Source organism: Mucilaginibacter sp. (genome assembly GCF_028288185.1).
Taxonomy (GTDB): Bacteria; Bacteroidota; Bacteroidia; order Sphingobacteriales; family Sphingobacteriaceae; genus Mucilaginibacter.
Map to the genome: position 1 here is coordinate 57672 of NZ_JAQBOF010000031.1, position 57671 is coordinate 115342.

Sequence of the window (57671 nt, forward strand, 5' to 3'; positions counted from 1 at the left end):
CGATAACGTCTTCAACATTGATATACGATCGGCAACCGTTTCGCCTAAACCAATGATACCGCCGCTGCAAACAGAGATCTTAGCTTTACGCACATGATCCAACGTTTGTAAGCGCTCATCATAAGTACGCGTAGTAATAATCCTTTTATAATCCTCTTCTGATGTATCTAAGTTATGATTGTAGGCATATAGACCTGCATCAGCTAAACGTTGTGCCTGGCTCTCGGTAAGCATGCCTAGTGTACAGCACACTTCCATATCCATGGCATTAACGGCTTTAACCATGTCAATTACTTTGTCAAAGTCGCGGTTATCGCGCACTTCGCGCCAGGCCGCGCCCATGCATAACCTTGAAGCACCCCCGTTCTTAGCTTTTTGAGCTATGGCAATAACTTCTTCTTTAGGCATAATAGCATGTACATCAACACCTGTATTATAGCGCGCCGCTTGCGGACAGTAAGCGCAATCCTCGGGGCATCCGCCTGTTTTTATCGAGATCAACGAGCTGATCTGCACCTCGGCATAATCTTTATTTTCGCGATGGATGCTGGCCGCCTGGTAAACCAGGTCAAGCAGCGGGGTATTATATATATCGGTAATTTCTTCTTTAGTCCAGTTGTATCTTACTTCTGCCATATTAATTTCCTAATAGTTTTTGAACTTCGATTTGTAATGAGGGTAAATGATTTATAATAATATTCCAAATTTGCTCGGGTTGTATTCCATCGTAGCCATGAATAATTTTGTTCCTGGCATCTACCATTCTACGAGCGTTAGTAATATTAATTTCAGGGTACATTTTAAGTAAATTATTAACGGCTTCGCCTATTATTTCAATATTTCTTTCTACAGCATGTTGCAGCATAATATTGTTTTTATAGTCTTCAAATATCTTAGGCGAACTAATAAATGTTTCAATATTATCAATACAACTAAGTATGTCAAAAAGATACTTTTTTACTTCACGCTGCATAGATCAGTTGCTTCTTTTCATTAATATCTTCAATAAAATAGGGGTTTTTTAAAGAGTCTTCCACAACTAAATCAACCTCCCTTTCAAAAATATTTCTCAAAGCATCATGCAAATCCCACCATATCTCACCTCTTTCTAACGCTTTAACTTCATCCTTAAAATCTATCAACAGATCTATATCACTTTCGTCAGTAAATTTATCACTAACAATAGATCCAAATGCATAAGCATTCTTTATTTTATGAGTTTTAAACAAACTCACAACAAAGGGTAATTGCGCTTGTAATACCGGATGAAGCATTGTTAATTATATTTATATATGGCAAATTTACAATAAACTACTTAATGATGATGTAATAAAAGATTTGTAGCCAGCCAAAGCGGTAATAAAAAGCCCGCGCAATCTGTAAATGTTGTAATGATAATAGATGAGGCAACCGCCGGGTCTATCCCTACTCTTTTTAATACTAATGGTATGGTTGCACCAGTTAATCCTGCAATAACCAAATTACCTGTCATCGCCAAAAATAGAACGAGGCCCAGCATTGGGTCGGCATCATAAAATAGGGCTATGCAGAATACTACTAACCCATTTGCCGCGCCATTTAATAAACCTACTAAAAACTCTTTTAAAACGGTGTTGTAGGCTTGGTTATCAGTCAAATCACTTAATGATATACGCCTAACCGTTACCGCCAACGCTTGTGTAGCCGCGTTGCCGCCCATGCCTGCAATAATAGTCATATAAGCTGCTATACGAGGCAGTTGTGATACGGTAGAATCAAAATGTCGAATAATAGAGGCAGCCAAGTAAGCGGTAGCTAAGTTGATAACCAACCATGGTAAACGGCTTTTTACCGCTTCTTTCCAGTTACCGCTCAGTTCCTCATCTTCGGATACACCGGAGATCTTTAACATATCCTCAGTGCTCTCCTGCTCCATTACGTCAATGATATCATCAACCGTAATGCGGCCCAGTAACATCATGTTATCATCAACAACCGGTATGGCTGTCAAATTATATTGCGATATGAGCTTGGCAACTTCTTCCTGATCAAGATCGGCTTTTACATATACCGGATCGGCTTTGTAGATGTCGCGGATCCTGGCATCGGCGTGAGCTTTAATAACGTTTTTTATCGATACAACGCCTTGAAGGGTCTTGGTATCATCTACCACATAAATGGTATAAAACTCCTCCATTTCTTCGGATTGGCGGATGATCTCATCCAAAGCATCTTTTTTATCCGAATTGATATTAACGCAGATCAGCTCCGAGTTCATTAATCCGCCCGCGGTGTTCTCGTCATAGCTTAAAAGGGCGCGGATACTGCTGGCATCTTCCTGGTCAATATCTTCCAGGATCTCCTGCTGCTCATGCTCTTCTAACTGCGAAATAATATCGGTAGCATCATCATAGTCAAGGTCCTCAACTATTTCAGACCGTTTCTCGGGATCAAGATTGATCAACAGCTCGCCGGGACGGTGTTCTTCGTCCATTTCGGCAATTACGTCTGATGCTACTTCGGTTGGAAGGATGTTGATGATCCGTTCTTTATCTTCCTGGTCAAGCTTTTCAAATAATATGGCAATCTCCGAAGCATGATACTCCTTCAGAACTAGCTGTAGTTCAGCATCATCGCCCTCAAGCGCGGTTTTAATGCGGAGGAGGTCGGTTTTATCTATTTCGAAAGATTGCATATCCCGACTAAATTAAGCATTTATGCCTGTAAACGGGGAATAAAAAGGCAGATTGTTCGGCTTCACCAAACAACGACACTCATTAACAGCAACATATTACTGATGCTTAGTGCTTAATAAAAAGTGAATCACTTGAATCACGTTTTGAGTGAAAGTTATTGTAAATGAGATAATTACCAAACCAGAGTGAATCACCCTGAATCAGTACAAAAGATTTAAATGACTATATTTAAGTACTTATAAATAAACACCTTGTACAAATATTTAACTTTTTGACTAAATGAGGTGAATCATATAAAGTGAATCACCCAGACCTAAATACTATGATCGTATTTAACATTTACACCTGTAACCTTATGCAGCTTATCTAAAACCGTATTCACCTGCATTTTGCGGATGGAAACCTGTATACTACAGTCATTATCAAACTGCTGATTAAGAATTAGCAGATCATTGTCTTTAATGAGGCGCATTATATCGTTCATTTGCAGATAATCAAAGTTGATGGTGTAAATATCATTCACCGTTTTTTCGATAATTACGGCGTGGGTCAGCGCTTCTTCTGTTGCCATTTTATAGGCGTTGATCAAACCCGGCACACCCAGCAATGTTCCGCCGAAATAACGGACAACAACAACCAGTATATTAGTCAGATCTTTAGATAACAGCGTATTTAAAATTGGCCGTCCAGCCGTTCCTGATGGTTCGCCGTCATCATTCAGTTTAAAAACAGAACGATCAATAGTTAAACGCATAGCCCAGCAATGATGATTAGCTTTGGGATGTTCTGATTTTAGGGAAGCAACGATGCCTTTAATTTCGCTTTCTGAACTAATGGGATAAGCATACGCTAAAAACTTACTGCCCCGGTCGCGAAATATGCCTTCGGATGGGTTTTCAATGGTGCGGTAGGTGTCGTCAAAAAGCATTAATTATATTATTCTGTCATTCTGAGCATAGCGAAGAATCTTCACGAAGCGAAAGTTAGTCTACATATCAAATGTATAAGATCCTTCGCTACGCTCAGAATGACAACTTGTAATTTAATACGAAGCATAAGTAATCACAATAATTGATACCAGGGCCAAGAATATACCCACTTTATTAAGCGTACTCAACTTTTCTTTAAAAATGAATAAGCCAACAAACGTACCCAATACAATAACACCCATATTCATGGCGGTAAATACGGTAGAGGGTTGGTTAGCCAATGCCTGGTGTCCTTTTAAATAGAACAATATATTACCAAAATTGGCTATCCCTAATGCCCAGCCAATTAAAATATGCGGAAAAGAAAACTTTGTTTTTCCCCTGGCTATCTTGATAATTAATAGGATGAGCGAGCATATAAATGCCAGCACAAAAACTATAAAAAGCGATGTTGTATAAGGCACTGCTTTAAATGTAGCCAGTTGTTTAAACAGCACATCAATAACGCCCATGCCTACAAAAATTAACAACAAATAAAACCATGAGCCTGATGTTGCTTTGCCGCCCCTGCCCTTTTGCCACGGAATTGAACAAATTATAGCCGCGAAACCAATAGCTATACCCACTATTTTAAGCAGACTTAACGCTTCGCCAAAAATAAAATCAGCGGCCAGTATGGGTATAAATAAGGATAGCCGTTGCGCAATATCTGTTCGGACAATACCGGTAGCTCTAACAGAAATTGCCAGTACTACAAATAACACCGGTAACAATATACCCAGCGCTGCAAAGTTAAAAATGGGTGCAGCTTGCAGATTGGTTAAGTGTGGTTTAAATATTAACCAGGTTAATAAAATAGCGGTACTATAATTCCAGGTTATTGCTTGCAGCACATCAACATGATAGCGCTTGGCCAGCTTTAACATGACAGACACAATTACGCTGCAACAGATGCTGAGTAAAACGTATAGCATTGGCTATTATTTATTATATAAAATAAGCAGGTGGTCTTTTCCTGACGGAATTTCTTCGGCAATAATACCGTTAATTTTTGGTGCTTTTATGCCCTTTGCTAAAGTAGTGTTGCCGGTAAATATGCGGGCCTCGTCCCACAGGCCAGCTTCGATAAAGCTATTCAGCGTATAAGCGCCGCCCTCAATAATAATTGATTGTATATCTTGAAGGTACAATTGGTATAAAATATATTGCGGCACGTAACGATCAAAGTCTTCTAAGGCGATGTATTTATTCTTACCGTCTATAGCTGTTTTAACTTCGTTAAATATCAGCGTTTCAACAGATTGGTCAAATACCTTTAGGTTGTTTTTTAGTTCAAGCCTTCTATCAATAACAATACGTTTGGGATTTTTGCCCTCACCATAGCGTACGTTTAATTGTGGGTTGTCGGCAAGTACCGTGTTCTTTCCTACCAAAATTGCATCTTCCTGGCCCCGCCATTGGTGTACCAGCTTGCGCGATTCTAATCCGGTTATCCAGTGCTGCGTATTATCATTCGGTGCAAAAAAACCATCAGCTGTTTGCGCCCATTTTAATATGATATAGGGGCGATGCTGTTGTACCCTGGTAAAAAAGCGGCGGTTAAGCCATTTGCACTCATCCTCCAAAACACCAACCACAACCTCAATACCGGCGTCTTTTAACTTTTCAATGCCCTTACCATCTACCTGGTCAAACGGATCGCGGCAGCCGACAACTACTTTGGGTATGCGGTGTTTGATAATCAAATCAGCACAGGGCGGTGTTTTGCCGTAGTGCGCGCAGGGTTCTAACGAGACATAGATGGTAGCTTGTTTAAGCAGTTCATCAGCATTATCAAAATTGGCAAGCACCTGGTTTACCGCGTTTACTTCGGCGTGAGCCTGCCCGTATTGCCGATGGTAGCCCTCACCTATTATTTTGCCTTCATGCACAATTACAGCGCCAACCATAGGGTTAGGGCTAACTTTACCCATACCCAAAGCGGCAAGGTCCATGCAACGCTGCATATATATTTTGTGATTGGGCATGTGACAAAGATAGCGATTAGTGCTTTACAGATTAGTGTTCAAATACCTAACTTCGCTGCGATGAAAACCATTAAAGGGGTATTTACTATTTTTAAGCAAAACCTTGCAGCAATATACGATGCGCAGGAAACCGAGGCTATTACTTTAATGGTTTTAACAGAGATACTCAACTCATCAAAGGCTACTATCAAGGCTTTTCCTGAGAATGAGCTAACCCTAACTCAACAGGAAGAAGCAAACAACATACTAACCCAACTTAAAACCGGCAAACCATTACAATACGCTTTAGGCTATGCCGAGTTTTATGGCTTAAAATACTTGGTTAACCCCTCGGTACTGATACCTCGGTCCGAGACAGAAGAGTTGGTGCAGTGGGCGTTGGAATCGGTGGCGGGGGGCGGGGGGCCTGGCTCGGGATTGAATATATTAGATATTGGTACAGGTAGTGGCTGCATCGCCATTAGCTTAAAAAAGAATTTGCCTGCGGCCAATGTTTCGGCAATTGATATATCTGCAGATGCCTTGCAAACAGCTAAAGAAAACGCCAAGTTAAATGAGGTTGACATAAACTTTATTGAAGCGGATATTCTAAATATTAAATCCGAAATCGAAATTCCGAAATCCGAAATCATTATCTCCAATCCTCCTTACGTTACCCTGCTCGATAAAACGCAAATGCATACCAACGTAACCAATTTTGAGCCGCACGCCGCTTTGTTTGTCCCGGAGGATGATCCGTTGTTGTTTTATAAAGCTATAGCTGATTTTGCGGTGGGTAACCTGGAGAAAGATGGTTTATTATTTTTTGAGATCAATGAGAGTTTGGGTAAAGAAACTGTAGCGCTTTTGGAAAGTAAAGGGTTTAAAGATGTAGAGTTACGGAAGGATATGAGTGGTAGGGATAGGATGATAAGAACTACGAAATAAGGTGGCAGAATGCTGCGCGTAAAGGCCCTCACTCATGCTTCGAGTACCTCAGCATGACAGCCACGCTTGTGACTGTTGTAACCTAATTCCTAGGATGAAACTGAATAATCGTCCCCTTCAAATATTCCCTATCCAAATGGGTATAGATCTCTGTAGTAGTAATACTTTCATGCCCCAGCATTTCTTGTACGGCTCTTAAATCGGCACCCCCCTCTACCAAATGCGTAGCAAACGAATGTCTGAAAGTGTGCGGACTAATCGTCTTTTTCAACCCCACCAATGCTGCCAATTGTTTGATGACCATAAAAATATAAACCCGGCTTAACCTTGTGCCGCGGCGGTTCAGGAAAACGTAATCTTCCTCGCCTTTTTTAATGGGAGTATGTACACGCACCTGCTCTATCCATATTTTAAGCGCTTTAACTGCCGAGCCGCCTATGGGTACTAACCGCTCTTTACTGCCTTTGCCAAATACTTTTATAAATTCAATATCGAGGTAAAGGTTAGATAATTTAAGCTCTGTTAGTTCTGATACCCGTAAGCCACAACCATATAAAGTTTCCAGGATAGCTTTGTTGCGGGCGCCTTCAGGTTTGGATAAGTCTATGGCATCTATCAGTTTATTAATATCCTCATAACTTAGTGTATCCGGTAGTTTGCGGGTTATTTTGGGCGATTCCAACAGTTCAGACGGATCGCTTTTTATCATATCCTCCATCAGCATATATTTATAAAATGCTTTTACGCCTGATAGTATGCGTGCTTGTGATGATGGGATCATGCCCAGCTCATTTACCCAGGTAATAAAACTGCGCAGATCGGCCAGGACAATATTTTCGGGGTTTATTTTTGGATCTCGTGTTTCGGTATATTCATATAACCGCTCAATATCACGGGTATAAGCCTCGATGGAATTGGCCGAAAGAGATTTTTCGAGTTTTAAATACGCTTGAAAACCTTTTATTGCTGATCGCCAGTCCAATTGATTTTAGTTTTAATGTTTTATACCTAAGTTTGAACTAATGAATATACAAATTATTAATGGCCCAAATTTAAACTTACTGGGCGTACGCGAGAAATCTATTTATGGCGATAGCAGCTTTGAAACTTATTTTGCTGAGTTACAGGCCCGTTATACAAACATAATTCTTACCTACTATCAAAGTAACGTAGAGGGCGAAATTATAAACAAGCTCCATGAAGTTGGCTTTAGTTATGATGGCATTGTACTAAACGCCGGCGCATACACCCATACCTCTGTTGCCATTGCCGATGCTATCGCGGGTATTAAAACCCCGGTTATTGAGGTACATATATCAAACGTTTACAAGCGCGAAGAATTTAGGCATCATAGCATGCTGGCCGCCAGCTGCAAAGGTATTATAGCCGGTTTCGGGCTGGATAGCTACCGATTAGCTATTGAGAATTTGATAGTTAAGTAAAACTTTTTTGGTTGTAATTTGTCTCTACGATGCCAGCCACGAATACGATACCCCGAATGACAAAAGCGGTTACTTACCCCTATTAGATGCAAAGAATATTAAAGCTTAGTTTATTAATAATTATCGCGCTTTCCATTTTCAGGCAGGATGGATATGCACAGGATAAAAATTCCGTTGTACTGTCGCTAGGCAAAAAGCAACGTAAGGCGATGCACACCCGCGACTCGGTATTACATAGCTTTAACGGTGCCGATACATCTGTTGATAATCTGCTACAAAAATTAGAGCAATACAACACTACTTTTAACCAGATAAAAAATAATTTATCGGACGGATTAGATACAGCCGATATCAGCGACAAAATACCATCAATCCTAAGAAGGATCAATAAAATAAAAGAACAGGCTAACACCCATAAGGCTAGTACGCTAAGATATCTTTTTGTTTTAAGAGATGATCTTGACCATATACAGGTGCAATTGAAAGGCTGGGAAAGCGACCTGGACGCAATTAATGATAAATTGGTCCAGAACCAAAAAGACTTGGTAAAGTTTACTAAAGATCTGCTGCTGTTAAAAAATATACCATCTGACAGTGTATTGCGTATACGTTTTTTTGAACGGCGGAAAGAAGTGATCTTGTTATGGACCACAACAGACGCTATCAACCGACGCAATTTGTTTAAGATCAATTTCCTGCAAAACCGTGTAGATGTTGCCAATGCCAATGTTTTAGATGAAACAGATGTAATAGACGGAAAAGTCAAGCATTTTGCAGAGCGTGCATTCCAGGGCGAATTTGGCTATATATGGAATATTGACCCTGCCTATAATAACATTAATTCTTCGTTAATCGGCACTGTTAAATTAAACAACACACAGCTTTATTATTTTTTAAAAAAAGAAACCACTACGCATTTTATAAGCCTGGTGTTTATGGTATTATTTGTGGGTTGGATAGTTTACAACCGCGAAAAAACCAAGCGCGAAAGTGAAACCCCTGAGATAATTTTTAGCCAGGCAAATTATATCTACAAATATCCTATAATAGCATCACTACTGGTACCTATTGCCATTATCCCTTATTTTTATGACCATCCACCGGTAATATTTTTAGAGGGCTTTTTTATAACATCATTAATACTGGTGTTACTACTGGTTAAAAAAAACTTGCATCCAAATCTATTTAATGCATTGCGGCAATTGTTTTTTGTCACCCTGATTTACAGCGCAAGTAACCTGTTGATACAGATCACCAATTTAGACCGGTTTGTTATTTTGTTTTTAACTATTACGTCGACAATAATTGGTTATCGATTTAATAAAAAAGTAAATACTACCCCAGCCGATTACCCCAAAAACACCGGATTTGCATTGAAAATATTTATCGGTTTGCAAGTGCTGGCTTTAATATGCGATATATCGGGCAGGTTTAGTTTAGCCAAAATAATTGCCATAACGGCAACCTATAACTTATGGTTCTTTATTAGCCTCTACTTTGTTGTGGAGATACTAACCCAAGGATTATTACTGCAATTTCAAGCTAAAAAAAGCACAGAAGAAAGCGTTGTTAGCTGGGTAGATCATAATCTTTTACAAGTAAAATTCAGGAAAATATTGAATGTGCTTGCCACTTTGTTGTGGTTATTTTTCTTGTTCCAGAATTTAAATATTGATGATACCGCAACAGATTATGTGACTGATATTTTAATTGAATCGCATAAAGTGGGCGGTTCGTCATTTACGTTTGGTGGGTTTGTGATTTTTATTGCGGTTATATGGTTATCATCCGTACTATCAAAAATAGTTAGCTATTTTTATGATATTTCAGTACAACGGGCTGCGGATATTGACGCGCTGAAAAAGAAAAACCGCACCTCTACTCTGTTGATCAGGATAGGTGTGTTTACAATAGGATTTTTCCTGGCTGTATTTGCTTCAAATTTCCCGCTGGATAAGATAACTATCATCATTAGCGCATTTGGTATTGGCATTGGCTTTGGCCTGCAAAATATTGTAAACAACCTGGTATCGGGCTTGATACTGGCTTTTGAGAAACCGATACAGATAGGCGACATAATTGAAGTGGACAACCGGTCGGGTACTATAAAAGAAATTGGCATACGTTCCAGTAAACTGGCTACCAGTGATGGCGCCGAGGTTATTATACCTAACGGCGACCTGATATCGCACCACGTAGTTAACTGGACGTTGAGCAATGATAACCGCCGTATAGAGATAATGATTAGTGTTGCTTATGGCTCTGATATTACGAAGGTTAAAAACCTATTAAAAGACATTCTTAACGCCCGTAAGGATATTATGCCCGAACCTGAACCGCTAGTTTTCCTGCATAATTTAAACGAAAGCTCGGTTGATTTTAGGGTATTATTCTGGGCTGATGATATTACGCACTGGCTGGAATTAAAGAGTCATGTGTTAAGCGATATTTATACCGTATTTTATAAAGAGGGTATTGAGATGGCTTTCCCAAGGCAGGAAGTGAACTTTAGATTACCGGAAGGGAAAGATTTTAACGTTAATGATTTAACACCACCGGTTAATCCTGACAATAAAATTAATTAATAAAACCGCTTGGTATCCAGATTAGTAAACTTTCTTAGTTTCTTTACAAAGAAGGCCCACATAATGCTGCCGTGATACATGCCGGTTAGTTTAGGATTATATTTTTTTAATTCAGAACTTGAGGCATGGCTCCCCTTCTCAAAAATATGGCGGATAAAATATTGATGCGCGCGGCTAACGGCCCAGGCGTCTTTGCGTTTACCTTCGGTTAAAAAGCGTAGCAGTGCTGCAAAATCAAGCACGTAACGGAACATGATCACAATAAAACCTTTCCAAAACGGCAGGTTTTTTTTGATGAGTAAAAGATTGTTCCTGAAATTTAAATAGGTTTTAAACGGATTTTCAGTAGTCAACGTGCCACCACCTAAATGGAATATTTCTGATTGGGCGCAGTACATTACTTTGTAGCCGCTGTTCTTTAATCGCCAGCAAAGATCTATTTCTTCCATGTGCGCAAAAAAGCGTTCATCAAAACCTTCGGCTTCATCCCAATATTTCTTTTTGATGAACATGGATGCACCCGATGCCCAAAACACCTCGCCCGATTGCTCATACTGGCCTTGATCCTGCTCTATCTCATTAACAATGCGCCCACGGCAAAACGGGTAGCCAAAACTATCAATAAAACCACCCGCGGCACCTGCATGCTCAAAGCTATCCTTTTGGTTATAGGCTTTTATTTTAGGCGCGGAAACGGCAATTAATGGATCGCTCTCCATTAAAGATATTACGGGCTCAATCCATCCGGGGTTAACTTCAACGTCCGAATTTAAAAGGATATAATAATCAGCCTCCACCTGTGCCAATACGCGATTGTAACCACCTGTAAAGCCATAGTTAGCATCGTTTTTAATAATACGGATAGTTGGGTAGTTTGCTTTAATAAAGTCGACAGAATCATCAGTCGAGGCATTATCGCCCACTACAATATCTAAATTGGGCCAAACAGAACTTAATACCGATGGCAAAAACTGACGCAGGTGCTTAACCCCGTTCCAGTTTAAAATTACAATAGCAACTTTAGGATGCGTGTTCATTAATTTACATCCTCGGGTTTAAATTTCCATCTGCGGTGCGACCATAGCCAGTATTGCGGTTCTTTTTTTATCAAGGCATCTAAATATTTAACATGTGCTTCTGTAATTTCGTACTCGGCACTCTCTTTAGCGTTTTCAACCAATGGCACTATGGTGTAGGTATAATAGCCGCGTTTAACGCGTTTCATATCATAAAATATAACTGCCGAGTCTATTAATCTAGCAATCTTCTCGATCCCTAAAAATACAGCAGTTGGTTGGTTTAAAAAATCAGTAAAATAATTACTTTGCTCGCGTACCGGGGTTTGGTCGCCGGCAAAAACGGTTACGGTAAACTCGTTTTTATGAGCAACCATGGTTCGTAAAGTTTGTTTCATGGCCACTGCAACTGCCCCAAAACGCGACCTGATCTTAATGAAAAAATTATCGTAAACATCATCAGTTAAAGGTTTGTAAATTACAAATAACCGGGTATCAATACTAAATTCCATACCCGCCCACTCCCAATTACAGTAATGGCCGGCGACAGCAGTAACGCTTTTACCTGCTGCCTGATAATTTTGCACAACTTCGGGGTTAGTACAAATCACCCGGCGCTGCATTTCGGCTTTTGATATGGTGATCATTTTTATAGTTTCAACTATCAGATCGGCCAGGTATTTAAAGTATTTTTTTTCGATATCGGCACGCTCTGCTACTAATTTTTCGGGGAAAGCATTTTGTAAGTTTTCCTGCACAACCTTGCGCCTATAACCAACTATGTAGTAAAGAATAACGAATAAGAAATCGGAAATTAAGTACAAAATCCAAAAGGGTAATAAAGAAATTAGGTACAAAAAGAAGATACCTAATCTTGAAAGCCCTTTTTTTATCATTATTTTCGTTGAGTTTTATCTGCAAACATAATAAAATATATGATTGAAAAAGGCGCTGTATTACCCATGTTCTACCTTCCGCCAGTGGCTTATTTTACAAACCTTAACGCCCACAAGCCTGATATACTGATAGAAAGCCATGAACATTTCCCCAAACAAACCTACCGTAACCGGGCAAATATTTGTTCGCCTGATGGTATGCTGTCGCTTACTGTGCCTGTAGTTAAGGGATCAAAAATGCATACCAACGTAAAAGATGTAAAAATAAGTTATGATTTTAAATGGCAGCGCAGCCATTGGATGGGTTTAGAAACTTGTTATCGCCGGTCGGCTTATTTTGAATATTATGAGGATGATTTTGCGCCATTCTATAAAAAGCAATTTACTTATCTATTTGATTATAATGAGCAATTGCTGCAAATGCTGTTAAAATTCATTAAGATACAATTGCCGCTGCAATACACCGAAGCTTATGAGGCCGAATATCCAACACTAAATGATTATCGTGATGCCATCAGCACGAAAAAGGAATATCAATTTGAACAAAAGCCCTACTTTCAGGTTTTTGAAGAGCGTAACGGATTTATTAAAAACCTGAGCATTGTTGACCTGTTATTTAACCAGGGCCCGCAAACCATAAATTATTTATAATGAGCCATATTAAAAGAGTACGTTATAAAACCCGCAAACAAACAGTTGGCGAGCGCCCCGGGGCCATCAATATCCCCGATGACGCACTTAAACCCATCATAGCTGTATATTCTTACAACGAACATGAGCTGATAACTGCCGAAGGGCACGATATAAAGGTTATACTTAGTCAGTTTAAAAAATGCACCGATCATACCCATTGGATACAGATTAAGGGTTTGGGTGATGTTGGATTAATAGAAGACATCGGCACGCATCTTAAAATTAACCCGTTAGTTTTAGAAGATATTGTTAACACCCACCAACGGCCCAAGTTTGATGAGTATGACGATTATGTTTTTAGCGTAAGCAGGCAGATTTATTTTAACGAGGAGAATGAATTATGTAATAACCAGTTCTCTGCACTGGTAAAAACCAACCTCATCATCAGTTTTGAGGAAACTCATGCCGAGCATTTTGAGGGTGTAAAGACCCGATTAGCAGGCGGAAAAGGCGCTATACGCACCGCGGGGCCGGGTTATATGTGCTATGCTTTATCAGACACCATTATAGATACTTACTTTGTATTGCTGGCTAAAATTGGCGATGAGTTGGATACCATCGAGGACCGCCTATACACCAATGCCGATAAGAGCATTATGTTTGATACCCAGCAGTTAAAACGTACGCTAATTATATTACGCCGTATAACCTGGCCCGAGCGCGATAAGATCAATGATATTTTACGCACCGAAAACCCGCTGGTTACTGCCGAGGTTAAAATGTTTTTGCGCGATGCCTACGACCATTGCATACAGGTAATGGACCTGATAGAAAACTACAAAGAAATAGCCAGCAGTGTAATTGACCTGTACCTATCAATGGTAAGCAACCGTATGAACGAGATCATGAAGGTACTGACCATAATATCGGTAATATTTATTCCACTAACGTTTGTAGCCGGTATTTATGGGATGAATTTTGCCCGTGTAGACCCTATTACAAATAAACAAATGCCCGATAATTTACCCGAACTATACTCGCCGCATGGCTATTATTTTGCATTGGGCGGCATGGCTATGATAGCCATTATACAGGTTATTGTGTTTTGGAAAAAGGGATGGTTTACTAAGTTGTAAACTCCCCCCTTCCCAACCTCCCCAAAGGGATGAGCTTTTAAAAAAAGTCTCCCCTACCGGGGGAGATTTAGAGGGGGCTATACTCCAGCGGCAACTGGTCTGCCAGTCTTTTGCGGCCCCAAAAGCCTTGTATTAACAGCGATTTATAATCGGCATAACTACCACGGCGATCTATTTGCGAGTCGACCAAAAATATAGAACCGGTTGCATCGAGATCGCTCAGCCTTAAATTCTGTACGTGGCCCAGCAGCTTATCTTCTTTAGCAGCCTTCTTTTTATCATAAAGAATATAAAATCTGACTTGCGATTTAAAAATCATAAAATTGTTGTCGAGGCGTTTAACCAATTGCTCAGCAATAATTGGTATCGATTCGATATAAATAGGAAACGAAGAAGTAGTTATCTTATAAATTAAAAACCCTTCCTGGCGCGATTTATTAGCATAAACAGATCTTAAATAATGCATTAAAGAGCCATCATAGGCGGCTTTCCGATTTTTGGCCCATAATAACTTTTGTTCCGGCGTGCCATCCAGTTGTTCAAAAATACAATCGCCGTCATACAAGGTTACATCAAGGGCGCTATTATAACTAAAGCTTTTAAGCAGATATTTTATTTTATAACCTAAATTATCATTCTGGATAACCAAAAACCCAGGCGTAGTGGCATTTAATACATTTTTTGTGGTTGAAAATTCCAGTACTTCCGGGTTTAATATTTTGCAGGCTTTGGCATTTGCCGACTCACCTAAAAAATATTTGGTAAACGTTTTTATATGATTTTTAAGTTGTTTTACATCGCCAACATTAACCGCATTTAAAACTATCTGCTTTTCGCCTAATACTACCTCTACATTGTCTTCTGATTTATCGCCTATAATTATATTTTGTTTAACCGATCCATAACCTAATAAATTAACCACCAACTGGTAAGTGCCCGATTCGATTTTAGAAAAGCCAAAACGACCTTGTAAATTGGAAGATGTGGCTTTTTCTGAACCCGCTAAAAATATAGTAGCTCCTGACAGCAATTCGCCCTTTGAATTTTTAATTGTACCGCCAACTGTAAATGTTTGTTGCGCGTAAATATTTAATTGAAGCAGGACTAAGACAAATAATGCAAGGATATTTTTCATTAGAAATTTAGGGTTTTTGGTAGACTTAGCGTGAAGATAAAATATTTAATCGGGTTTATATTCAAAGGGTAATTGATGGGATACTCCAAATACCGGCCAGTACCCAAAAGTATTGTTGTAGGTATAGTCGGTTATACTACCCCTGCTGTCAACTTTGGCTATGAGCTTTAACAGGGAGAAATTTTGGGGTAGACCAAATAATGTAAGATACATCTTAGGCGGTTTATCACTTATTACATCCGGTCGTGTCGCTTTTTCTTTGTCATAAACTATCATTATCCTCGGCTCGGTATTTACGTTGACAAAATTGTTATCAATACGTGTCACAAATTGCTGCGGATCCGAGGGATTACGTTCAATAATCAAACTCTTATCTGTTGTTAACTTATATACCAAAAAACCCTCTTTACGCGTAGTACCTGCATATAATGACCTAAAAAAATGCATTTTAGAATCCTCATAAGCTATTTTCCTGTTTTTGTTCCAGATCTGCTGCTGCTCAACACTTCCTGTTAAAGGTTCAAAAGTGCTCTCGCCATCAAAAAAATGACCTTTGCTTGAATTGTGGCTAATAAATTTTTTAAGCAAATATTTTATACGATAACCCAAAAATTGATTTTCTATTATCAGGAAATCATCAGTAGCAGCGATTAACGTACTATCTGTATGACGAAACTTTACAATTTCGGGGTTAAGTACCCAGCACAATTTGGGGTTGTTTCTTATACCCAGGAAATATTTTGTAAACTTTTTAAGGTCTTTTTCTGATTGTTTTTTATCACCAATAACAACCTCGTTCAAAACAATTTCTTTATCGGTAAGCACAAGGTCAACGGTTTCTGTGCGGTCTTTTATAGTAACGGCTTGCTTTACCGAATTATAGCCCAGCATATTAACCACCAATAAATAATTGCCTGGATTAACGCCTTTAAAACTAAAATCGCCGTCGGCGTTGGTCGTTGTTATTTTTTCTGTCCCGGCAATAAATACTGTGGCCGATTGGATTTTTTCGCCCTTGGTGTTTTTTACAATTCCGCTTATGGCGTAGGTAGTCTGTGCATGGGTATCTACACGAAGAATTAAAACAGTTAACAGGGCCAGAAAATATTTCATTATAAATGTTTAGGCTTTATTGGTTTATACAGCGTGAAGATAAAAATATTAACCCCACATTAACAAGTCCCGGTAAACAAAAAGCCACCTTACTTGATGTTGTAAGATGGCTTTTTAATTAATATGATGTCTTTATTTCTGGAACTCGGGCTTTAAAAAAGCTTTTTCAATGGCACGCATTTTCATAACCTTGGGTACAGATACCGTTTGTATGTATCCGCTTTCGGGATGCAGTTTATAATATCCCTGGTGATATTTCTCGGCTGCGTAAAAAACAGTAAATGGTACTACCTGGGTTACTATCGGCGCATTGTAATGGTGCGATTCGTTAATTCTTTTTATAAGGCCCTGTAAAGTCGCTTTTTCCTCAGGCGTACGATAAAACGCTACCGAACGATAATCGGTACCCTCGTCCGGTCCCTGGTAATTTAGTTCAGTCGGGTTATGCGCGTAAAAGAAAGCCTCGGCCAGTTTTTCATAGCTTATAACCTTAGGATCATAGTACACCTGCGCAGTTTCGGCATGGCCGGTTGTGCGGGTACAAACTTCGTCATAAGTTGGGTTTTTAGTGGTTCCACCGGCAAAACCGGCAACTACCTGGTCAACACCTTTAAGCTCGGACATTGCTTCGCTCATGGCCCAAAAACAGCCTCCGGCAAAGGTGGCAACTGCCTGGCCTGGTTTAGCAGCAGGTACTTTTGCTATGGCATGATCCTGGCCATTAGCGCATCCCCAAACAAATACGCTAAATAAGATATACAGAATTGATCTTTTCATAATTATTAATAGGTTTTAACAAATATACGCGGTGACTTGTTTTTTGGATGGTCATCCGCCGGTCATTTACCTTTGGGTCTTTAGCGTAGTTTTAACCAGTGTAAGTATGCTGTTTAACCCGTTGATCTTGATCTCATAAACACTTGATAGCATCATGCCTAACTTACCCGGCGGGAAACCTTTATTTTTAAACCATTCCAGGTAATACACGGGTAATTCGCTTATAAAAGTGCCTTTGTATTTACCAAACGGCATTTTAGTTTGAATAATATCTATTAATACTTTCGAGTCGGGCTTAATTGGCTCCATGTGGTAAAGATAAAATATTAGTTTGTTAAACATTATCAAGATTGACAAACACAATCAGAAAAGAGCTGTTGTACAAGTACACAAAACATATCATGGAACCACAATTTAAAGCAACATTAACGGGTACAGAAGGCCCGGTTGAAGGAATTATTAAACACGTAACCCACGGCGGTTTAAAAAGAGCATACCAGTTTGATGCGATAGACGACACCCTGCACTTAGTTATTGCGCCTGACGAGAATGGTAACTGGCAGAAAGTTGCCGGTATTGAACCCTATCTTTTTGGCTGGGTTGATGAAATGGCCGAGCAGATAGTTAAATTGCATACGTAAAGGTAAGCTATGAATAAAAGAGAATTAGGCCAATCTGGTATAATGGTTAGCCCGTTTTGCTTTGGGGGTAATGTGTTTGGATGGACCGTTAATGAGCAGCAATCATTTGAGTTATTAGACGCTTATGTTGACTCGGGACTTGAATTTATTGATACGGCCGATGTATATTCAAAATGGGTACCGGGCAATAAAGGCGGCGAGTCTGAAACTATAATAGGCAACTGGCTTAAACTATCTGGTAAGCGCGATAAAGTGATCATCGCTACAAAGGTTGGTAAACCTATGGGTGAGGATAAAAAAGGCTTATCAAAAACCTATATCACCAAAGCAGTTGAAGATTCATTAAAACGCTTACAGACCGATTATATAGATCTCTACCAATCGCATGATGATGATAAAGACACGCCGCTTGCCGAAACACTAACTACCTACACCGACTTAATTAAGCAAGGCAAGGTAAAAGCCATTGGCGCATCAAACTATAGCGCTGTGCGCTTTAAAGAAGCACTGGACGTAAGTAAAGCTAATGGACTTGCCCGTTACGAAACCCTGCAACCCGAGTATAATTTATATGACCGCGAAGGTTATGAAAAAGAACTGGAACCGCTTTGCGTGGACAATAATATAGGGGTTATTACCTTTTACTCATTAGCCAGTGGGTTTTTAACCGGCAAATATCGTTCAGAAGCTGATCTGTCAAAAAGCGCGCGTGGCGCCGGGGTGAAGAAATATCTGAATGATCGCGGATTTAAAATATTAGCCACTTTGGATGAAATAGCGGCACAATACAAAACTACGCCCGCCAGTATAGCTATTGCCTGGGTAATTGCCCGGCCGGGGATTACTGCCCCTATTGCCAGCGCAACATCGCTTAAACAATTACATGATACTACGCAGGCAGTGCATTTAGAGTTAAGTGCCGAGGCTATACATTTATTAAATGAGGCCAGTAGCCCCCTCTAAATCTCCCCGGAAGGGGAGACTTTATATCGTTGAAAAGCCCTCCCTTCCGGGGAGGGTTGGGAGGGGCTAACAAAAAAAGCCACCTCGCGGTGGCTCTTCTGTTATATATAATGGAGGAAATTATAGTTAAAACTTAAACCTGTCGTGACCATTTTGGGCGTGATTATCGGCAAAATGTTCGTTTGAGTTATCGCCTCTTTGTTGCTGACCATTTCCGTATTGACGTGATGGCTGGCTTTGTTGAGGTTGCGCTTGTTGGTAACCACCTTGCCAGCGGCCTTGTTGGCCATAACTACCTTGCCCGCGGCTTGGCTGGGATTGGTTATAGTTACCTCTTCCACTGTTATCATCTCTTCTATTTCCATTATCCCAGCCACGGTTATCGGCATGTTCTGCACCGCGGTAATTATCGTTACGTCTTTCAAAACGTGGTTCTTCATTTCTGCGTTCATTGCGGTTGGCGTAGTTACGGTCATCAAAACGTTCGTTACGGTTCCAGTTACGCATATTACCACGGTATCTTTCACGATACACATCGGCATTTAAATATGGGCGACGTGCTCTTAACTCGTAGTGACGGGCGTTTCTCCAATCGTAGTTACGGTACTCGCCTGGTAAATAAGCTGCTGACACCCATCTTTCACCATCGTTATAGTAGTAGTTTTGGTCGGCAACACCATAGTAAGCGTCTACTTCGGGTAGATAATAATAGTCATCTGCATTACTATAATTAGCCGCTATATTAGGGCTTAATACTGATGCCTGAACAACCGAGCGACCACCACCTAAGTGTAATCCTATTTGTAATAATTGTGCATTTGCGTTGGTATAAAATAAACCACTTAATGCTATTGCTGATATTAAAGCTATCTTTTTCATATTCTTAGTTTTTATGTATCTATGACGATAAAAACAAGCCAGGGTTTAATAACGCATTTATGATAAACTGAATATCATTTATAAAACAGAATTATATTCTTATTTTATATTAAATTTAAGAATTAAATTTTACAACAATCGAATTTTGAAGCCATTGTAAAAGCTTTGCTAATATTAAATTTGGTTTGCGCCTTTAAATATTATTCTGTTAATTTTGGTAGATAAACTAACATTTATGAAAAACAGAAAAATATTCTCTTTGCTGCTGTTACCTGCGTTTGCAGTTAGCGGATTGTTATTATTAAACGCTTTAAAAAGCGATCCCCCTAAAAAATATAAAGCAGCCGAAGCCGGTTTAACCCTACCCGAAGGTTTTAATGCGACTGTGATTGCCGATAACCTAGGCAGTGCCCGCCACCTGGTTGTTACCCCGCAGCATGATATTTATATACACATGGCCAGTACGCGTAAAACCAAAGGCATTATTGTATTACATGAGGACGGAAACGTAGCAACTGTAAAAACAAGCTTTGGTGATTATGGCGGCACCGGCATAGCTATTAAAGACGGTTATTTATATGCATCGTCTAAAAATTCGGTTTTTCGTTATAAGTTGGACGCCCAAAACCAGGTGATTGATGCTAATAAACCCGAAACAGTTGTTAGGGGCTTACTAGAAATAGATCATCATCAGCCTAAGGCCCTTACTTTAGATAATGATGGTAATTTATATGTTAACATCGGCGCTCCAAGTAATATTTGCGAGGAGTATGATAAAAATAGAACAGGTTGTTCAATATTAGATTCGGCAGGTGGTATATGGCAGTTCAAAGCTAATAAGCTTAACCAAAGCTATCCGGAAAGTGTGCATTATGCCACAGGCTTACGCAATGTGGTTGGTATATTTTGGAACCAACAACTTAACCAGCTTTTTGTAACGCAACATGGCCGCGATGCGTTGCATGATCTTTACCCGAAATTATATACAACAAAACAATCTGCCGAATTACCTGCCGAATGTTTGTTCGCACTAAAAAAAGGCGACAATGCCGGTTGGCCATACATTTATTACGATTGGCAAAAACAAAAAAATATATTAGGACCTGAATATGGTGGTGATGGCGAAAAAGAAGCCGACCCCAAATACATTAAACCGGTAGTAGGTTTCCCGGGACACTATGCACCCGATGGTTTGTTATTTTATACAGGCGACCAATTCCCGGTGAGGTATAAAAATGGCGCTTTCATTGCTTTTCATGGTTCATGGAACCGCTACCCGGAGCCACAGGCAGGTTATTTAGTAGCATTTCAACCATTTAAAAATGGCAAGCCAGATGGTAAATGGGAAGTTTTTGCTGATGGATTTGCGGGAACACCAGAACAAAAAGCTTCCGGCCGTGCCGTACATCGCCCATGCAGTTTAGCACAAGGGCCAGATGGTTCAATCTATATTACTGATGATAACAAAGGAACTATTTATAAGATCACTTATAAGAAGTAATACTTTCTTGTCATATTGAATGAAGAGAGAAATCTATACACATGCAATATCAATTGTATAGATTTCTCCTTTTAGTAGAATGACATTTTTGTTTTAGGCAGCAATATTTGCTTTTACCACTTCTATCACAAAATTATTTTTGAGTTCTTTCTCGGCTATCACAACACTAAAGTCATCATATCTAATGCCGTTATCAATTGGGTATACCGTGTAACCCCTTTTGTTAGCATCGTATTCGCCTAGTTCAAACACTTCTTCTTGTGTTTTGCCTTTGATCTTGGCACCGCTTACCAGCTGGTACGCATCAAATATGTTTTGGAAATTGTTGTTCATCATAGTGACCGGATGAGTGCAATAAGTTTGCCAAAGATTTAAATTAAGGAAATGTTAGTCCGGATTTATAATCCCAGATTGAATTACACGGGGATTTGCAATCCCCATACGCGGATTAAAAAATCTGCAATTGTTAAAGACCGGATTACAAATCCGGACTAACATAAAAGAGGGTGACTAACCTACCCAAACCACTCAAACAAATCATTCTGTTTTAATGATTGCTTATACTGCGTATCCACATCTTTTATAATCACCCCTTCGCCCATTTGGATAATACGTGTTCCGTAATTGTAGGCATCTTTTAAATTATGGGTGACTAATATTGTGGTCAGTTTAAATTCATGGCTTAGTTTATCGGCAGTACGCATAACTATTTCTGCTGATCGTGGGTCAAGAGCTGCTGTCGGTTCATCTAACAGCAATATTTTACATTCATCCATCACACTCATCAGCAAGGTTAAAGCTTGCCGCTGTCCGCCTGATAGCGTGCCCATGGGTTGTTCAATCTTATTTTCAAGCCCCATGCCCAGGGTAGCAATCTTTTCTTTAACATGCTTCTTAAAAGCATCATTAACACCTATAGATAAGCCCTTGATTTTTGTACGAATAGCTGCAAGGCGAAAATTATCCAATATACTCAATTCGGATGCCGTACCACTCATGGGGTTTTGAAAAACGCGGGCTATCCATTTGCTGCGCTCGTAATCGGCTAGTTTGGTTACATCGGCGCTATCAAAAGTAATTGTACCGGATGATGGCAAGATACTGCCGGAGATTAAGTTCAACAAGGTGCTCTTCCCCGAGCCATTCGATCCAACAATAACAATAAATTCTTCTGTTTTAAGGGTTAGGTCTATGCCATTAACCGCGTTTATTTGGTTGGCTCGGCCCTTGTTAAAAACTTTGTGAATGTTTGTTATGTTGATCATAAATCTAATTAAAAACAAACCGTCATTGCGAGGAACGAAGCAATCTCTGCAACAGACAGTCAATATGTAAAATGCTGGAGGTAAGACAAATGTTCTTTACATCTTTCTCATCACCAGCATTTGGGAATTTGATTAGCGAGTGTAGAGATTGCTTCGTTCCTCGCAATGACGGCACTTCTATTAAATACTGATCTTATCCTTAATGTACTTAGCGCTCTCTGCTATACTTACATAAGGGTCAATATCAATATAATTTTCCTGCTCAACAATAAAGTGTTTTACACCCGCCTCTTTTGCTTTGCTTAGTATTTTAACAAAGTCTATACTGCCTTTACCTATCTCGGTATTTAAGTTTGATTTGGTTTTATCCATATCCTTAATATGCACAAAAGCAAACCGTCCGGGATGTTTAGCCATCAACTCCAACGGATCTTTGCCCGAACGTACTACCCAGTAAATATCCATTTCCATGGCTACTAGTTTAGGATCGGTGTTATCAATAACAGTATCATAAAAAGTAGTATCGCCAATTGGTTTCCACTCGAAGTTGTGGTTATGGTAGCCTAATTTCAGGCCAGATTTCTGGCAGATCTCAGCTGCTTTATTCATTTTATCAGCAACAGCTTTACACTCATCAACCGTTTTAATAAACTCGCCGTTTATTGACGGAACAATGATATGCGATTGCCCGGTAGCGTTAGCTGCCTCTATATAGGCTTCTAAATTATCTGTTTTACCCGAACCGAAGAACTGGTTCATATCATAATGGCCGCTTGGCGTGGTTAAGCCGTTTGCTTTAAGCAGGCTATTAAATGCTTTGGGATCCAACCCCCAAAAACCGGCTTTTTTGCTATAGCCAAATGGCTCTACTTCTTTGTATCCGGCTGCCGCTATTTTGGCTATAACGCCGCTTACATCTTTAGGTAATTGGTCGCGCAGGCTATATAGCTGCAAGCCCACATTTTTAATAGGTTTTGCCGACAATAAATGTGGCGCTAACATGGCACCTGCTGAAAGCAGGCCTGCCTGCGTTAAGAACGTTCTTCTGGTTGTCATTGATTTTGGTATTTGTAATTAGTTGGCTAAAATTAATAATATCTGCGGATGATTGTAGCTTATAGACATAAAAAAAGCGACAGGTTTAATACCCATCGCTTTTTAGTTATCATAATAGATCAATATTATGCTTCGATAGTTGTTTCGGCTTTGGTCTTATCGTTAAAGAACAGCAGGAACAATACCATTACAACGGCAGCTATACCGGCTGGTATCAGCCATATCATGTGCCAGTCGTGACCGGCTGGTGTATTATAAGCGTCAGATATTAAACCGGCAACGTAGAAGCCAATTAACATACCCACACCGTAAGTCGCTAAGGTTATTACACCTTGTGCTGCACTTTTAATTTGCGGGCCGGCTTTAGAGTCAGTATAGATCTGACCTGACACGAAGAAAAAATCATAGCATACACCATGTAGGGCGATGCCTATTATCAACAAGAAGCTCAACTCGCCAGAGTTACCATAAGCAAACATAACGTAACGTAGTGCCCAGGCAAGCATACCTACCAAAATTGTCCATTTAAACCCAAACCTTTTAAAGAACATAGGCAATGCCAGTAAAAATGCAACTTCAGACACTTGTCCTATGGTCATTTTACCTGTCGGGTTATTAACCTTTATTTCTGTTAAAAAGCTATTAGCGTTTTGGTAATAAAATGCCAACGGGATACAGATCAAAATTGAGGCGATAAAAAACACCAGGAAATTTTTATCCTTTAACATTTTAAGCGCGTCTAAGCCCAACACCTGTGATATACCCACTTTTTCGGTAGCTGTTTTTGGTGGAGTAGCCGGTAATGCAAAACTGAATAAGCCCAATATTAATGAGGCAACGCTCGACATTAAAAATGTATACTTTAAGAAACCTTTTGATACATTTTCGGTAGCATCCCAATGGAACAGAAAGCTAATGGCCAGGCCGGCAACTATCCAGCCTATTGTCCCCCAAACGCGTATGGTCGAAAATTCTTTTTCGGGATCTTTCATCTGGCTAAATGAAACCGAGTTTACCAACGCCAGTGTTGGCATATACAATATCATATAACCTAGTACGTATGGGTAAAAGGCAGAAATATTAACAGCTGCATAACATTGGTACATTAATACGGCGCCAATAATATGTAGCACACCTAATATTCTTTCGGCGTTAAAATATCTGTCGGCAATTAAGCCAACTATAAATGGCGCTATTATAGCTCCCCATGATTGTGTAGAATAAAGCGCGCCTGTTTGTGCGCCCGTAGCATGCAGGTTAGTGCCCGCAAATGGCCCCATAGTAACATACCATCCCCCCCAGATAAAAAACTGCAGGAACATCATTACCGATAGCTTAATTTTGATAGTTGTATTCATTATTTAGTTTATAGATGATTTTAAGAAGCTAAATTTAGTAATATCCCTGAATGAATGCCCCTGCCTGAACAGACTATTTCTTCACATTAAATAAAAGCAGCGGAGGGCGTAAAACAAAATAGCGATGGGTTTTAAACCCATCGCTATTGTTTTATACTATTTAAAAGTTACTTATGCTTGTACTGCTGCTGCAGACTTTTTGCTTTTGCCCTTCATATAAAGCACCAAACCCGCAAAAGCTACGATCAGTATCAATGGGATAATTAATGTGGCATTTAAAACGCTTTTACCTGCAAGAGTGGTATCACTACCCGCTTCTTTTTGGATTCTGTCATAAAATCCCCCCATAAATATAGTGTACAGTGATACAGCAAACATTCCAGCTCCACCCATAAGGTTTAAACCTAAAGCGCCGGTTGCAGGCATATTTGTATTCACAAAACCAAGCATGGTTGGCCAAAAGAAACATACACCCATACCAAATACTACAGCGCCGCCAAAAACAGCTGTGCCATCCAGATGTCCTAGCATGTATAACCCTAAAGCTGCAAGAATAGCTGATATTAGTAAAAGTGTTTGAGGGGTAACCGCTTTCAATACAGGTTTAGCGAAAGCACGGCCTAAGAATACAACGCCATTACCTAATGTTAAAAGAAGTAATGCGTTTTGAGTTACATTTTTCAATAATACCTCTATCCACTGGCCGGTAAATAACTCTGTGATGGCAGTACCGAACATGCATATAAACATAAAGGCGAATAATGGGTTTAATAACGCCTTGTACATACCAGCGGTTGATACACCTGAAGCCACGCGCTCTGTAACCGGGAAATCTAATTTAGAAAATAAGTAACCGTAAATAACAGTAGGTATAAGCATTACACCTACCTGCACTTGCCAACTTAAGCCAAAGTGCTTAAACAATAATACTACTAACGTTCCTATCACAATGCCACCCGGAAACCATAAATGGAAATGAGTTAGCTTTGTTACTTTATTATCTGTGTACAACGACGCTACCAATGGGTTGCAGGCGGCTTCAACAGTTCCGTTAGCCAAACCTATTAATAAGGTTGATATGTACAACGTCCAAAACCCACCGGCGAATACTGTAAGTATTATACCTGCCAAATGGAATAGAAAAGCCATTACCAACAGGCGTTTCATGCCGATTACATCAACGATAAAGCCGCCTACAACAACGGCTATAGGAAAACCGTAAAATGCGGTCGCAGTTATTTGGCCAAGTTGTTCTTTGTCTAAATTGAATTTTGCACCCAGGTCGCCCAGGATTCCTGCACGAATACCAAACGACAGTGATGTAACCAACAGGGACAAGCAACTTGCCCTGAATAGCTGTGTACGATTAATTTGCATTATTGTTTATGTTTAAGTTTATAATTGGTTTATAAATGTATTAATTTTAATCAATTCCTAATAGTTTACGATTAAAACCTTCGTCAGACCCTGCTGCCGCGAAATCATCAAACGCCTTCTCTGTTACGCGGATGATATGGTCTTTAATAAATACTGCGCCTTCTTTTGCACCATCTTCCGGATGTTTCAAAGCACACTCCCACTCCATTACGGCCCATCCGCTGAAGTCATATTGTGCCATTTTGCTAAATATCGATTTAAAATCAACCTGCCCATCGCCTAAGCTACGGAAACGTCCCGCGCGATCAATCCAGTTTTGATAACCGCCATAAACACCCTGGCGTCCTGTCGGATTAAACTCGGCATCCTTAACGTGGAACATTTTTATACGCTCGTGGTAGATATCGATATATTCCAAATAATCTAAACACTGCAACACAAAGTGCGATGGATCATACAATAAATTGGCACGTTTATGATTGTTTACCTTCTCTAAAAACATTTCAAAGCTGATACCATCATGCAAGTCCTCACCGGGATGTACTTCATAACAAACATCAACGCCGTTATCTTCAAACACATCCAATATTGGTAACCAGCGTTTAGCCAGTTCTTTAAAACCTGTTTCTACCACACCGGATGGGCGCTGTGGCCACGGATAAACCATTGGCCATAACAAAGCACCGCTAAAGGTAGCATGAGCGTTTAAACCCAGATTTTGCGATGCTTTTGCTGCGTATTTTAATTGCTGTACCGCCCACTCCTGGCGTGCCTTAGGGTTTTTATGAACTTGTGGCGGCGCGAAAGCGTCAAACAATTCATCATACGCCGGGTTTACGGCTACCAGCTGACCCTGTAAATGGGTTGATAGTTCGGTAATTTCCAAACCGTGGCTGTTAACCAAACCTTTAATTTCATCAGCATAGGTTTTGCTTTCGGCTGCTTTTTGTAAGTCGAAATAACTGGTTGCCCAGCTTGGTATCTGGATACCTTTAAATCCTAAACTTTTTGACCATTTACAGATCTCGTCAAGCGTATCAAATGGCGGTGTGTCACCTAAAAATTGTGCTAAAAAAATACCGGGGCCTTTAATTGTCTTCATAATATTTATACGTTGAATTTAGTCCACTTCAAATCTGATTTACCCGAGGCTATTACATTTTCAATAAATGCCATGCCTCTTACACCATCGTCAATACCCGGATAATCTTGTGCCTCTGGTGTAGCTTGCGTACCCTCTATCCCGGCCTTAACACATAAAGCAAAGTTGTGGTACAGGTTAGCAAATGCCTCTAAATAACCTTCGGGATGCCCGCCGGGTGTGCGGGTATTATGCGCCGCGAATGAGCTTACATAACCACCACCGGTGCGATATATTTCCCAAGGCTTACCGCTCATTTTTACTATTAATGTATTGGCATCCCATTGCTGCCATTCTAAGCTGCCGCTTTCGCCATATACACGGATCTTCACATTGTTTTCTTCGCCTGCAGCGATTTGGGTGGCGGTTAATACCGCGCTTGCGCCGTTGTTTAGTTTTATTAAAACAGCGCCGTCATCATCCAGCTTACGGCCCTCAACAACAATATTAATATCGGCACATAGCTGCGTAACCTGCAGGCCGGTAACATATTCCATTAAATTGAAAGCATGCGTACCAATATCACCCATCGCGCCTGCTATTCCGCTTTTACCTGGGTCTGTACGCCAAGCCGCTTGTTTATTATCATCACCCTCTAAGAAAGTGCTTAACCAACCCTGCGGGTACTCCACGTATATTTTACGCACCTTACCAATCTTGCCTGCTTTAACTAATTGTTTAGCTTCCTTCACCATTGGGTAACCGGTATAGGTGTGAGTCAGGCAAAATAATTTCCCGCTTGATTTAATCACTTTTTCCAACTCCTTCGCTTCGGCTAACGAAAAAGTCATCGGTTTATCCAGCACCACATGGAAACCATTCTCCAATGCCATTTTGGTTGGACCAAAGTGCATATGGTTTGGAGTAACAATGCTTATAACTTGCACTCGCTCATCAGCAGGTAGTTGTTTTTCTTTCTCAATCAGTTCTTCGTATGATGCGTATGACCGCTCGGCTGATAAGCCCAGCTCTATGCCGCTTGCCTTTGATTTTTCGGCATTGCTGCTAAAAGCTCCGCATACTAGTTCATAATCACCATCAATACGGGCGGCTATACGGTGTACGGCACCAATAAAAGCACCTTGCCCGCCCCCTATCATTCCTAATCTTAGTTTCATAGTTATTCTGTCGGCATGTTAAATTATCGCCATCAATTAAATTGACGCGTTTAATCTTTTGGTTATTAGTTTATACTGTTACTATTTGGTTGTTTTTGGTAATTTAACAGGTGTAAAGCACCTGTCAATCCCCTTTTTATATAGGTTTACCAAACATAATAACTTTATTAATAAAAAACCTAATGCCATAAATTTATTACCAAGTTTTATATGCTTTAAAAAGCACATAACAAAGCAGGCCCGATACATTGTATCGGGCCTGCTTATCTGGAATTGAAAGGGGTAATTAGTTTTTATATCCTTTTCTAATTTGGTAATTAGTAGTTAAACTGTTTCAACTACTAATATTTCGTCCTGCATTTCAAAAGCTTCTATACCTTCTATTACTATAGCATTGCTTGTAGCTTTAGTGGCTTTATGTATGCCATAATGGTCACTATAAAATTGGGCTTTCGAATCGCGATATGAGCTTACCGCCCCTATCAAACTCATAAATTTAATATAATACCATGCGGTATCAACCTGCCATGGTTTAAAACCAGAACGCGCGCTGTTAGGATAAGCATGATGGTTATTATGCCACTCGCCGGCTACAATACCGGGCCATACCTGGTTTATAGACATATCCTCGCGGTTATAATCTACACCTTCCCGGCGCATATCTTTTCCTTTACCGTGGCCCTCATAGTTAAATGTACGTACACCAACTGCCCAAAAACCTGCCGCACCAAACATGGCACTGGCCAGGCCCATACCACCTATTAAATAGAAAGCGGAAAACCAAAGCCCCCAGCTTAAAACAACACTTAAAATAGTTTTAAGCGGATTAGCCAACGTACCCCATTTTTGATATTGGGCATAGGTATTAACCTGCACGCCGGTATGTTTCATTAACTTAACGCAGCAGTTATAATCTTTCTCGCTCATGTTACGGTTTATAGGCTGATGGGTTACATCGGCCAGAAAACAGTATAAGAAACCACCTTGCGCGTTATAAGGATCGCCGGGCTGATCTGACAAAGCATGATGTACGTGGTGCGATACCGCGTATATCTCTTCGGGAATAATTTTAAGGGTAAGATTTTGGGTAAAAAAGCGCCAAAAACTATTTTTAAACTGATAAGCGCCATGGGTACAGTACCTATGATGCCATATAGTACCATGGGTACCCATAACTATCATGCTGTACACAAAAGCTACAATCAATAATTTGATACTGAAGTATTTAAAAATAAACAAAAACAGAAACGGTGCAAGCACCACAACCATCATCCAGCTAATAAAAGAGAGCCAGTTCTTTTTGTTTTTAAATACGTTTAGTCTTGAAAAAAATTCTTTAAAAATTTGTTTTGGGGTTGGCTTTGCCAGTTCACCGTTCTCGTCCGTCCATCCATATGCTGGTGGTTCCAGCACATTGTTTAAAAATGCCATTTAGTAGTTTTGAGTCTTGATCAATTAATCTGGTTTGTAATTTGAGTGTAATATATGAATAAAAAACTTGTTAAAGAGCTTTTATTTTATTCCATAACACTACTTTAACATTAAACGTTAATTATTGATTAAAATTACCCGTTCGCCGGTTAATAATTGTTCACATTCATCAAAACCATCCGGAACAGCAATTTCATCCACTTCATGTTTATAGTTTTGCTTGATCTCTTTGCGGCGTTTAGCTTCAATAAATCGCCTTACGTGGGTGCGGTTCTCTAATATAAGCCCCGGTATCTGGGCGGGTTTATTTTGTTCATCCCTGGCTACCATGGTAAAATAGCTGGTATTGGTATGTTTTATAATGTTGGTTTTAATATTCTCTGATATTACACGTATACCCACCACCAATGAGGTATTACCCACATAATTTACCGATGCCATAAGCGATACCAGGTCGCCAACCTCAACGGGCTGTAAAAAGTCAACCGTGTCAATCGATGCGGTAACGCAGTAGTTACCCGCGTGCTTAGCGGCGCAAACGTAGGCTACCTTATCCATAAGAGACAGTAAAATACCGCCATGTATCTTACCTCCAAAATTGGAGTATGATGGTATCATTAACTCTGTAATAGTTGTTGCCGAAAAGTGAACGGTTTTAAAGGTTGAAGTATCTGGTAAGGCTGACATAGTTTTTTGCTTATACCCTGCAATATAAAACATTTAGCTATGGCAATACTTTATATATATTAAATTGCCAAAAATTTATGCAGTGAAAAACATTATATTACCTATACTACTTACATTTATTACCGGCTATTGCTCTGCCCAGCAAATAGTTGAACGCAAAAACAAATTAACCGGTAGCGTTACCGAGCAATTCCAATCTATTATTGAAACTGATAAACAGGTTAAGCAAGGCATGTACCATGCTTTTTTTGCCAAGAAAACAGTTATAGCCAGCGGCGCTTATAAAAACGATAAAAGAATTGGCACCTGGCATTTTTTTGATCCCACCGGCAAGATCATGCAGAATTATGATTATGACAATAATCAAATATTATACGAATCGCGCGAGGACGAAAAAACGAAATTTAGATATAATATAGATTATATAATCAATAAAGATGATGTAACCACAAAACCGGTTAGGCTGGGTGGGCGGTACTTTGGTTATATACCTTATTTACGATTGTTCAAATTACCTGGTGATCTGGCCGACATCAATCCCGAGCAATCCTCTGTTATATTAGAACTATTGATAAGCCCAATGGGACGATTGGCAGATTATACTATCCGCATAAAAAACAGCTATACAGGTGAGGACATAAGGGTTTTGAATATAAACATCGATCTACTGGCTGATGAAGACAAAATATTTATACCTGCTACGCTGAACAAAAGCCTTGTTTCATCGCAAATTAAGGTAGCCTGCTATATGAATAGGTATGGTGATATAGATATTGATTAGTGGCAGTAGCAGTTGCGTGAGCGGTAATAACTGCTACTGCTACTTTATTTAGTGTCCGTGATGACCGTCTGCTCCATGAGCATGGCCATGTGATAATTCTTCGGGTGTTGCGGGCCTAACGTTAATGATAACGCCTTTAAAATGTAAAGGTTGGCCAGCCATCGGGTGGTTCAAGTCAACAATAACAGAATCTTCGGCAACAGAAACTACCTGTCCCTGGAAATGATTTCCCTGGTTATCCTGCAAAGGCAATATAGCGCCAACCTCAGGCAAATCTGCTCCCTGGAACATTTCAATCGGCAAATTAGCTACTGCTTCTTCATCATGCTCGCCATAAGCATCCTCAGCAGTTAAGCGGAAATCATAAATATCATTGGTTGATAGCGGGCTCAAATGCTCTTCAAATTTTGGAAGCATTTGTCCGGCTCCAAATAAAAAAGTTAGCGGTTGCTCTTGTGTGGCACTTTCTACTAAAGCTTCGGTACCATCTTCCTGGTCAACATACAAATCGTAAGTTAATGACACTACATGTTGTGGTTCAATTTTCATCAGTATAATTTGTTTTTTTAAAGGTGATGAAGCTATCATGATAACTCATGATGGTTTCATCAGAATAATTTATTCGTTAGTGGTAAAATATTGGCACTCAGGGGTGCTTTTGTTGCTTATATATTAATATTAAATGTTTTGGGCGTTAATTTGTTTTAATGCTTCCGCGATATTGGCAGTCGGTAATCCGCAGGTTTTATCTTTGCAGATAAATACTTGTGTTTTGTCGCTAAACTTATCGCGCAGCAAAGGTAAACTTCCTTTTGTACCACCCAAAATAATTTTATTAGGAATATATTTTTTTTCCATTTCTATACGGAAAGCCGCTGCATCACCGCCCACTATGGCTACCTCATAAATGCCAAATACCTCATCCAGCAATAACATGCTCCAGTTTGAATAAGCCGAACCGTATTTAGCCATGTGCGGCATAATATTACTTAATTGCTGTGCCGATATTTGCAGGTATTGCCCCTTATCAAACAGTAAACCCAGTTTTTTTAAGTTACGTGCCATTACAGAATTTGATGCCGGGATAACGTTATCCATAACCTCGGCTTTACGGGCTATTAGTTGCTCATCATCATCCGCGGTAAAAAAGAAAATACCGTTTACCTCGTCATAATAATGAGCGATGGCGCTATCGGCCAGTTTTATCGCGTGGTTTAGCCATTGCTCATCAAAAGTAACTTCGTATAAGGCGATGAAGGCATCTATGATATTGGCGTAGTCGTCTAAAAAAGCGACCTCACCCAACCCTCTCCTTTGGAGAGGGTTGGCCCCATCACTGCCCGTTTCCACTGTTTTATAAACGCGGGAGATACGCCCGTCCTTTATTAAATTAGTGGATAAGAAATTTGCGTTTTTTAGGGCGATGTCTAAATATTCAACTTTGTTAAACGTCCGATAAGCTTCGCATACCCCTTTTAACATTAAACCGTTCCATGAGGCTAGTATCTTATTATCCAGTCCGGGTCTGATGCGTTTACTTCGTGCTTCAAATAGCTTTTTTCTGGATGCCGCTACGCTGTCTAATAATTCTTCGACAGGGATGCCGATGGCTTCGGCAAGTTCTTTATCTTCGCCACGTTTAAACAGGATATTGGTTTGTCCTTCCTCCCAATTACCTTCATCATTAATATGGTAATAGATGCAAAATAACTCTGCCTCTGTACCTAATATAGCCTGAATTTCTTCTTTCGCGAAAACATAGAACTTACCCTCTACCCCTTCACTATCCGCATCAAGCGCCGAGTAAAAACCACCATCCGGCGACAACAATTCGCGCACAGCAAAATCAATGGTATCGCTAACAGTTTGTTTGTATAATTCATCCGGCTGCCAGGTGTAGGCCTCAGAATATAAAGTAATCAACTGGCCATTATCATACAGCATTTTTTCGAAATGGGGCACGTGCCATAAACCATCAACTGAATATCGGGCAAAGCCTCCGCCTAAATGATCATAGATACCCCCATAGGCCATTTTTCGTAATGTTAGCTTGGCAAGCTCAGCAATTTTATTATCCTGCATTAAGTGCGCGTATCGCACCAAAAACTGCCAATTATTAGGCATCGGGAACTTTGGGGCCGTCCCCATTCCTCCCTCTGTTTTATCAAAATACTTTTTCCAGTTGTTTACAATAACTTCCAGATCGGCTTGGGTATAGTCAGGTTGCGTTTCAACAAAACCTATCGACTCATATTTTTGGATGCCTTCGGTTAAACGCTCGGCATATTCCAGCGCGTCTTCGGGCTTTTGCTTGTAGTAATCGGCCAGGTTAAAGAGCAGGCTTGTCCAGTCGTTTTTACGGAAATAGGTGCCCGCATAAATAGGCCGCTGATCCGGCAGGCAGATACAATTTAACGGCCAGCCGCCCCTGCCGCTTATTAATTGTACAACACTCATGTAGATCTGGTCAACGTCCGGGCGTTCTTCCCGGTCAACTTTTATACATACAAAAAACTCGTTCATTACCGCGGCCACTTGCTCGTCCTCAAAACTTTCGTGCTCCATAACATGGCACCAATGACAGGCAGAATAGCCAATACTTACAATGATGAGTTTATTTTCGTCCTTAGCTTTTTGTAATGCTTCATTACCCCACGGATACCAATTAACCGGGTTATTGGCGTGCTGTAATAAGTATGGAGAAGTGGAGTTGGCTAAGCGGTTCATGATTAATTATTGGGTTAAAATGTAAAATTAACCACTTTAAAAGGATAGATGTTTGAATTTAATCTATTATGATAGGATCTTGACGGTTATCCCAAAAGTAAGCTATCAAAACATGGTCGATACACACTTTATAAAACATAGAACAGTTTTTATGTGGAATACATTTTCTTAACTCGGCATTTTCTTGAGCAATAGGATAAATGTACGGAGTTGCAGAAATAATGTCTAAAATTTTCGAGATCTTGGTTTCAAATTTAATTACAAAACGATCACCCCATCTTTGACGAAGCTGTGATATAACAGCATTATAAGTTTCTTCCGCTTCGGGAGTAAACTTTATTTCAAAGTTCATTTTTTAGTAAAATGCTTATCTTTAAATTCCTGTAGAGAAATTGTTTGTCCATTCTCATATTGTTTAAGGCTTCTTTCGATCCCTTTTAAAACATGGTCAGGTAATTTAGTCGGCTGATGTTCGAATTGAACTTTCAACGCCTTTAAAACAGCTTTAACTGTTTTAAGTTGCTCTGCACTTTCGGGATGTATCACAAGAGATTCCATATAACAAAAATACAAAAATTCATTACAAACTACCTAAATAAACAACTGCGTTTTCATCCTCAAATCCTACATTATGCAATAACATTTAATTTTACTTAATTTGCCCCGTACAAATTAACTGATCAATGTATTACTTTAAAAACTACATGCTATTAGCATGCGGATTGCTTGCTGTTGCCTTTAACGTATCGGCACAAGCACCTACCGACACGGTTAAATATAACCATTCGGACCTATTTGGCCCCATTGTTTGGCCTATGACCAGCAATGGCACCCGCTCTGCAGCCGGCAAACCCGGCCCAAACTACTGGCAAAACCGTGCCGACTATCAAATCCACGCTACTTTAAATGAAGCCGCTCAGGATACTACCATTAACGGTGATGTCACAATAACTTATACCAATAACAGTCCAGACAATATGGACCATTTATGGTTACAACTGGATCAAAACCTGTTCAGGCCAGACTCTCGCGGCGCGGCCGTTACACCTTACACCGGTGACAGGTTTGACGTTAAGGGCTTTAGCCGTGGTGGTATTACTATCACATCTGTGTCGGTTACTTATAAAGGACAGACCTATACAGTTACCCCGGTTATTACTGATGCACGTATGCAAGTGCGTTTAACTAAACCGCTTGGTGCCAATGGCGATAAAATACAGGTAAAAGTAAACTACAGTTTCTCTATTCCTTATTATGGTGCCGACCGTATGGGGCGCAAGAAATTTAGCCAGGGTATGGTTTACGAAATTGCGCAATGGTACCCGCGCATGTGTGTTTATGATGATGCCGAAGGCTGGAACACCTTACCCTACATGGGCTTGGGTGAGTTCTATTGCGACTACGGCGATTACGATTACTACATCACCGCGCCCGCTAACATGGTTGTTGTAGGATCTGGCGATCTTTTAAACGCCAATGAAGTACTTACCCCTATCCAGCAAAAACGTTTATCCGAAGCGCGTAACAGCGATAAAACGGTTACTATCATATCAGCCAGTGAAGTTGGCGAAGCTGCTACCCGTCCGGCTAAAGGGCTATTAACCTGGCACTTTAAAATGGAGAACACCCGTGATGTATCGTGGGCCGCATCTACCGCGTTTATTTGGGATGCTGCTAAGGTTAACCTGCCATCGGGCCGCAAATGTATATCGCAGTCGGCTTACCCAATTGAGAGCGCGGGCAATAACGCCTGGGGCCGCTCTACCGAGTATTTAAAGAACAGCATCGAGATCTACTCGAAAGCCTATATCGAATATCCATGGAACTCGGCGGTTAACGTATCGGGTGTGGCTTTAGGTATGGAGTACCCGGGTATTATTTTCTGCCTAAGCGGCTTGAAAAATGGCGGACTTTGGGGCGATGTAACCCACGAGATAGGCCATAACTGGTTCCCGATGATAGTTGGCAGCAACGAGCGTAAATATATGTGGATGGATGAAGGCTTTAACACCTTTATTAATGAGTACTCTACCAAGATGTTTAACAATGGCGAGTATGCTCCAAAAGGGCCCAACAACCGAGCGCAAAGCGTTTTAAGAAGCTATATCCGCAGTAATGATCCGTTAATAACCCCATCAGAGGCTATTGGCTTAAATGATTACGGGCAGTATTATAACAAAACCGCTTTAGGCTTAGATATGCTGCGCGATGTGGTTTTAGGGCCAGAGCGTTTTGATTATGCCTTCCACGAGTATATTAAGTATTGGGCCATGAAACACCCGTTGCCTTACGACTTCTTCCGCGCTATGAATGATGCCGCCGGCGAGGACCTGAACTGGTTCTTTAAGCCATGGTTCTTCACTACCTGGAAGCTGGACCAGTCGGTTGAGTCTGTAACTTATGATGGTGGCAACCCGGCTAACGGCGCTATCATCACCATAGCCAACAAAGAAAAAATGGCCATGCCGGTAGACCTGAAAATTACACAAGCCAATGGCAAAAACGAGCTGTTAAAACTACCTGTTAACGTTTTCCAGCGTAATGGTGTATGGAAGTTTAAATACCCGTCAACATCAACCATAAAAAGTATAGTGATCGATCCGGACCATCAGTTACCTGATATTGATTTGAAAAATAATACTTATAAAGTGGATTAATTTTTCATTTCGGATATCGGATGTTCGATATCGGATTTTTAATTTAAGTAAAGACCCGGTTTCTCAATGAAACCGGGTCTTTTTGTTTGTTGTTTCATGAAACAAGGTCTTATACGTCTATAGGTTTACGGTCAACCTTTATTAGGACTAGTCACAAAGTACGGAAACATTGTATTATAAAATGGTGGCATAACTTTGTCACCACATTTTAAGTTAAGTTTTTTAACCGGTGGCACGGTGGCGGTTAACGCACCAATGAGTATATATAAAATACGGCAGATAATGGCAGGTACAGGCAGGTACAGGTATACAAATTATGTACTCACTGCAGTTTCACGTACACTCATTGCAGGTGCAGGCATGTTTGCGTAAAACACTATAAATCAACAATCTAAAAACAAAAAATCGCCCTGATTTTTTGTTTTTTTTCACAGTTTTCAGGATTTAAATTGTCATTCTTTTTATTACGGGAATCCATGGCCCTGCTCTCAAGAGGGGAATCGCGCAGGCCACCACTTTTTTACTCTTGCTTATTTAATATCAATCACTCGCTCAACCAAATTCCATCCCCTGATAGAAACCTTCGGATTAACCACCGGCAGGTTATATTCCAACACAACTACTTTCTGCTCACCCGGCAACACAGATACATAATTATCCGAATAAAAAACAGGCAACACCCGTTCTTTGGTTGTAGGGTTAATAAGCGATATCTGGTTAAAGAACGCCACCGGCGCTTGTTTGCTGTTGGTTAGTGTAACCGCTATTTTGCCTTTGGCTATGCGCTTGGCGGTAATGCTTAGCTTTGATTTAGCCATTTCGTTCAAGCCGGAGTACTCGCCTTTTCCATCGGCCAGCCAGTAAATATTATCACTAATGATCTTGTTGTTCTTGTCGGTTAAGCGCAGGGCCAGAAACGCGCCTTTATCTGTCGCGGCAGCGGCTATTTCTTTTTTAATGGAGAGCAATGGTAGTACACCTGATGGCGCAATATCCTTTATCAGCGTAGTTACAGGCGCTGCTTTACCGGCAATGGAGTATAATTTTACCGTTGCCGTTACGTTTTTAAGGTTCACAAAAGTGTTATTAACGATGCTCACAGCGCTATCAACCGGGTTGTACATAATATGTACCGGGGCGCTGCCGCTATGCAGACCGTAAAGGCAGGCGTTAGGGTCCAGATAATAATCATACATCTGCCCACGCATGGCGGTCCATGGGTTTTGGGTTTTCCAGATGATGCTGCCGGTGTACCAGTCCCACATGTGCGAGCTAAAGCCTTCCATTAGTGCACGGTATTGGTCGTAGTTTACCAATTGGGCCTTTTCCGCAAATTCTTTTACATCTTTTGGTTTACCGTATTTATCAATATAATCCTCATAACCTATATAAGTATGATAGCGCCAAACAGAATCCAACTTTTCGCGGCGGCCACCGCTTTTATTATATTCAGGCATAACCATATTAGCTGTCGGGATAAATCTTTTTAACGATTCGTAATCGTTTATCCCCATAGAACCAACTTCCGAATTAAAAGGATAAGTTTTTTTAGCCCAGAAAACAGAGATTGGCTGTATATTGTACGGTCCATCCCCATTAACTCCTTTTTCGGTCTTGCCCATATCCAACGAGTTGGAGAAATCAACAAACCAGCGGGTATTGTCCAGTTTAGGCATTATGGTATCGCGTACAGCGGCCAAAATATCATCGGGCTGGGTAATTTCATTACCACCACACCATATAGCCAGCGATGCGTAATTACGTATCATTTTTACCTGATCCTCGATAGAACGAATGTACAGGTCATGGTCATCAGGGTATTTGCGGCGGGTGGCCTGATCATCCAGCTTGGCTTTATCCGCCCAGCGGCCATTACAATCGCCAGATCCCCACATATCCTGAAAAACCAATATACCGTACTTGTCGCAAGCCTGATAAAATTCTGGCCGTTCAACCAGCGCGCCGCCCCAAACCCGTATAAGGTTCAGGTTCATATCGTGATGAAAGCGTACCTCGGCATCATAACGCGCGTTACTGAAGCGCAGCATTTCGTCAGACACTATCCAGTTACCGCCTTTAATAAATACTCGTTGCCCGTTAACATTAATCTGGCGGCTTTGGGTATGGGCGTTCCATTCGCTGGTTAACTGGCGTACACCTATTTCAATATTTTTTTGGTCGGATATTTTATTAACGGCAATTACAAATTGCAGGTTTAAATGATACAGGTTTTGCGGGCCATAGCCATTTGGCCACCATAATTTTGGATTTTTCAGCACATAGTCATTAAGCTTTACTTCCTGCGTTTCGCCCGGTTTTAAGGTTACTTTTTTTGATACCGGTTTACCATCCAAATTATATTTTAAAAAGCCGGTAACAGGTTTATCCGTAGCGTTTTTTACTTGTGCCGACACCTGTATAATGGCAGGCTTTTGCAGCCCGATTGGTTGCCTTATGCCCGGCACCAACGTAACCACATGCGGATCAGTTATCCGCATCACGCCGGTTTTTTCGATAGTTACTTTATCCCAGATCCCGGTGTTACGGTCGCGGATGGGCTGGATCCAGTCCCACCCAGCGGTATACTGTATGCCCACATTGCGGGCAATAGTCCCATCGCCACCCTGGCCGCCATTGGGGTTACCCACCGGATCGGGCGGATACACAATAACAGCCAGCCGGTTATTACCTTTTTTAGATAACCATTTGGTAATATTATAGCTCTGCCGCAAAAACATACCCGAGTGCAGTTTTTCATTCAATTGTCTGCCATTTAAAAATACATTACAGCTATAATTTACACCCCGAAGGTTCAAATAAACCTGGCTACCATTTTTTGGGATATTCTCCTTAAAATCCTTAACAAACCAATAGGTATAATAGTCGCGACCCGTTTTGTAGATATCGGGTATCAGTTTATTATTCATCCCATAAAAAGGATCGGGTATTTGTTTGTTATTTAGTTGTGATGTTAAAACCGTGCCGGGCACGGTGGCGGGCATCCAGTCGGTAAGGGGAAACGCCGGGTCAGATATTAATTCGCCGTTGTCCTTTACCGCGCCAATGGCTTTACATTTCCAGCCGGTGTTTAGCTCGTAGCCGGTTTGTGCCGATGCAATTTTTATGGCTGTTATTAATAAGAGCGATAAGAGGATCCTGGTTGGGATACGCATAAGATAAATCGTTTTGGTGATCAAATGTAAATAATTAGGGTCGGGTATTCAAGGGTATGTTTTTCGATGTATACTGTGACTCACCCGATCTACGCTTCGCTGGACCATCTCTTCCGCAAGCGGGAAAGATGGTTATTCATTTTTGTGGAATAGATTTGACAACTTTAAAAGTTGTCAAATCTTAAATTCAGAATAAATTGTTCCTCGTTTTTCCTTTCCGCTTTCAGCTCAAAACCTTAATTTCGCTGCACACAGAAAAGAGGGAAAAGCATTGGATTATTTAGAGGGATTAAACCCCGAGCAGCAGGCGGCAGTTAAACAAATAAAGGGACCGGTAATGATCATCGCCGGCGCAGGTTCGGGCAAAACCCGAGTTATAACCTATCGTGTTGCTCACCTGATCCGCAACGGGGTAGATTCGTTTAACATCCTTGTGCTAACCTTTACCAACAAGGCCTCGCGCGAAATGCGTGAACGTATAACCCACCTGGTTGGCCCCGAAGCCAAGAACATTTGGATGGGTACCTTCCACTCTGTTTTTTCTAAGATATTACGGGTTGAGGCCGATAAGATAGGCTACCCTAACAACTTTACCATTTACGATACCGATGACAGCAAAAGTGTTATCCGCGCTATTTTAAAAGAGATGAGCCTGGATGATAAGCTGTACAGTGTAAACTTTGTTTTAAACCGTATATCGGCTGCGAAAAATAACCTGGTATCATGGATGGAATATCAAAAAAACGACCAGATACAGGCCGATGATATATCAAGCAATCGTCCAATGCTGGGAGCCATATACCAAACCTATGCACAACGCTGTTACCGCGCCGGCGCTATGGACTTTGACGATCTGTTGTTTAAAACCAACGAACTGTTAAAGCAATATCCCGATGTATTAAACAAATATCAGCACAAGTTTAAATACCTGATGGTGGACGAGTATCAGGATACCAACTTCTCGCAATACCTGATCGTAAAAAAACTAGCAGCTGTTAATGAGAATATTTGTGTGGTGGGCGATGATGCGCAAAGTATCTATGCTTTCCGTGGCGCAAACATCCAAAACATATTAAATTTTGAGAAGGATTACCCTGATCTGAAAATATTTAAGCTGGAGCAAAATTACCGCTCTACCCAAAACATTGTAAATGTGGCCAATAGCATCATCGCTAATAATAAGGAGCAGCTTAAAAAGAATGTGTTTTCTGAGAAAGAAAGCGGCGATAAAATAAAAGTGATGCGCGCTTTCAGCGATAACGAAGAAGGCAAACTCGTTGCCGAAGCCATTATGCATGAGCGTACCACCAAAGGTTTGCGGTGGCATGATTTTGCGATATTGTACCGCACCAATGCGCAGTCGCGCTCTATGGAGGAGGCCTTGCGTAAATTGGGAACGCCTTATAAAATATATGGCGGCCTCTCCTTCTATCAGCGTAAAGAAATTAAGGATCTAATAGCTTATTTCAGGCTTACTTTTAATCCTAATGATGAGGAAGCTTTAAAGCGTGTTATTAACTATCCACGCCGTGGCATTGGCGATACTACTATTGATAAGATCATAGTTTCTGCTGATCAGAATAGTGTAACACCATGGGAAGTGATACTTGCCCCCGATAAATATTTAGAGGGACGTATATCTGCCTCTGTTACAGGCTTTGCCGTTATGATACAGAGCTTCCAGGTGCTTACTAAAACACAAAGTGCCTACGAGGCTGCTTTATACATTGCACAGCATTCGGGCCTTTTAAAAGATTTGTACGAGGATAAATCTATAGAGGGACTTAACCGTTACGAAAACATCCAGGAGCTGTTAAACGGTATTAAAGAGTTTAGTGAGCGTGAGGATCTGGAAGAAAAAGGCCTTGATGTTTTTATGCAGGATATTGCCCTGCTCACCAATGATGATAACGACAAGAATAAAGACGCGGACACGGTATCTTTAATGACCATACACTCGTCTAAAGGATTAGAGTTCCCTCAGGTTTATGTGGTGGGATTGGAGGAGAACCTGTTCCCCTCACAAATGGCGCTTAACTCGCGCACCGACCTGGAAGAAGAGCGCCGTTTGTTTTACGTAGCCATAACCCGTGCAGAGAATAAGCTATCATTAAGCTATGCTACTTCGCGCTTTAAATTTGGGACGTTAATCAGCTGTGAGCCCAGTCGTTTTTTAGATGAGATAGACGCGCAATACCTGGAGCTTGATTTTACTGCAAGACCGGTTAATAATGTAGGCAGCCTTAATTATGATGATGAACGTTCTGCCTGGAGCCGTACGGATAATAAATTCTCGAAACCTAAGCCTAAAACAGCCACATCGGCACCGGTAAAAACAACTTCTATATTGGCTAAGGCGCATGTGCCATCAGTCGGCTTTGCCCCATCTGATACCTCAAACCTACAAGTAGGTATGGAAGTAGAACATGAGCGCTTTGGTTTTGGCAAAGTATTAAGTATGGAAGGCAACAAGCCTGATATTAAAGCAACTATTTTCTTTAAAGAAATTGGCCAAAAGCAATTGTTGTTAAAGTTTGCAAAACTTAGTATTATAAACCAATAATTAATAATATACCCCACTTTTCGGGGATGAAATTCCCCAATTAAATCTACAGTTAATTAAAATTTTAAAGATTTATAGGTAATATCGGCATGGCATATAAATTGGTTAGGTAATAGTGACCCTTTACCCCAACATTAATTTATACTGAAATGAACGACAACTCAAAAAAGAAAACAAACAAAACTATAGGCAAGAACATTCGTACCTTTCGTCATCAGCATGGATGGAGCCAGGAGGACGTGGCTAATCGTTTAGGAATTTCTATTCCAGCTTTTTCAAAAATTGAAACTGGCGTGACTGATATCAACCTATCAAGGTTAGAACAAATTGCTAATATTTATGAGATTGATGTTGTACAAATTTTGGCGATGGATGCTGAAGAGGTAGAACAGCAGCCTTCTAACCTAAGCATTGTGCAGAAAAAATTGCTTGACCGCGAAGCAGAGATAGTTATCCTACAGCGTAAAATGATATTACTTTATGAAGAGTTACGTAATATCCAAACACCTGCTCATGCCTAATTGGGCAAACGTTCAATAAAGGCGACACTTTTTATGCCACAAATAACAGCCGATACTTAAATAATTTATTCTCGATTAAAGTATTTAAGTATCGGTTAATTAAAATCAATAACAAGAAAACAAAACCTCATTATTGTTCAACAATAGCTGTTTGGAGTAAAAATTGCAACTACCATTACAAATACATTTGTTATGTCGAACTACTTAATAGCAATATCAGAAACCCAAAACGCATCAGCAGCTACAATTCATGATTCGAAAAGTAAATTGAAGGTAAAAGCATTTGACCTGGTGAGGCCCACATTTAAGCCTCGCAAAGGCGAAGTAAGATTTTTTGTAACAGCAGGTAAGAAAACCCTGGCTTTTGAAACTGAGGGCTATAAAAAGCACCGCCAGTTATTAATTTTACAAATGATATCGTGGTATTGTATGTACATGGGCTTATTTGAAGCACAGATCCATGCGACACTTCCTGTATAGAAATATCTAGAAACCGGTTTTACCGGGATCATGCAGCATATCGCTCATTTCAATGATCTTTTCATCAATTTCTGATACGCATTTATCCATCATATTAATACATTCTAACTGGCCAACCAACCCTTCTTTTTCCAAATTCATCAGACCTTTTAGGGTAGCTATAGGGCCGCGTATCTGGTGCGATAAGTAAGATGAGTATTCTGAAAGTTTTTTGTTTTTAACCTGCAGATCCCTCGTTCGTTCGTCGATGATCTCTTCCAGGTGGTGGTTAATACGATCCAGGTTATCCTTTTGTCTGGATATTTCGCTGTTTAATACCTGTAATTGCGAGTTTGTTGTGGCTTTGCGTTTTACACTTCCAACCAATAAAACAATAACAATTAGCAATAAGCCTGCTACAACAGTTACCGACCAAAAAATGACCCTTGAAATTTCTGCATTTTTTTTCATTTCTGCTGTCTTTTCAATGCGTTTTTGTTCCTGCTGCAAAAAATTAAGCTTGGTCGAAACGTTTGATTTATAACCTGTACTGTCGGCTCTATATATATCTATTAAATACTCTAATGCTTTTTCATAGTTTTTACGTCTCCGTTCCAATTCATAAGCAGAGTGTTTATAATCATAAATATCCTTTTGGTTATTTATAATAGTTGCATAGGTTTTACCTTCCTTTATATATTTCTCGGCCTCGTTAAAATTACTTTCGGCTAAGTAAATATCAGTCAGCGTCATGTTTATGGTGGCCACGTTTACATTCATATCCATGCTTTTTGCCCTACTGTTGGCCACTAAAAGCAGGTTCTTAGCTTTTGCGTAATCATGCAAAAAATAATGTATAACCCCCAAATCCTGTAAGCACTGTACTAACTGAACCGGGTCTTTTAATTCGGTAAATAATTCAAAACTTTTTTCATAATAGGATAAAGCATTATTATACATGTTTTTCCGATTATAAATGTTGCCTATATTTAGGTATAAAGAGGCAATAAGCTGTTTATCTTTTAATTTTTCGGCGATATTTTTGGCATTTTTAAAATACTCCAGAGCTTTATCATAATCAACCATTTGGTAAAGGTTACCTATGTTATTGTATACCTTAGCCTTACCACGTTCATCGCTTAATTTTTCGTATTGAGCTAATGCATCAAAATATCTGTTTAAAGCACTGTCAGGCCTGTTTAGATAATACTCACCAATACCTTTAATTCTATAAGACTCTGCTATCCCTCTTGTATAGCCAATTGACAAGGCTATTTTTAATGCTTTTTCTGCATCATCCACAGTTTCCTGCGGATGAGTTAACCTGTTATCGTATCCGTTTTTATTTAACGAAATAACTTGACTGGTATCTTTTCCTGTAACATCCTTTGAATCATTTGCGTGCACGTTAAATGAAACCAATATCAAAAGAAGAATTGAGCAAGTTTTTCTCATTTAGCCCTTGTTACGTTTTTAATTATGGTGAAAGTTATAAATAATACATTATATATTTTCTATTCCGTAAAAAAAGTATTGTTTTGTGTTAAAAAAAAAATTCACGATTGCTTGGTAATTACTAAAACATACTTATATTTGCTTTGGTAAGTGTTTGAATATCAAATTGGTATCAACACATATTATAAATAGAGTTATTCATTAAATAAAAAAATATAGGGAAAATAAAAAGGGACACGTAAGGAAAAACACCAGTTAAAAGGCCAACAGAAACGCCATAGTTGCAAATGCAAAATATATAAATATGCAATTATCATTAACTAATAGTTAACGCTTATAACCTTTGTATTATTTACTTTAGTATAAACTTAAAAAAATAATTATCATGAAAAATTTCATCTATACAGCAGTTATCATTCTGTCCTTAGGCATCCTTACTTCATGTACTAAAAAGGATAATATCCGGACAAGTTTGACGGTTTTTCATAACAATCCATTTTCTGTAAGAAGCATTTTGGCAACTGCAGACTAATTAAGAATAAAACAATTATCAGTTTAATTATTAAAAAATATTAAAAATAAATATCATGTTAAAAGTAATCCTAACAGCAGCAATCGTTTTATCAGTAGGTATATTATCACTGTTAAAAACTACAACTCCGTCAAAATCATCAACAGTTAGCATTGAAAAGTTGATGGTCGACAACAGAACAGTTTTAGCTACTGCCGACTAATCATCTATTTATTATACTATCAATAAATATTATATATCAACAACAGAATCAAAAAATTATAACATATAAAATCATGAAAAAATTATTTATAGCTACAGCAATTATATTCTCTACAAGTGTTGCATCATTTGCTACTACTACTACTGTTAAAGGTGATAAAAACAACCTGGCTACTGCTGACAGAAACGGCGACAAAAACAATTTGGCTACTGCCGACAGAGCTGGTGATAAAAATAATTTGGCTACTGCTGATAGAAATGGTGATAAAAATAATTTGGCTACCGCTGACAGAAATGGCGACAAAAACAATTTAGCTACTGCTGACAGAGCTGGTGATAAAAACAACTTGGCTACTGCTGACAGATTCTAATAAAAACACAACATCTAATAAAATAACAGACCCAAAAAAATTATAACATATCACATCATGAAAAAATTATTTATAGCCACAGCAATTATATTCTCTACAAGTGTTGCATCATTTGCTACTACTACTGTTAAAGGTGATAAAAACAATTTAGCTACCGCTGACAGAGCTGGTGACAAAAATAATTTGGCTACCGCCGACAGAGCTGGTGACAAAAATAATTTAGCTACTGCTGACAGAAACGGCGACAAAAACAATTTGGCTACTGCTGACAGAAACGGCGACAAAAACAATTTAGCAACAGCTGACAGAGCTGGTGATAAAAACAACTTGGCAACCGCTGACAGATTCTAAACGTAAACTCAATATATAATTATCCCATATAATATAAAATATACTATACAAAGTCATGAAAAAATTATTTATAGCCACAGCAATCATATTCTCTACAAGTGTTTCTGCGTCATTTGCTAATACTTTAAAAGGCGATAAAAACAATTTGGCTACTGCCGATAGAATGGGTGATAAAAATAATTTGGCTACTGCTGACAGAGCTGGCGACAAAAACAACTTAGCAACCGCTGACAGATTCTAATCAAGCTATATAAGATAACAGATCATGAAAAAAGCAGCAATAATTGCAGGTATAATTTTAACAACAGGTGTAACAACATTTGCGTTAACAAACAAAGCAAACAAAACCGAAGAAGTTAAAGTAAAAATTGAGAATACTGCAAGCAAAACAACTACCGAAAGCGCTAACACTACATTAGCTACTGCTGACTAACCTACCGGGTAACAATCATCTTTTTACTCACCAATTGCCCGCCAACCTGCATACTATATATATATATACCCGGGTAAAGATCATTTAAAGGGACGCTCACGGTACGATAACCCGCATTTTGATAAGAATCATATATTGTCTTAATAAACTTCCCGCTTATATTATATAAATTTATCAGCACCCTTCCCGCTTGCGACAAACTAAATCCAATAGTAGTACGATCAATTGAAGGGTTAGGATAATTTTGGTTAAGGCCGATAACCAACAATTTATCTTCGATAGCCTGGTTAATGGCATCAAACCACACATAGCTTATTAATTTATACCCCTCCGCATTAGGATGCACATAATCCTGGTATAAAGTAAAATCGCGGCCAAGTGCCCTGTTTATATCTGCAAGGTATATATTATACTCATGGGCCAATCTTCTATACAGCGCATTTATCTGACTTATATATAAATTAGCAATTTTATATTGCTGATTATTTTGATCATTAAAAAATTGTATGGTACCAATAATAGGTATTAATTTATTTTTCAATGATGTCTCTATATAATACCGCATATTTTTTTCGGTATCACTAAGTTTAATTTTTTTGGCGGCTAGTTGCAGTGCGTCATTAGCACCTATAAGAATGATAATAAAGCCTGTACGCCCGGCTATAGCCGCTGGAAATCTCGCTAACCCCTGCGTTGTTGTTTCACCTGATACACCATTTTTGGTTACAGAAACAATAACCCCTGTATAACAAGCTTCAATATTATTTAAAAGACCTGTTTGGAAAGAAAAGCCGCCCACACCTTCAACTGTGCTTGCGCCGAAAGTAGTTACATTAATACTATCCTTACCATAAAATTTGGCCGCGGCACTACAGCTAGGAGCTTGTGCATATCCAGGCAAAAAGTATATGGAAAAAACAATGGAGAGGAATATTATCTTACGATAACCCATTTATTTAATCGCAATTTAAATTAATTCTACAAATATACTTAAAAACGTCCATCAACAACAAGCCTCAATATTAAGTAATTATTAAAAATTTAAAATATGTATATGGTGGTTTTTCTTATTTAAACATGCATTATATTTGCCTTAAAATTAATTGAATATGCAGCATATAAAACAATATATAGAGCAACACAAACAACGTTTATTAGATGAACTTTTTGACCTTTTGCGTTTCCCATCTGTAAGTGCCGATCCTAAATATAAACCAGAGGTACTAAAAACTGCCGACTACGTAGCTAAAAAGTTAACAGAAGCGGGCGCAGATAAAGTTGAGGTTTGCCAAACAGCCGGCTACCCTATTGTTTATGGCGAGAAAATAATTGACCCGACAAAACCAACGGTTTTGGTTTACGGCCATTATGATGTGCAACCACCCGACCCGCTGGAGTTATGGAAAACCCCACCATTTGAACCTACTGTGCGCGATGGTAAAATATATGCCCGCGGTGCCTGCGATGATAAGGGCCAATTTTATATGCACGTTAAAGCATTTGAATTGATGATGCAAACCAATACCCTACCCTGCAATATTAAATTTATGATAGAGGGCGAAGAGGAAGTTGGATCAAACAACCTAGGCATTTTTGTAAAAGCTAATAAGGAAAAGTTAAAAGCTGATGTAGTGCTGATATCAGACACCTCAATGATCAGTATGGAAAATCCTTCGTTGGAAACGGGCTTGCGTGGCTTATCTTATTTAGAAGTAGAGGTAGTTGGCCCTAACCGTGATCTGCACTCGGGTGTTTATGGTGGCGCGGTGGCTAACCCCATCACTATATTAACCAAAATGATAGCCAGCATGCATGATGAAAACAATCATATTACCATTCCCGGCTTTTATGATGAAGTTATTGCGTTAACTGAAGCTGAGCGTAAAGAACTAAACGCTGCACCTTATAATGAGGCAGCATATAAAACCGACCTGGATGTTGCCGAGTTATGGGGCGAAAAAGGTTACACTACTTTTGAGCGTACGGGCACACGCCCTACACTTGAAGTTAACGGAATTTGGGGAGGCTACATTGGCGAAGGCGCTAAAACCGTTTTGCCATCAAAAGCCAATGCGAAGATCTCTATGCGCTTAGTGCCTAACCAGGGATCAGCAAAAATAACGCAGTTGTTCACTGATCATTTTAAGAAGATTGCGCCGGCATCAGTAAAAGTAACGGTAACCCCTCACCATGGTGGTGAACCGGTAGTTACACCAACCGACAGCATTGCCTATCGCGCGGCACAAAAAGCTATTACCGAAGCATTTGGCAAAGCACCTATACCAACCCGTGGCGGCGGCAGCATACCCATTGTAGCTTTATTTGAAGCAGAGTTGGGAATAAAAACCGTACTAATGGGTTTTGGTTTGGATAGCGATGCACTGCACTCGCCAAACGAGAAGTATGATATTTTTAACTATTATAAAGGCATAGAAACTATACCGTTATTTCATAAATATTTTGCGGAGTTGAGCAAGTAAAGATTAGTTATTAAAGATTGAAGATTAGTCGCCTATCAACTAATCTTCAATCTTTATTTTTCAATCTTTAAATAGTGAACTTCTCGCACCCCTCCAAAAACTCTTCACTCGCGTCTGCCCCTATTCCAATCGCATCATCAATATTCAAATAATAACCATCATAAGTTACCCCGCCTATGCATGGGTCTGCCAGGTGGCCCAGCATGCAGGTATCCATATCATAAAATTTAATATTAGGGCTGCTGTAAACAAAATGCAGTTTGGCGCTAAGCGCGATACGGCTTTCCAACATTCCGCCCATCATGCAGGGTATGCTATGTTCAGCTGCGGTATCATGGATTTGTTTAGCCTCGAATATGCCGCCGGCTTTAGCCATTTTAATGTTGATATAGTGGCATGAGTCGCTTTCTATCTGCTTACGCGCATCGTGGTGATTATAAACACTTTCATCAGCCATAATTTTTACCGGCGATAGCTTCATCAACTCGGGCAATTTATCATCATACCAGGTGCGCATGGGTTGCTCGCAAAACTCAATATCATATTTACCTAAAGCCTGTAAAGCATACACAGCGTCATCAAAACTCCAGCCCTGGTTAGCATCAACGCGGATCTTCATTTCATTACCAATCGCTTCGCGGATCTGTTTAATACGCTCTACATCCTCCACCGCGTTTTTACCCAGTTTTACTTTTAATATACCTGCACCCAATTTTTTAAATGCTATGGCTTTTTGTGCCATTATACCCGGCTTGCCTAGGCCAATAGTAATATCGGTTTCAACTTTACGTTTTTCGCCGCCTAAGAATTTATAAAGTGGCAGTCCAGCGTTTTTAGCGGCAATATCATACAGTGCCATATCAAAAGCACTTTTTATGGTGCCGTTACCTGCTATAGCATCATGCAGTTGTTGTAAACGTGCCGGTATATCCAACGCGTCCTTACCTTTCCAAAGTTTGGCAAAGTCCCTAGCAACTACCAGGCAGGTATCCTGCGTTTCACCTACTATCATCGGGAAAGCCGCGCACTCTCCTACTCCATAAAACCCCGCATCGGTATGCACCCTTATAAAAGTATTCTGCGCATGATCCATCGTCCCTGTAGCTATGGTGAACGGCTCCATAGGTATGCTGAAACGGTAGATGTCTATATGGGTAATGATTACCTGTGATGCCATAAGCGAAAATACTGAAATAATGTAGAGACGCAATGCATTGCGTCTCTACAACGCACGAAAATAATTTGCACTATTAAAGTATTACCCTATATTTGTTGTACTACAAGTCAATACAATTTCAATTTTAGCCGCCTTCGTCCTTAATATTACAAGGAAAAGTCGCCTGGCTAATTTAAAACTTTCTTTAAAACATACAATTACATGGCACTAGAAAACACGCCTGCAAATTTTGATTATAATTCGACCAGGAATAAACTTATCCTGTCTGAATATGGCCGCAACGTACAAAATATGGTTAAATATATTGTCGCGCTACCTACCAAAGAAGAACGTAACCGCTACGCACAGGTTGTGATAGACCTGATGGGCTTTTTAAACCCGCATCTGCGCGATGTTGCCGATTTTAAGCATAAACTTTGGGATCACCTGCATATTATATCTGATTTCCAAATAGATGTAGATTCTCCGTACCCTAAACCCAGCGAAGAGGCTATACATATTAAGCCCGAGCCTTTAAGGTACCCTAACCAGCGTATCCGCTACAAACACTATGGCAAAACCATAGAGATGATGATAGAAAAAGCCAAAAGCATTGAGGAGCCCGAGCGCCGCAAGCACATGGTGCAAGCTATTGCCAACTTCATGAAAATGGCTTATGTGCAATGGAACAAAGACTCGGTATCAGACGAGACGATATTAGCCGACCTGGTTGCCTTATCAAAAGGTGAACTAAAAATTGACGAAACTATCAACCTAAATAAAGTTGAATACCGCGCACCTACCCACACACAAAACAATAATAACAGCCGTGGTGGCCGTACCAACAACCAAAGCAACCGTGGCGGTACAGGCGGAGGTACCGGTGGCAGAAGCAATAACAACCCGCGTAATAATAACAATCAAAACAACCGCAACCGTAATAATGGTGGCGGCAAAAAGTATTAAGCCAATGGTTCATAGATGATGGTTAATGGTTAATTGCCTTAATTATGAGCCATCATTTTTATCGAAAATAATCCAATCTTTGTATAGTTCTTGAAGGTTTTATCCATGAACTATAAACCATTAACTATCAACCTATGACTAACGCGTTCGAAATACAGGGAGGCAAACCCTTAAAAGGCGAAATTACCCCCCAGGGTGCTAAAAACGAGGCTTTACAGATCCTGTCGGCAGTATTGTTGACAGAGGAGAAAATAACCATCAGCAATATCCCGAATATTAAAGATGTAAACATGCTGATAGAGCTTTTGGGCGATATGGGCGTTATTGTTGAGAAACTTGGCCCCGATACCTACAGTTTTGAAGCTAAAGAGATAGACCAGGATTTTTTCCAGTCAGACGCTTTTAAAGCTAAGGGTGGTGGTTTGCGTGGCTCTATTATGATAGTTGGCCCGTTGCTGGCCCGTTTCGGCAAGGCATCCATACCAAAACCCGGTGGCGATAAAATTGGCCGCAGGCGTTTAGATACTCACTTCCTGGGTTTTGAAAAACTGGGCGCGCAATTTAACTACAACCCTGCTGACGGTTTTTTTAATGTTGATGCATCAAACCTGCAAGGCACTTATATATTATTAGATGAAGCATCGGTAACAGGGACAGCTAACATTGTAATGGCGGCTGTTTTAGCTAAAGGTATTACTACCATATATAACGCGGCCTGCGAGCCTTACCTACAACAGCTTTGCAAAATGCTTAACCGCATGGGTGCCAAAATTAGTGGTATAGGTTCAAATTTATTAACTATTGAAGGTGTTACCAAACTAGGCGGTACAGAGCATAGGATGCTGCCTGATATGATAGAGATCGGGTCGTTCATCGGCCTTGCAGCTATGACAGGCTCTGAGATCACTATTAAAGATGTTCATTACGATGAGTTAGGTATGATCCCCGATGTATTTAAACGTTTGGGCATTAAATTAGAACGCAGAGGCGATGATATTTACATACCCGCACAAGATCATTATGAGATAGAAACGTTTATTGACGGCTCCATCATGACCATTGCCGATGCACCATGGCCAGGCTTTACGCCCGACTTATTGAGCATCGTATTGGTTGTTGCCATACAAGCCAAAGGCTCGGTACTGATTCACCAAAAAATGTTCGAGAGCCGTTTGTTCTTCGTGGATAAATTGTTGGATATGGGCGCGCAGATAATTTTATGCGATCCGCATCGTGCTACGGTTATCGGGTTGAATAAACAAGTACAACTGCGCGGTATTTCCATGACATCGCCCGATATACGCGCGGGGGTTTCTTTATTGATCGCTGCGTTGTCAGCAAAAGGAAAATCAACCATCTACAACATTGAGCAAATTGAGCGCGGCTATCAAAATATTGATAAACGCTTGCAAGCTTTGGGTGCTGATATTAAGAGAATATAATTTTTTTGAGGTTTAAAGGATAAAAGTAAAGGCGAAAGGTTAGAAAATCTTTCGCCTTTATGGTTAATTATAACAGCATTAACAAAGTTGCTGCACTCATTACTATCATCAAGCCATCCTCAATGATGGTAACAGTACTCATGGGCAGGTTAAACACGGCACCCAAACAAGCGCATTGTATAGTTCTCTTATTCAATATGCTTTGTAAAACGCCAATAATGCTTATTGTCATCACCACAAAAGTTAAAGCATTGGTAATTAACGGATAGATGTTTAATGCAAAAGCCAAACCTAAAGCCAATTCGATAAAGGCATATATATAAGCCCATGGCCTGAATTTTTTGGCCACCACATCGTACATAACATAGCTATCTGCAAAGCCATCAAGATTTAACATTTTAAAAAATGAAAACACCAAAAAGAAACCGGCCATAAAAACACGCATGGCTAGTGATATGTCAAAAACAGGTTTAATGTTTCCGGCTATTAAGGCTATTGCCAATATATATCCAAATATTAATAATATGGGTTTATAGGTCTCTACCCATGATTTTGAGTCTTCTTCAGCATCAGCTAAATGCGCCGGATACACATAAGGCATATCCGCTATTTGGTATTTTGGATAATCTTTTAAAGCATCTTTAAATATAGCCGTATTAATGTGCTTATCCATTTCGATAATGGCTTCACCTTTTTGCAGATCAATATCTACTTGTTTTACATTTGATACAGCGGAAAGTAATTGCTGTACTTTAGATTGGCATCCGGAGCAAGTCATCCCGGTTATTTGATAGGTATGTTTCATAATTTTAATTATTTACATACAAATTTACGGCAGCTTAGGGGCTAAGCTTTTACAACATTTAGTGTTTAACTTATAACATTTACAGGTCTTCTATATTACTGCGCTTGTTTAGTTTAATAGCTTTAAAATAGCCCGGAGTAAGCCCAGTGATCTTTTTAAATTGAGTTGATAAATACGCAACACTGCTATAACCCAATTTAAAAGCTATCTCGCTTAAAGTAAGTTCATCATAAATAAGCAGCTCTTTTATTTTTTCAATTTTTAGATTGATAAAGTATTTTTCGATGGTATTACCTTCAACTTCAGAAAAAAGGTTACTTAAGTAGTTATATTCATAATTCATTTCGCGAGTTAGGTATTCAGATATATTTATGTTTAAAGGCTCTTCTGTATAATGGACCAGGTTTATGATCAGGTTTTTTATTTTTTCGATGATGCGGCTCTTTCTATTGTCGATAATTTCAAATCCCAGCTTCTTTAAATCTTTATCAAGCTGTTCAATATTATTATCATTTAAACTTTGCGTTGTTACAACTTCGCCCAATGCTATATCTTGCACCTCATAACCTGCATCTGTAAACACCTTTTGCACTGCCATAATGCAGCGACGGCAAACCATATTTTTAACGTACAATTTCATATTATATAAATTTATACAGAATAGTTATAAAAAACCTTTTACCTTTCGTCTTTTACCTTTCACCTCAAAAATACTATCTTTATATAAACCCATCATAAACCCTACATGTCATATAAAAACCGAAAATCAAGTTATACCAACTTTATACTGATCTTCGTATTTATTAAAATAGCCTTAAACGCGTTGGCTATTTCCAATTTTGGTTTTCACCGGGATGAGTTGTTGCATTTGGCATTAGGGGACCATTTAGACTGGGGATATAAAGAGGTGCCGCCTTTTATAGCGGTGCTGGCTAAGGTCACTACTGTAGTATTTGGCAACTCTGTTTTTGCGGCACGCATATTTAGTACTATATGCGCGGGCCTTATTGTTTGGTTAGTTGGCCTAGTAACGGTTGAGTTTGGTGGCAAAATGTTTGCTATAACGTTGGCATGTTTAAGTTTCATTTTCGCTCCGGCATTTGTTGCCAGCGACTACCTGTTCCAACCTGTAGTATTCGACCAATTATGGTGGATCTTAGCTGTATGGCTTATCATAAAATATATTAATCACCATTCGGTAAAATACCTTTATATATTAGGCGCGGTAATTGGCATTGGCCTGCTCACCAAATACACAATGGGCTTTTTTGCCATTGCATTAATATTGGGGCTGTTGCTTACCAAACAACGTAAACTATTGTTAAACCGCCATATATTAGGCGCTACTACAATTGCGCTGTTAATATTTTTGCCTAATATCATCTGGCAGTTTCAGCATCACTTGCCGGTGATTACCCATATGAAAACGCTGCAAAAAAACCAGCTAAACTATATTAAGCCCGGTGATTTTATAATGCAGCAAATAAGCGTTAATGGTATTGCTTTATTTTTATGGTTAATTGGGTGTGGCTTTCTGTTGTTTTCCTTCAAGCTGCGTAAATTTCAATTCCTGGCGTTTGCCTACGTACTGATATTTATCTTCCTTATGAAAATGAGCGGTAAAAACTATTACATATTTGGCGCATATCCAATGCTTTTTGCCGCAGGTGGTTATGCCTTTGAGCGCTGGATAAATATTAAACATACAGCCTTGCGTGTATTGGTAGTATGTTTGTTTACCCTGCCAAACTTAGTAATGTTGCCTATGCTATTACCTGTATTACCGTTAAAGCCAACTTTATCGCTTTTTGACTTTATTAATAGGCATACTAATTTTATGAAATTTATAACGGTTTGGGAAGATCGAAAAAACCATGCCACCAGCCAGGATTACGGCGATATGTTTGGTTGGGACGAGCTAACTCAAAAAGTAGCCAAAGTGTATTACAGTTTACCCCCCGAACAACGCAAAAACACACAAATATTTGCAGATAATTATGGCGAAGCAGGTGCTTTACATCATTTTGGAAAACAATATAATTTACCCGAAACAGCATCATTAGGAAGCAGCTTTACTTTATGGGCGCCTGATAATTTGGATGCGAAATATATTATTTATGTAGATGACTGGGGCGGCAAAAATATAGCACGCTTAGCGCCGGTATTGGTTAGCTATAAAAAGGTGGGCGAAATTGAAAATCCCTTGGCTGTAGAAAAAGGCACAGGCATTTATTTTATTGAAACCAAACCCCAATTAAATGTTGGTTATAAAAAGGAACTGGCCCAGAAACGAATGGAATAAATTAGCGAATATGCCAATTTGCTGATGTGCGGATAAATTTTCATTTATTTTTGCGTTTTAACTTTAACACATGCGCGGCTTAAAAACAATTCTCTTCCTCATCATATCAAACACCTTTATGACCTTTGCCTGGTACGGGCACTTAAAATTTAAAGATTACGATTGGGGTAAAAACCTGGGATTAATATCTGTTATCCTGATAAGCTGGGGACTGGCGTTTTTTGAATATATGTTCCAGGTACCGGCAAACCGTGCAGGCTTTAAAGGCGACGGCGGCCCTTATACCCTGGTACAGCTAAAAACTATACAGGAAGCTATAACACTTATCGTCTTCATGCTCTTCTCCGTAATATTCTTCAAAACCGAAAAGTTTGCATGGAACCATTTAGTTGGTTTCGGGCTGATTGTATTGGCTGTGTTTGTGATATTTAAGAAGTGGTGATCCTTCGACAAGTTCAGGATGACAATGCATAAAAAGGAGGCTGTCATGGTGATCCTGTCGAACCATTGCGGGCAATGGCCTTTACGCTCGATCCTTCGACCAGCTCAGGATGACAGCGCACTTTTATTTTGCTGTCTTTGCTAATTCAGGCAGCAAGTCCCAATCACCATTAATAATAGCTTCCTTTTTTTCACGTCTCCACCCTTTAACTTGCTTCTCAAAAGCTATTGCCTGATTCACATCTGTAAACCTTTCACAAAAAACAAGCTTTACCGGTCTTCGCCTGTAGGTATAGCTATTCTTATTAAAACCTGTTTCATGTTCACTAAGTCGCCTATCTATTTTATTAGTAACGCCTGTATAATATGAGCTATCATTGCACAATAATATGTAGACGTAATATTGTTTCATTTTTAATTTTAAAAGAGCGTTGTCATCCTGAGCCTGTCGAAGGATTGCGGGCAAAGGCCATTACGCGCGATCCTTCGACAGGCTCAGGATGACAGCCCGCATTGTTTATATACCCTACGCCGATATGGCATTAATAATATCGTATTGCGTAATGATGGCTATATGGCCTTCATGCTCAACCAATACAGCTATATTATCGTTGTTGATCATTGCTGAGATCCTATCTATAGATGTATTAATATCCACAAACGGGAATGGCGCTGTTGCAATCGCTTTTAATGGCTGAGATTTTAGCGATGGATTTTCCAGCAGCGCGTTCAATATATCGCTTTCTGTGATTTTACCTATAACCATACCGGCCTGCGTAACCGGGATCTGTGATATGTTAAGCGACTTGATAGTATTGATAGCTTCTAAAACAGATTTTTCACTGTCTATAGTAACTATCTCCTGGCTTTCTTTTTTGCCGATGATGTCTTTGGCGGTTAGCTTGCCATCTTTCAGGAAACCACGATCGCGTAGCCAATCATCATTATACATTTTACCCAGGTAACGCGTACCATGATCCGGAAAGATAATAACTACCACATCGCCCTCTTTAAACTTATCCTTCATTTGCAGCAAGCCCGCCACTGCCGAGCCTGTTGAGTTGCCTACAAAAATACCTTCTTTACGGGCTATCTCGCGGGTCATTAGGGCGGCATCTTTATCAGTTACTTTTTCAAAATGGTCTAT

General features: G+C 39.8%; 60 protein-coding genes (2 of these 60 cut by a window edge). 24 read left to right on the plus strand and 36 right to left on the minus strand.

Annotation, left to right across the window (positions count from 1 at the left end; translation table 11 throughout):
* The 7 genes from bioB to ribD all read right to left on the minus strand — a co-directional run.
* On the minus strand, window positions 1–636 hold the 5' portion of the coding sequence (gene bioB, locus JWQ34_RS14020) for a biotin synthase BioB (RefSeq protein ID WP_299358062.1). Its footprint begins 378 nt before the window's first position; 636 of the gene's 1014 nt are visible here — the first part of the coding sequence; the start codon lies at window positions 634–636; its stop codon lies off the left edge, out of view.
* A 1-nt stretch (window position 637) separates the two neighbouring features.
* Window positions 638–973, minus strand: a complete 336-nt coding sequence (locus JWQ34_RS14025) for a HepT-like ribonuclease domain-containing protein (RefSeq protein WP_299358064.1) — start codon at window positions 971–973, stop codon at window positions 638–640.
* Window positions 963–1274, minus strand: coding sequence for a nucleotidyltransferase domain-containing protein (locus tag JWQ34_RS14030; protein ID WP_299358066.1), 312 nt, complete (start codon window positions 1272–1274; stop codon window positions 963–965). Before JWQ34_RS14030 ends, JWQ34_RS14025 begins: the two co-directional genes overlap by 11 nt.
* Before the next feature lie 41 nt (window positions 1275–1315).
* Window positions 1316–2674, minus strand: a complete 1359-nt coding sequence (gene mgtE / locus JWQ34_RS14035) for a magnesium transporter (RefSeq protein WP_299358068.1) — start codon at window positions 2672–2674, stop codon at window positions 1316–1318.
* 314 nt (window positions 2675–2988) lie between these two features.
* Window positions 2989–3603: a YigZ family protein gene (locus tag JWQ34_RS14040; RefSeq protein ID WP_299358070.1), complete on the minus strand. Its 615-nt coding sequence runs from the start codon at window positions 3601–3603 to the stop codon at window positions 2989–2991.
* A 114-nt stretch (window positions 3604–3717) separates the two neighbouring features.
* Window positions 3718–4578, minus strand: a complete 861-nt coding sequence (locus tag JWQ34_RS14045) for a DMT family transporter (RefSeq protein ID WP_299358072.1) — start codon at window positions 4576–4578, stop codon at window positions 3718–3720.
* 6 nt (window positions 4579–4584) lie between these two features.
* The gene (gene ribD / locus JWQ34_RS14050; protein WP_299358074.1) at window positions 4585–5631 is read right to left on the minus strand and encodes a bifunctional diaminohydroxyphosphoribosylaminopyrimidine deaminase/5-amino-6-(5-phosphoribosylamino)uracil reductase RibD; all 1047 of its coding nucleotides are present in this window, start codon (window positions 5629–5631) and stop codon (window positions 4585–4587) included.
* 60 nt (window positions 5632–5691) lie between these two features.
* On the opposite strand from ribD, the gene prmC reads away from it, so the two are divergent.
* A complete protein-coding gene (gene prmC / locus JWQ34_RS14055) occupies window positions 5692–6558 on the plus strand; it encodes a peptide chain release factor N(5)-glutamine methyltransferase (protein ID WP_299358076.1) in 867 nt (288 codons plus the stop codon).
* Between the two features lie 82 nt (window positions 6559–6640).
* On the opposite strand, the gene xerD is transcribed toward prmC, so the two are convergent.
* Window positions 6641–7540, minus strand: a complete 900-nt coding sequence (gene xerD, locus JWQ34_RS14060; protein ID WP_299358078.1) for a site-specific tyrosine recombinase XerD — start codon at window positions 7538–7540, stop codon at window positions 6641–6643.
* A 40-nt stretch (window positions 7541–7580) separates the two neighbouring features.
* On the opposite strand from xerD, the gene aroQ reads away from it, so the two are divergent.
* Window positions 7581–8000 carry a type II 3-dehydroquinate dehydratase gene (aroQ, locus tag JWQ34_RS14065; RefSeq protein WP_299358080.1) on the plus strand — a complete coding sequence of 140 codons (420 nt, stop codon included), beginning with the start codon at window positions 7581–7583 and terminating at the stop codon, window positions 7998–8000.
* A gap of 86 nt (window positions 8001–8086) precedes the next feature.
* Window positions 8087–10585: a mechanosensitive ion channel domain-containing protein gene (locus tag JWQ34_RS14070; protein WP_299358082.1), complete on the plus strand. Its 2499-nt coding sequence runs from the start codon at window positions 8087–8089 to the stop codon at window positions 10583–10585.
* Here the strand turns inward: JWQ34_RS14070 and JWQ34_RS14075 are convergent.
* Both JWQ34_RS14075 and JWQ34_RS14080 read right to left on the minus strand, forming a co-directional pair.
* A complete protein-coding gene (locus JWQ34_RS14075) occupies window positions 10582–11622 on the minus strand; it encodes a glycosyltransferase family 2 protein (RefSeq protein WP_299358084.1) in 1041 nt (346 codons plus the stop codon). The genes JWQ34_RS14070 and JWQ34_RS14075 overlap by 4 nt on opposite strands.
* Window positions 11622–12425, minus strand: a complete 804-nt coding sequence (locus JWQ34_RS14080; protein ID WP_367278623.1) for a lysophospholipid acyltransferase family protein — start codon at window positions 12423–12425, stop codon at window positions 11622–11624. Before JWQ34_RS14080 ends, JWQ34_RS14075 begins: the two co-directional genes overlap by 1 nt.
* Window positions 12426–12536: 111 nt before the next feature.
* On the opposite strand from JWQ34_RS14080, the gene JWQ34_RS14085 reads away from it, so the two are divergent.
* Window positions 12537–13148, plus strand: coding sequence for a WbqC family protein (locus JWQ34_RS14085; protein WP_299358088.1), 612 nt, complete (start codon window positions 12537–12539; stop codon window positions 13146–13148).
* Window positions 13148–14266 carry a magnesium/cobalt transporter CorA gene (gene corA, locus JWQ34_RS14090; protein ID WP_299358090.1) on the plus strand — a complete coding sequence of 373 codons (1119 nt, stop codon included), beginning with the start codon at window positions 13148–13150 and terminating at the stop codon, window positions 14264–14266. Before JWQ34_RS14085 ends, corA begins: the two co-directional genes overlap by 1 nt.
* Before the next feature lie 67 nt (window positions 14267–14333).
* Here the strand turns inward: corA and JWQ34_RS14095 are convergent, their stop codons facing one another.
* From JWQ34_RS14095 to JWQ34_RS14110, 4 genes are all read right to left on the minus strand, one after another.
* Window positions 14334–15401, minus strand: coding sequence for a carboxypeptidase-like regulatory domain-containing protein (locus tag JWQ34_RS14095; RefSeq protein ID WP_299358092.1), 1068 nt, complete (start codon window positions 15399–15401; stop codon window positions 14334–14336).
* 45 nt (window positions 15402–15446) lie between these two features.
* A complete protein-coding gene (locus tag JWQ34_RS14100; protein WP_299358094.1) occupies window positions 15447–16514 on the minus strand; it encodes a carboxypeptidase-like regulatory domain-containing protein in 1068 nt (355 codons plus the stop codon).
* Between the two features lie 132 nt (window positions 16515–16646).
* Window positions 16647–17291: a peptide-methionine (S)-S-oxide reductase MsrA gene (msrA, locus tag JWQ34_RS14105; protein ID WP_299358097.1), complete on the minus strand. Its 645-nt coding sequence runs from the start codon at window positions 17289–17291 to the stop codon at window positions 16647–16649.
* A gap of 66 nt (window positions 17292–17357) precedes the next feature.
* Window positions 17358–17600 carry a DUF3820 family protein gene (locus tag JWQ34_RS14110; protein WP_299358100.1) on the minus strand — a complete coding sequence of 81 codons (243 nt, stop codon included), beginning with the start codon at window positions 17598–17600 and terminating at the stop codon, window positions 17358–17360.
* Window positions 17601–17692: 92 nt separating this feature from the next.
* Between JWQ34_RS14110 and JWQ34_RS14115 the strand changes: the two genes are divergently transcribed.
* Both JWQ34_RS14115 and JWQ34_RS14120 read left to right on the plus strand, forming a co-directional pair.
* On the plus strand, window positions 17693–17932 hold the full coding sequence (locus JWQ34_RS14115; protein WP_299358102.1) for a hypothetical protein: 240 nt from the start codon (window positions 17693–17695) through the stop codon (window positions 17930–17932).
* Window positions 17933–17941: 9 nt separating this feature from the next.
* The gene (locus JWQ34_RS14120; RefSeq protein WP_299358104.1) at window positions 17942–18895 is read left to right on the plus strand and encodes an aldo/keto reductase; all 954 of its coding nucleotides are present in this window, start codon (window positions 17942–17944) and stop codon (window positions 18893–18895) included.
* Between the two features lie 126 nt (window positions 18896–19021).
* Here the strand turns inward: JWQ34_RS14120 and JWQ34_RS14125 are convergent, their stop codons facing one another.
* A complete protein-coding gene (locus tag JWQ34_RS14125) occupies window positions 19022–19774 on the minus strand; it encodes a hypothetical protein (RefSeq protein WP_299358106.1) in 753 nt (250 codons plus the stop codon).
* 235 nt (window positions 19775–20009) lie between these two features.
* Between JWQ34_RS14125 and JWQ34_RS14130 the strand changes: the two genes are divergently transcribed.
* Window positions 20010–21275: a PQQ-dependent sugar dehydrogenase gene (locus JWQ34_RS14130; RefSeq protein WP_299358108.1), complete on the plus strand. Its 1266-nt coding sequence runs from the start codon at window positions 20010–20012 to the stop codon at window positions 21273–21275.
* Window positions 21276–21368: 93 nt separating this feature from the next.
* Here JWQ34_RS14130 and JWQ34_RS14135 read toward each other — a convergent pair whose 3' ends face one another.
* The 9 genes from JWQ34_RS14135 to JWQ34_RS14175 all read right to left on the minus strand — a co-directional run bounded on the left by JWQ34_RS14135 (window position 21369) and on the right by JWQ34_RS14175 (window position 30708).
* Entirely contained in the window at window positions 21369–21611 is a 243-nt protein-coding gene (locus JWQ34_RS14135; protein WP_299358112.1) for a hypothetical protein, read from the minus strand.
* A 179-nt stretch (window positions 21612–21790) separates the two neighbouring features.
* A complete protein-coding gene (locus tag JWQ34_RS14140) occupies window positions 21791–22540 on the minus strand; it encodes an ABC transporter ATP-binding protein (RefSeq protein ID WP_299358114.1) in 750 nt (249 codons plus the stop codon).
* A gap of 180 nt (window positions 22541–22720) precedes the next feature.
* Complete coding sequence (locus tag JWQ34_RS14145; protein ID WP_299358116.1) at window positions 22721–23596, minus strand: sugar phosphate isomerase/epimerase; 876 nt, start codon at window positions 23594–23596, stop codon at window positions 22721–22723.
* Between the two features lie 125 nt (window positions 23597–23721).
* Entirely contained in the window at window positions 23722–24954 is a 1233-nt protein-coding gene (locus JWQ34_RS14150; protein ID WP_299358118.1) for a nucleoside permease, read from the minus strand.
* Between the two features lie 171 nt (window positions 24955–25125).
* A complete protein-coding gene (locus tag JWQ34_RS14155) occupies window positions 25126–26331 on the minus strand; it encodes a sugar MFS transporter (RefSeq protein WP_299358120.1) in 1206 nt (401 codons plus the stop codon).
* A 46-nt stretch (window positions 26332–26377) separates the two neighbouring features.
* Window positions 26378–27433, minus strand: a complete 1056-nt coding sequence (locus JWQ34_RS14160) for a sugar phosphate isomerase/epimerase (RefSeq protein ID WP_299358122.1) — start codon at window positions 27431–27433, stop codon at window positions 26378–26380.
* A gap of 5 nt (window positions 27434–27438) precedes the next feature.
* The gene (locus tag JWQ34_RS14165; protein ID WP_299358243.1) at window positions 27439–28596 is read right to left on the minus strand and encodes a Gfo/Idh/MocA family oxidoreductase; all 1158 of its coding nucleotides are present in this window, start codon (window positions 28594–28596) and stop codon (window positions 27439–27441) included.
* Between the two features lie 318 nt (window positions 28597–28914).
* Window positions 28915–30021, minus strand: coding sequence for a fatty acid desaturase (locus tag JWQ34_RS14170; RefSeq protein ID WP_299358124.1), 1107 nt, complete (start codon window positions 30019–30021; stop codon window positions 28915–28917).
* A 117-nt stretch (window positions 30022–30138) separates the two neighbouring features.
* Window positions 30139–30708, minus strand: a complete 570-nt coding sequence (locus tag JWQ34_RS14175; RefSeq protein WP_299358127.1) for an acyl-CoA thioesterase — start codon at window positions 30706–30708, stop codon at window positions 30139–30141.
* A gap of 82 nt (window positions 30709–30790) precedes the next feature.
* On the opposite strand from JWQ34_RS14175, the gene JWQ34_RS14180 reads away from it, so the two are divergent.
* Window positions 30791–31489, plus strand: a complete 699-nt coding sequence (locus tag JWQ34_RS14180) for a hypothetical protein (protein ID WP_299358129.1) — start codon at window positions 30791–30793, stop codon at window positions 31487–31489.
* Window positions 31490–31537: 48 nt separating this feature from the next.
* Here the strand turns inward: JWQ34_RS14180 and JWQ34_RS14185 are convergent, their stop codons facing one another.
* The 4 genes from JWQ34_RS14185 to JWQ34_RS14200 form a co-directional block, all read right to left on the minus strand.
* Window positions 31538–32038, minus strand: coding sequence for a peptidylprolyl isomerase (locus JWQ34_RS14185; protein ID WP_299358131.1), 501 nt, complete (start codon window positions 32036–32038; stop codon window positions 31538–31540).
* Window positions 32039–32167: 129 nt separating this feature from the next.
* Window positions 32168–34216: a thioredoxin domain-containing protein gene (locus JWQ34_RS14190; protein ID WP_299358133.1), complete on the minus strand. Its 2049-nt coding sequence runs from the start codon at window positions 34214–34216 to the stop codon at window positions 32168–32170.
* Between the two features lie 58 nt (window positions 34217–34274).
* Window positions 34275–34568, minus strand: a complete 294-nt coding sequence (locus JWQ34_RS14195; protein WP_299358135.1) for a hypothetical protein — start codon at window positions 34566–34568, stop codon at window positions 34275–34277.
* Entirely contained in the window at window positions 34565–34774 is a 210-nt protein-coding gene (locus JWQ34_RS14200; protein WP_299358137.1) for a DUF2683 family protein, read from the minus strand. Before JWQ34_RS14200 ends, JWQ34_RS14195 begins: the two co-directional genes overlap by 4 nt.
* A gap of 146 nt (window positions 34775–34920) precedes the next feature.
* Here JWQ34_RS14200 and JWQ34_RS14205 point away from each other — a divergent pair, with 146 nt between their 5' ends.
* Window positions 34921–36873, plus strand: coding sequence for a M1 family metallopeptidase (locus tag JWQ34_RS14205; protein ID WP_299358139.1), 1953 nt, complete (start codon window positions 34921–34923; stop codon window positions 36871–36873).
* Between the two features lie 530 nt (window positions 36874–37403).
* Here the strand turns inward: JWQ34_RS14205 and JWQ34_RS14210 are convergent.
* Entirely contained in the window at window positions 37404–40046 is a 2643-nt protein-coding gene (locus tag JWQ34_RS14210) for a glycoside hydrolase family 2 TIM barrel-domain containing protein (RefSeq protein WP_299358141.1), read from the minus strand.
* 271 nt (window positions 40047–40317) lie between these two features.
* Between JWQ34_RS14210 and JWQ34_RS14215 the strand changes: the two genes are divergently transcribed.
* From JWQ34_RS14215 to JWQ34_RS14225, 3 genes are all read left to right on the plus strand, one after another.
* Window positions 40318–42609 (plus strand): ATP-dependent helicase, encoded by a 2292-nt coding sequence (locus JWQ34_RS14215; protein WP_299358143.1) that lies wholly within the window; start codon window positions 40318–40320, stop codon window positions 42607–42609.
* A gap of 149 nt (window positions 42610–42758) precedes the next feature.
* Window positions 42759–43130, plus strand: a complete 372-nt coding sequence (locus tag JWQ34_RS14220; RefSeq protein WP_299358145.1) for a helix-turn-helix transcriptional regulator — start codon at window positions 42759–42761, stop codon at window positions 43128–43130.
* A 192-nt stretch (window positions 43131–43322) separates the two neighbouring features.
* Window positions 43323–43610: a hypothetical protein gene (locus JWQ34_RS14225; RefSeq protein ID WP_299358147.1), complete on the plus strand. Its 288-nt coding sequence runs from the start codon at window positions 43323–43325 to the stop codon at window positions 43608–43610.
* 6 nt (window positions 43611–43616) lie between these two features.
* On the opposite strand, the gene JWQ34_RS14230 is transcribed toward JWQ34_RS14225, so the two are convergent.
* A complete protein-coding gene (locus tag JWQ34_RS14230; RefSeq protein ID WP_299358149.1) occupies window positions 43617–45044 on the minus strand; it encodes a tetratricopeptide repeat protein in 1428 nt (475 codons plus the stop codon).
* 385 nt (window positions 45045–45429) lie between these two features.
* Here JWQ34_RS14230 and JWQ34_RS14235 point away from each other — a divergent pair, with 385 nt between their 5' ends.
* The 6 genes from JWQ34_RS14235 (at window position 45430) to JWQ34_RS14260 (ending at window position 46932) form a co-directional block, all read left to right on the plus strand.
* Entirely contained in the window at window positions 45430–45576 is a 147-nt protein-coding gene (locus JWQ34_RS14235; protein ID WP_299358151.1) for a hypothetical protein, read from the plus strand.
* Window positions 45577–45631: 55 nt separating this feature from the next.
* A complete protein-coding gene (locus JWQ34_RS14240) occupies window positions 45632–45778 on the plus strand; it encodes a hypothetical protein (protein ID WP_299358152.1) in 147 nt (48 codons plus the stop codon).
* Window positions 45779–45851: 73 nt separating this feature from the next.
* Window positions 45852–46148 (plus strand): hypothetical protein, encoded by a 297-nt coding sequence (locus JWQ34_RS14245; protein ID WP_299358155.1) that lies wholly within the window; start codon window positions 45852–45854, stop codon window positions 46146–46148.
* Window positions 46149–46205: 57 nt separating this feature from the next.
* Window positions 46206–46499: a hypothetical protein gene (locus JWQ34_RS14250; RefSeq protein ID WP_299358157.1), complete on the plus strand. Its 294-nt coding sequence runs from the start codon at window positions 46206–46208 to the stop codon at window positions 46497–46499.
* Window positions 46500–46554: 55 nt separating this feature from the next.
* Window positions 46555–46740: a hypothetical protein gene (locus JWQ34_RS14255; RefSeq protein WP_299358159.1), complete on the plus strand. Its 186-nt coding sequence runs from the start codon at window positions 46555–46557 to the stop codon at window positions 46738–46740.
* A gap of 24 nt (window positions 46741–46764) precedes the next feature.
* Window positions 46765–46932 (plus strand): hypothetical protein, encoded by a 168-nt coding sequence (locus tag JWQ34_RS14260; RefSeq protein WP_299358161.1) that lies wholly within the window; start codon window positions 46765–46767, stop codon window positions 46930–46932.
* A 1-nt stretch (window position 46933) separates the two neighbouring features.
* On the opposite strand, the gene JWQ34_RS14265 is transcribed toward JWQ34_RS14260, so the two are convergent.
* Entirely contained in the window at window positions 46934–47884 is a 951-nt protein-coding gene (locus JWQ34_RS14265) for a GDSL-type esterase/lipase family protein (protein ID WP_299358163.1), read from the minus strand.
* Between the two features lie 157 nt (window positions 47885–48041).
* Between JWQ34_RS14265 and JWQ34_RS14270 the strand changes: the two genes are divergently transcribed.
* Window positions 48042–49412 carry a dipeptidase gene (locus JWQ34_RS14270; RefSeq protein ID WP_299358165.1) on the plus strand — a complete coding sequence of 457 codons (1371 nt, stop codon included), beginning with the start codon at window positions 48042–48044 and terminating at the stop codon, window positions 49410–49412.
* A gap of 67 nt (window positions 49413–49479) precedes the next feature.
* On the opposite strand, the gene JWQ34_RS14275 is transcribed toward JWQ34_RS14270, so the two are convergent.
* Entirely contained in the window at window positions 49480–50589 is a 1110-nt protein-coding gene (locus JWQ34_RS14275) for a dipeptide epimerase (protein ID WP_299358167.1), read from the minus strand.
* A gap of 201 nt (window positions 50590–50790) precedes the next feature.
* Between JWQ34_RS14275 and JWQ34_RS14280 the strand changes: the two genes are divergently transcribed.
* Together JWQ34_RS14280 and murA are read left to right on the plus strand one after the other, a co-directional pair.
* On the plus strand, window positions 50791–51534 hold the full coding sequence (locus JWQ34_RS14280) for a DUF4290 domain-containing protein (RefSeq protein WP_299358169.1): 744 nt from the start codon (window positions 50791–50793) through the stop codon (window positions 51532–51534).
* A 134-nt stretch (window positions 51535–51668) separates the two neighbouring features.
* A complete protein-coding gene (gene murA, locus JWQ34_RS14285; protein WP_299358171.1) occupies window positions 51669–52976 on the plus strand; it encodes a UDP-N-acetylglucosamine 1-carboxyvinyltransferase in 1308 nt (435 codons plus the stop codon).
* A 67-nt stretch (window positions 52977–53043) separates the two neighbouring features.
* Here the strand turns inward: murA and JWQ34_RS14290 are convergent, their stop codons facing one another.
* Together JWQ34_RS14290 and JWQ34_RS14295 are read right to left on the minus strand one after the other, a co-directional pair.
* Window positions 53044–53781: a heavy metal-associated domain-containing protein gene (locus JWQ34_RS14290; protein WP_299358173.1), complete on the minus strand. Its 738-nt coding sequence runs from the start codon at window positions 53779–53781 to the stop codon at window positions 53044–53046.
* A 79-nt stretch (window positions 53782–53860) separates the two neighbouring features.
* Window positions 53861–54421 (minus strand): AraC family transcriptional regulator, encoded by a 561-nt coding sequence (locus JWQ34_RS14295; RefSeq protein WP_299358175.1) that lies wholly within the window; start codon window positions 54419–54421, stop codon window positions 53861–53863.
* A gap of 105 nt (window positions 54422–54526) precedes the next feature.
* Between JWQ34_RS14295 and JWQ34_RS14300 the strand changes: the two genes are divergently transcribed.
* Both JWQ34_RS14300 and JWQ34_RS14305 read left to right on the plus strand, forming a co-directional pair.
* Window positions 54527–56083 (plus strand): glycosyltransferase family 39 protein, encoded by a 1557-nt coding sequence (locus JWQ34_RS14300; protein ID WP_299358177.1) that lies wholly within the window; start codon window positions 54527–54529, stop codon window positions 56081–56083.
* Between the two features lie 70 nt (window positions 56084–56153).
* On the plus strand, window positions 56154–56525 hold the full coding sequence (locus tag JWQ34_RS14305; RefSeq protein ID WP_299358179.1) for a DMT family protein: 372 nt from the start codon (window positions 56154–56156) through the stop codon (window positions 56523–56525).
* A gap of 123 nt (window positions 56526–56648) precedes the next feature.
* Here the strand turns inward: JWQ34_RS14305 and JWQ34_RS14310 are convergent, their stop codons facing one another.
* Together JWQ34_RS14310 and JWQ34_RS14315 are read right to left on the minus strand one after the other, a co-directional pair.
* A complete protein-coding gene (locus JWQ34_RS14310) occupies window positions 56649–56936 on the minus strand; it encodes a GIY-YIG nuclease family protein (RefSeq protein ID WP_299358181.1) in 288 nt (95 codons plus the stop codon).
* Window positions 56937–57050: 114 nt separating this feature from the next.
* Window positions 57051–57671, minus strand: partial view of a cystathionine beta-synthase gene (locus tag JWQ34_RS14315; RefSeq protein WP_299358183.1) — the 3' end only. Its footprint extends 738 nt past the window's final position; only the last 621 of its 1359 coding nucleotides appear in the window; the start codon falls outside the window, past its right edge; the stop codon is at window positions 57051–57053.

Coding starts and splice junctions, on each gene's coding strand:
- JWQ34_RS14115 (WP_299358102.1), top strand. CDS start 17,693: ATGGAACCACAATTTAAAGCAACATTAACGGGTACAGAAGGCCCGGTT.
- JWQ34_RS14140 (WP_299358114.1), bottom strand. CDS start 22,540: ATGATCAACATAACAAACATTCACAAAGTTTTTAACAAGGGCCGAGCC.
- JWQ34_RS14290 (WP_299358173.1), bottom strand. CDS start 53,781: ATGAAACATACCTATCAAATAACCGGGATGACTTGCTCCGGATGCCAA.
- JWQ34_RS14235 (WP_299358151.1), top strand. CDS start 45,430: ATGAAAAATTTCATCTATACAGCAGTTATCATTCTGTCCTTAGGCATC.
- JWQ34_RS14160 (WP_299358122.1), bottom strand. CDS start 27,433: ATGAAGACAATTAAAGGCCCCGGTATTTTTTTAGCACAATTTTTAGGT.
- JWQ34_RS14295 (WP_299358175.1), bottom strand. CDS start 54,421: ATGAAATTGTACGTTAAAAATATGGTTTGCCGTCGCTGCATTATGGCA.
- JWQ34_RS14270 (WP_299358165.1), top strand. CDS start 48,042: ATGCAGCATATAAAACAATATATAGAGCAACACAAACAACGTTTATTA.
- JWQ34_RS14220 (WP_299358145.1), top strand. CDS start 42,759: ATGAACGACAACTCAAAAAAGAAAACAAACAAAACTATAGGCAAGAAC.
- JWQ34_RS14130 (WP_299358108.1), top strand. CDS start 20,010: ATGAAAAACAGAAAAATATTCTCTTTGCTGCTGTTACCTGCGTTTGCA.
- JWQ34_RS14175 (WP_299358127.1), bottom strand. CDS start 30,708: ATGTCAGCCTTACCAGATACTTCAACCTTTAAAACCGTTCACTTTTCG.
- JWQ34_RS14040 (WP_299358070.1), bottom strand. CDS start 3,603: ATGCTTTTTGACGACACCTACCGCACCATTGAAAACCCATCCGAAGGC.
- JWQ34_RS14190 (WP_299358133.1), bottom strand. CDS start 34,216: ATGAACCGCTTAGCCAACTCCACTTCTCCATACTTATTACAGCACGCC.
- JWQ34_RS14265 (WP_299358163.1), bottom strand. CDS start 47,884: ATGGGTTATCGTAAGATAATATTCCTCTCCATTGTTTTTTCCATATAC.
- JWQ34_RS14025 (WP_299358064.1), bottom strand. CDS start 973: ATGCAGCGTGAAGTAAAAAAGTATCTTTTTGACATACTTAGTTGTATT.
- JWQ34_RS14145 (WP_299358116.1), bottom strand. CDS start 23,596: ATGACAACCAGAAGAACGTTCTTAACGCAGGCAGGCCTGCTTTCAGCA.
- JWQ34_RS14305 (WP_299358179.1), top strand. CDS start 56,154: ATGCGCGGCTTAAAAACAATTCTCTTCCTCATCATATCAAACACCTTT.
- JWQ34_RS14150 (WP_299358118.1), bottom strand. CDS start 24,954: ATGAATACAACTATCAAAATTAAGCTATCGGTAATGATGTTCCTGCAG.
- JWQ34_RS14135 (WP_299358112.1), bottom strand. CDS start 21,611: ATGATGAACAACAATTTCCAAAACATATTTGATGCGTACCAGCTGGTA.
- JWQ34_RS14300 (WP_299358177.1), top strand. CDS start 54,527: ATGTCATATAAAAACCGAAAATCAAGTTATACCAACTTTATACTGATC.
- JWQ34_RS14200 (WP_299358137.1), bottom strand. CDS start 34,774: ATGGAATCTCTTGTGATACATCCCGAAAGTGCAGAGCAACTTAAAACA.
- JWQ34_RS14075 (WP_299358084.1), bottom strand. CDS start 11,622: ATGAACACGCATCCTAAAGTTGCTATTGTAATTTTAAACTGGAACGGG.
- murA (WP_299358171.1), top strand. CDS start 51,669: ATGACTAACGCGTTCGAAATACAGGGAGGCAAACCCTTAAAAGGCGAA.
- JWQ34_RS14125 (WP_299358106.1), bottom strand. CDS start 19,774: ATGAAAAAGATAGCTTTAATATCAGCAATAGCATTAAGTGGTTTATTT.
- JWQ34_RS14120 (WP_299358104.1), top strand. CDS start 17,942: ATGAATAAAAGAGAATTAGGCCAATCTGGTATAATGGTTAGCCCGTTT.
- mgtE (WP_299358068.1), bottom strand. CDS start 2,674: ATGCAATCTTTCGAAATAGATAAAACCGACCTCCTCCGCATTAAAACC.
- JWQ34_RS14095 (WP_299358092.1), bottom strand. CDS start 15,401: ATGAAAAATATCCTTGCATTATTTGTCTTAGTCCTGCTTCAATTAAAT.
- JWQ34_RS14310 (WP_299358181.1), bottom strand. CDS start 56,936: ATGAAACAATATTACGTCTACATATTATTGTGCAATGATAGCTCATAT.
- JWQ34_RS14260 (WP_299358161.1), top strand. CDS start 46,765: ATGAAAAAAGCAGCAATAATTGCAGGTATAATTTTAACAACAGGTGTA.
- JWQ34_RS14045 (WP_299358072.1), bottom strand. CDS start 4,578: ATGCTATACGTTTTACTCAGCATCTGTTGCAGCGTAATTGTGTCTGTC.
- JWQ34_RS14155 (WP_299358120.1), bottom strand. CDS start 26,331: ATGCAAATTAATCGTACACAGCTATTCAGGGCAAGTTGCTTGTCCCTG.
- aroQ (WP_299358080.1), top strand. CDS start 7,581: ATGAATATACAAATTATTAATGGCCCAAATTTAAACTTACTGGGCGTA.
- JWQ34_RS14110 (WP_299358100.1), bottom strand. CDS start 17,600: ATGGAGCCAATTAAGCCCGACTCGAAAGTATTAATAGATATTATTCAA.
- JWQ34_RS14100 (WP_299358094.1), bottom strand. CDS start 16,514: ATGAAATATTTTCTGGCCCTGTTAACTGTTTTAATTCTTCGTGTAGAT.
- JWQ34_RS14210 (WP_299358141.1), bottom strand. CDS start 40,046: ATGCGTATCCCAACCAGGATCCTCTTATCGCTCTTATTAATAACAGCC.
- JWQ34_RS14230 (WP_299358149.1), bottom strand. CDS start 45,044: ATGAGAAAAACTTGCTCAATTCTTCTTTTGATATTGGTTTCATTTAAC.
- JWQ34_RS14225 (WP_299358147.1), top strand. CDS start 43,323: ATGTCGAACTACTTAATAGCAATATCAGAAACCCAAAACGCATCAGCA.
- JWQ34_RS14085 (WP_299358088.1), top strand. CDS start 12,537: ATGATTGAAAAAGGCGCTGTATTACCCATGTTCTACCTTCCGCCAGTG.
- JWQ34_RS14070 (WP_299358082.1), top strand. CDS start 8,087: ATGCAAAGAATATTAAAGCTTAGTTTATTAATAATTATCGCGCTTTCC.
- JWQ34_RS14250 (WP_299358157.1), top strand. CDS start 46,206: ATGAAAAAATTATTTATAGCCACAGCAATTATATTCTCTACAAGTGTT.
- JWQ34_RS14255 (WP_299358159.1), top strand. CDS start 46,555: ATGAAAAAATTATTTATAGCCACAGCAATCATATTCTCTACAAGTGTT.
- corA (WP_299358090.1), top strand. CDS start 13,148: ATGAGCCATATTAAAAGAGTACGTTATAAAACCCGCAAACAAACAGTT.
- JWQ34_RS14185 (WP_299358131.1), bottom strand. CDS start 32,038: ATGAAAATTGAACCACAACATGTAGTGTCATTAACTTACGATTTGTAT.
- msrA (WP_299358097.1), bottom strand. CDS start 17,291: ATGAAAAGATCAATTCTGTATATCTTATTTAGCGTATTTGTTTGGGGA.
- JWQ34_RS14280 (WP_299358169.1), top strand. CDS start 50,791: ATGGCACTAGAAAACACGCCTGCAAATTTTGATTATAATTCGACCAGG.
- JWQ34_RS14170 (WP_299358124.1), bottom strand. CDS start 30,021: ATGGCATTTTTAAACAATGTGCTGGAACCACCAGCATATGGATGGACG.
- JWQ34_RS14030 (WP_299358066.1), bottom strand. CDS start 1,274: ATGCTTCATCCGGTATTACAAGCGCAATTACCCTTTGTTGTGAGTTTG.
- JWQ34_RS14195 (WP_299358135.1), bottom strand. CDS start 34,568: ATGAACTTTGAAATAAAGTTTACTCCCGAAGCGGAAGAAACTTATAAT.
- JWQ34_RS14205 (WP_299358139.1), top strand. CDS start 34,921: ATGCTATTAGCATGCGGATTGCTTGCTGTTGCCTTTAACGTATCGGCA.
- JWQ34_RS14275 (WP_299358167.1), bottom strand. CDS start 50,589: ATGGCATCACAGGTAATCATTACCCATATAGACATCTACCGTTTCAGC.
- JWQ34_RS14245 (WP_299358155.1), top strand. CDS start 45,852: ATGAAAAAATTATTTATAGCTACAGCAATTATATTCTCTACAAGTGTT.
- JWQ34_RS14240 (WP_299358152.1), top strand. CDS start 45,632: ATGTTAAAAGTAATCCTAACAGCAGCAATCGTTTTATCAGTAGGTATA.
- ribD (WP_299358074.1), bottom strand. CDS start 5,631: ATGCCCAATCACAAAATATATATGCAGCGTTGCATGGACCTTGCCGCT.
- prmC (WP_299358076.1), top strand. CDS start 5,692: ATGAAAACCATTAAAGGGGTATTTACTATTTTTAAGCAAAACCTTGCA.